Genomic DNA, 56,961 nt, shown 5'->3' with positions numbered 1-56,961 from the left:
CAGCACCGACGGCAGCTTCTTCAGCACCGCCGCGGACCCGCTCGCCTCGCGCGGGTCGACCGCGTTGTAGACCTTGATCCCGTCCCGGGTGGTGTACTGCTCGACCTTGAACTTGCCGACCGTGGCGGTGGCGAGGTACGCGGCCATCGGCTCGGTCTGGCGCCACCGGAAGGTGGTGCGGCCGTCGGACGTGTGCTGCCCGAGGAGGACGCCGTTGGCGACGGCGGTGCGGCCCTTGGGGACGGTGATCGTGAAGTCGTACGACGACTTGTCCTTGGGGTGGCTGTTCCCCGGGAACCAGGTCATCGCGCCCTGCGGCTCCCCGGCGACGAACGCGCCGTCGTCGGTACGGATCCAGCCGTCGGCCGAGCCGTCCGGGTCGGTGACCTGCTTGGGCGTGCCGTTGTACAGCACGGTGACCCGGAAGTCCCGGCCCTTGGCCAGCGCCCGCGCCGGCGTGACGACGAGTTCCTGCCCGCTGCGGCTGAAACGCGCGGTCCGGCCGTCGACGGTCACCTTGGTGACCTTCAGGCCGCTGAGGTCGAGGTCGAAGCGGGTGAGCTTCTCGGTGGCGCGGGCGGTGAGGACCGCCTTGCCGTCGAGGTGCCGGGACGAGGTGTCGTAGCGGAGCGTCAGGTCGTAGTGGCTGACGTGGTAGCCGCCGTTGCCGCTGAGCGGGAAGTAGGGGTCGCCCGCGCCCGCGCCGCCTATGGTGCTCGCCGAGGCCGTTCCGGCGCCGGCCAGCAGCGCCGCCACGGCGACCGGGACGGTGGCGAGGACGGCCTCGCGGCGGAGGACTGCGGTACGTCTGCTTGCGCCCTGCACATGGACTCCTTGGGGGGTGGCCGATGATCAGTGGCCCACAGACTAGGCGCGCGGGTGTCCGCGTTTCCCCCTCATTCTGGTCAAGCCGCGCCGCGTCGGCAGCCCGCGGCGCGGGCCCGCCGCATACGCTCGCGCCACCGACAGCGAACCGAGAGGTGCATCGACCGTGAGCGTGCGCGTCCGCAGGATCTACGAGTCGCCCGAGCCGGCGGACGGGGTGCGCGTCCTGGTGGACCGGCTGTGGCCGCGCGGGCTGTCCAAGGAGGTCGCGCACGTGGACGAGTGGCCGAAGGGGCTGACACCGTCGGACGAACTGCGCCGCTGGTTCCACGCCGGCGGGTCGTACGAGGAGTTCGTGCGCCGTTACGAGGCAGAGCTCACCGCTCCCGAGACCGCCGAACTCCTCGACGGCCTGCGGGAGTTGACCCGGAAGGGGCCGGTGACCCTGCTCACCTCCTCCAAGACCCCGGACGAGAGCCACGCCACCGTGCTGGCGCGGCTCCTCACCGCCTAACCGGGTCCGGCGAATTTCACTGCGGTTCGGCAGCGCCCCGTAGGGGCGCGGGGAACTGCGCGGCCGGCCCCGACGGCGCCGCAGAAGGCAGCCGGCCCATCGCGGCACTTCCAGCGGAGCGCCTAGGCGGTCTGCTGCGCCGCCGCGCGTCCCGCCGCCCGGCCCGAGAACAGGCAGCCACCGAGGAACGTGCCCTCCAGCGCGTTGTAGCCGTGCACGCCGCCGCCGCCGAAGCCGGCCACCTCGCCGGCCGCGTACAGCCCGCCGATCGGCTGCCCGTCGGCGCCGAGGGCGCGGGAGTCCAGGTCGGTCTGGATGCCGCCGAGGGTCTTGCGGGTGAGGACGTGCAGCTTGACGCCGATCAGCGGTCCCGCGGCCGGGTCGAGGATGCGGTGCGGGGTGGCGACCCGGCCGAGGCGGTCGCCGATGTAGCGGCGGGCGTTGTGGATGCCCTGGACCTGGGAGTCCTTGCTGTAGGAGTTGTCGATCTGCAGGTCGCGGGCGACGATCTGGCGGCGTACCTCGGCCGTGTCGAGCAGTGGCTTGTCGGTGAGGCCGTTCATCTTCTTCACCAGCTGGTCCAGGGAGCTCGCGGTGACGAAGTCCGCGCCGTGGTCGAGGAAGGCCTGCACCGGGCCGGGCGCGCCCTTGCCGAGCAGCCGGTCGCGGAGCACGGCCTTGCGGTCCTTGGCGGTGATGTCGGGGTTCTGCTCGGAGCCGGAGAGCGCGAACTCCTTCTCGACGATCTTCCGGGTGAGGACGAACCAGGAGTGGTCGTATCCGGCGATGTCCTCGGTGGTGCGCAGGTACTTGAGGGTGTTGAGGGTGTCGTAGCCCGGCAGGCAGGGGTCGGGCAGGCGGCGGCCGAGGGCGTCGAGCCAGATGGAGGAGGGGCCCGGGAGGATGCGGATGCCGTGGCCGGGCCAGATGGAGTTCCAGTTCTGGATGCCCTCGGTGTAGTGCCACATGCGGTCGCGGTTGACCAGGCGGACGCCGGCCTCGGCGCTGATGTCGAGCATGCGGCCGTCCACATAGGCGGGGACGCCGGTGACCATCTCGGCGGGGGGCGTGCCGAGGCGTTCGGGCCAGTAGCGGCGGACGATGTCGTGGTTGGCGCCGATGCCTCCGGTGGTGACGACGACGGCCTGGGCGGTGAGTTCGAAGTCGCCGAGGCGGTCGCGGTTGGAGGCGACGCCGCGCGGCGAGTCGTCGGGGGCGAGGACCGTGCCGCGCACGCCGCGCACCTCGCCGTCCTGGACGACGAGTTCGTCGACCTGGTGGCGGTGGTGGAAGGTGAGCAGCCCGTCGCGGGCGGCCTGCTTGGCGTAGCGGGCGAACGGCTCGACCACGCCGGTGCCGGTGCCCCAGGCGACGTGGAAGCGGGGGACGGAGTTGCCGTGGCCGTGGGCGCGCAGGTCGCCGCGTTCGGCCCAGCCGACGGTCGGCAGCAGGCTGATGCCGTGGCTGTGCAGCCAGGGCCGCTTGTCGTACGCCGCGAACTCGACGTACGCGCGCGCCCAGCGCATCGCCCAGGAGTCCTCGTCGTCCTTCCGGTCGAACTGGGCACTGCCCTGCCAGTCGTTCCAGGCCAGGTCGAAGGAGTCCTTGATGCCGAGGCGGCGCTGTTCGGGCGAGTCGACGAGGAAGAGCCCGCCGAAGGACCAGAACGCCTGGCCGCCGAGGTTGGCGGCGTTCTCCTGGTCGACCAGGGCGACCCGCCGGCCCCTGCTGGTGAGTTCGTGCGCCGCGACCAGACCGGCGAGGCCGGCTCCGACGACGATGACGTCCGCGTCCATGGCGACTGATGCCCTTCTCATACGGGGTGGGTGGTGCCGTTCGTTCCTGCGGGGTGGGTGCTGCCGTCGGTCAGCAGCGCGGTGAGCAGTTGCTTGAGCCAGGTGCGGGCCCGGTCCACGTCCCTGTCGAGCAGCAGCTGGACGGTGACTCCGTCGTAGGCGGCGACCACGGCGTGCGCGGCGCCGTCGGCATCGCCGAGGACGGCGGGGACCGGGGTGTGGCCGCGGGCCCGGAAGAGCCGGTCGGCGATGGCCTGGCGGAGCCGGGTGCGGTGGTCGAGGAGGATCCCGGCGACGGCCGGGTCCCGGGCGGCGTGCACCAGGAAGTCGGTCTTCACCAGCAGCCAGTCCACGTCGAGGAGCAGCACGTCGGTGACCCGGTCCACGGAGGCCGGTACGTCCAGGTCGGTGCCGTCGCCGGCGAGCGCGTCGGCGACCTGCCGGGCGATGAGGTCGGCGCGCTCCCGGTAGAGGGCGAAGAACAGCTCGTCGAGGGTGGCGAAGTTGGAGTAGAAGGCGCCCCGGCTGAACCCGGCGGCCTCGCAGACCTCCTCGATGGAGACCCGCCCGAAGCCCTTGGCGGCGAACACGGTGAACGCGGCGTCCAGCAGCCGGGCGCGGGTCCGCACCCGCCGCCGGGTCACGCGCTGGGGCGCACCGCCGTTCGCTGTCATGTACCGGCCTCCGTTCGATACGTGAATGTATCGGATACATCAACGTATCGAAAGGCCTCCGGCGCCCCGCCCGGAGAATTCGAATGGAACACGCTTTCGATTAGGGAGTACGCTGGCTCCATGGCCACGCACCTCCAGGGCTCCCTGTTCGACCAGACCGACGAGCTGCGGCTCGGCGGCCTCGACGGCATCGGCCGGACCGCGCTGGGCTCCGGCGCCTGGATCGACGTACTGCCCGGCTGGCTGAGCGGCGCCGACGCACTGTTCGAACAGCTGGCGGCGGACGTCCCGTGGCATGCCGAGCGCCGCACGATGTACGACAACGTCGTGGACGTACCGCGCCTGCTCGCCTTCTACGGCGCCGGCGACCCGCTCCCCCACCCCGTCCTCACCGAGGCCCGCGAGGCGCTCACCCGGCACTACGCCGAGGAGCTGGGCGAGCCGTTCGCCACGGCCGGGCTCTGCTACTACCGCGACGGCCGGGACAGCGTCGCCTGGCACGGCGACCGGATCGGCCGGGGCGCCCGCGAGGACACCATGGTCGCCATCCTCTCCGTGGGCGCGCCCCGCGACCTGCTGCTGCGCCCCCTGCACGGGGGTCCCTCGGTCCGGCGCCCGCTCGGCCACGGCGACCTGATCGTGATGGGCGGCTCCTGCCAGCGGACGTGGGAGCACTGCGTACCGAAGACGACCCGGGCCGCCGGGCCGCGGATCAGCATCCAGTTCCGGCCACACGGGGTGCGGTGACCTGGGCCTCGGCAACGGGCGGCCCGCCGCATGTGGTTGGCTGTCCTCCGTTTCGATCGGCACGAACGGGCAAGCCGGAGTGATCATGCGGGCAGCGGTACACGAAGTCGGCAAGGGCGCCTATCTGGTGCACGGCCAGCACACCAACTGGGTGATCCTCAAGGATGGCGACGCCGTCACGCTGGTGGACACCGGCTACCCCGGCGACCGGCAGGGGCTGCTCGACTCCCTCGCCGAGGTGGGCAGTTCACCGGAGGCGGTGGCGGCCGTCCTGATCACCCACGCGCACAACGACCACCTCGGCTCGGCCGAGTACCTGCGCGACGCCCACGGCACACCGGTCTATCTGCACGAGGCCGAAGTGCCGCACGCCCGGCGGGACTTCCTCCAGCAGGTGTCCGTGGGCGAGGTGGTGAAGAACGCCTGGCGGCCGGGTGTCGTGCCGTGGCTGGTGCACGTGCTGCGCGTCGGCGGCACCGAGCAGCACCCGGTCAAGACGCCCGAGGCGTTCCCGGTCGCCGACGGCCCCCTCGATCTGCCGGGCCGCCCCGCCCCGGTGCACACCCCCGGTCACACCGACGGGCACACCGTCTACCACCTGCCCGACGCCGGGCTGGTGATCTCCGGGGACGCCCTGGTCAGCGGCCACCGCACGTCACGGATCCAGGGGCCGCAGCTGCTGCCCGACATGTTCCACCACCAGCGGGACCGGGCCCTCGCCTCGCTGGCGGTGATCGGCGAGCTCGACGGCGACACCCTGCTGCCGGGCCACGGCCCGCTGCACCGGGGTTCGGTGCGGGCGGCCGCCGAGCGGGCCCGGGAGCTGGCCTCGTAACCCTCCGGCCTTAAGGTTCGTCCCATGGCCTTGCAGATCAGCGCCACCAACCCGGAGCACCCCGCGCTCCTGCTCGAACTCCCCTGGGACGTCCCGCTGGAGGAGTGGCCCGAGGAGTACCTCGTGCCGCTCCCCCGGGGCATCTCCCGGCACGTGGTGCGCTACGCCCGGGCCGGCAGCGAGGTCATCGCGGTGAAGGAGCTGGCGGAGCGCCCGGCGCTGCGCGAGTACGAGCTGCTGCGCGACCTGGACCGGCTCGGCATCCCCGCGGTGGACGCGCTCGCCGTGATCACCGGCCGCCTCGACCCGGACGGCGAACCGCTGGAGTCGGTGCTGGTCACCCGGCACCTGGGCGGATCGATGCCGTACCGCTCGATGTTCGAGACGACCATGCGCCCGGCCACCATGCACCGCCTCATGGACGCCCTGGCGGTGCTGCTGGTACGCCTGCACCTGGCCGGGTTCGCGTGGGGCGACTGCTCGCTGTCCAACACCCTGTTCCGGCGGGACGCGGGCGCGTACGCGGCCTACCTGGTGGATGCCGAGACCGGCGACCTGCACCCGCAGCTGAGCAACGGGCAGCGGGAGTACGACCTCGACCTGGCCCGGGTCAACATCAGCGGGGAACTGCTCGACCTGGAGGCGTCAGGGGCGCTGCACCCGTCGCTGGACCCGATCGAGTTCGGGTTCGAGATCTGCACCCGCTACGGCGAGCTGTGGGAGGAGCTGACCCGGACCTCGGTGTACCCGGCCGGCAAGTACCAGTACATCGAGCGCCGGATCCGGCGGCTCAACGACCTCGGTTTCGACGTGGCCGAGATGCAGATCGAGCACTCCTCCAACGGCGACTCGGTCACGTTCGTGCCGAAGGTCGTCGACGCCGGTCACCACCAGCGCCAGCTGCTGCGGCTGACCGGCCTGGACGCCGAGGAGAACCAGGCCCGGCGGCTGCTCAACGACCTGGAGAGCTGGATGGCCACCCAGGACGACTACGTCCCCGGCGATCCCCTCGCGGCCCGGCCCGAGGTGCTGGCCCACCGGTGGGTGCGGGACGTCTTCCGCCCCACCGTGCGGGCCGTACCGCCGGAGCTGCGCGGTTCCATGGACCCGGCGGAGATCTACCACGAGCTGCTGGAGCACCGCTGGTACCTGTCCGAGCACGCACAACACGACATAGGCCTGGACAAGGCGGTCGAGGACTACATCGAGAACGTGCTGCCCAAGGCGCGGGAGACCCTGGAGCCGGTCACCCCTGAGTGAACCGGGCGCGCGTCCCGTGGGTCAGTCGTGCGGGACCACGGCCACCGGGCAGTCGGCGTGGTGCAGCACCCCGTGCGCGACCGACCCGATGCGCGCGCCGACCGCCGTGCGGTGGGCGCGCCGCCCGACGACCATCAGCTGGGCGCGCCCGGCCACCGACAGCAGCACCTGCCCCGCGCTGCCCATCTCCACGTGCTCGGCGACCGGCACCCCCGGGAACCGCTCGCGCAGCGGCCGCACCGCCTCCGACAGCGCCTTCCTCTCGAAGGGCTCCATGCCGCCGGCCTCGTCCAGCAGCTTCAGCGAGCCGGGGCTGTAGGCGAAGACGGGCGGCAGGGTCCAGGCCCGCACCACCCGGACCGTGGCGCCGCGGGCCGCCGCCGTCTCGAAGGCGAACTCCAGTGCGGCCGCGCTGTCCTCCGCGGTGCCCTGCTGCCCCACGACGACCTCCCGCCCCGCGGCCTCGGCCGCAGGGCGGTCCCCGGCCCGCACCAGGACCACGGGCCGGGCGGCCTCGGCGATCACCTGCTGGCCGACGGACCCCAGCAGGAAGCCGACGACCCGGCCGTGCCCGCGCGAGCCCAGCGCCAGCAGCTCGGCGCCGGCGGCCGCGTCCACGAGCACCTCGACCGGGCCGCCCTCCACCACGTCGACGCCCACCGCGAGCTCCGGATACCGCCCGGTGATCGCCCGCACCGACTCGGCCACCCCGTCGGACACCCACCCGCGCTGCGTCTCCCGGTCACCGCCGACCGCCTCGTGCGCCTCGAACCGCCAGGCGTGCACCACCCGCAGCGGCAGCCCGCGGCGCACCGCCTCCCGGGCCGCCCAGTCGAGAGCGGCGAGGCTCTCCTCCGTACCGTCGACCCCTGCCGTGATCGGGCGTGTCATGCACCGGCCTCCTCGTCGGTTCCGCGTCTGCGTGATCAGTCTCGCGCACCGGCGGGTGCCCGCCGTGCACCGTCGTACAAGAGCGCAGGCGGGCGATCGAACATACGATGGGCGGGAACCGGTACGGTGGCCGCACTCCTCGCGGAGGGCCCGTCGTCCCGTGGAACCAACGGCTCGGGGTGGGAGACGTATGGCACAGGCTGCCGACGCGGCACGGACCGTCATCATGACCGTGGACGACGACCCGGGAGTGTCCCGTGCCGTCGCCCGGGACCTGCGGCGCCGCTACGGCGCGTCGTACCGGATCGTGCGCGCGGAGTCCGGCGACTCGGCGCTGGAGGCACTGCGCGAACTGAAACTCCGCGGCGACCTGGTGGCGGTGATCCTGGCCGACTACCGGATGCCGCAGATGAACGGCATCGAGTTCCTGGAACAGGCCCTGGACGTGTACCCGGGCGCGCGGCGGGTGCTGCTGACCGCGTACGCGGACACCAACGCGGCGATCGACGCGATCAACGTCGTCGATCTGGACCACTATCTGCTCAAGCCCTGGGACCCCCCGGAGGAGAAGCTCTACCCGGTCCTGGACGACCTGCTCGACGCCTGGCGGGCCAGCGACTACAAGCCGGTGCCGGCCACCAAGGTGGTCGGGCACCGCTGGTCGGCGCGGTCCTCGGACGTGCGGGAGTTCCTGGCCCGCAACCAGGTGCCGTACCGCTGGTACTCGGTCGAGGAGCCGGAGGGGCAGCGGCTGCTGGCCGCGGCCGAGGCCGACGGGACGCGGCTGCCGCTGGTGATCACCCCGGACGGCACGCCCCTGGTGGAGCCCGAGGCCCCGGAACTGGCCGCGCGCGTGGGGCTCGCGACGACGCCGACGGCGGACTTCTACGACCTCGTGGTGATCGGCGGCGGCCCGGCCGGGCTCGGCTCGGCCGTGTACGGGGCGTCGGAGGGGCTGCGGACCGTGCTCGTGGAGCGGTCGGCGACCGGCGGGCAGGCCGGGCAGAGCTCGCGGATCGAGAACTACCTGGGCTTCCCGGACGGCGTCTCGGGCGCCCAGCTCACCGACCGGGCCCGGCGGCAGGCCGCCAAGTTCGGCGCGGAGATCCTGACCGCCCGCGAGGTCACCGGCCTGGAGATCAACGGGGCCGCGCGGGTGGTGCGGTTCGCGGACGGCTCGGCGGTCGCGGCGCACAGCGTGATCCTGGCGACGGGAGTGCAGTACCGGCAGCTGGAGGCGGAGGGCTGCATCGACCTGACCGGCTGCGGGGTGTTCTACGGCTCCGCGCTCACCGAGGCGACCTCCTGCCAGGGCCAGGACGTGTACATCGTCGGCGGCGCCAACTCGGCCGGCCAGGCGGCGATGTACCTGTCCCGGTTCGCCAAGTCGGTGACCCTGCTGGTCCGCGGCCCCGACCTGGCGGCGTCGATGTCGTACTACCTGATCCAGCAGATCAGCGAGGCCCCGAACATCACCGTGCGCAGCCACACGGTGGTGGACGCCGCGCACGGCGTGGAGCGCCTGGAGCAGCTCACCCTGCGCCATGTGCAGAGCGGGGACCGGGAACAGGTCGACGCCCAGTGGATGTTTGTCTTCATCGGGGCGGCACCGCTCACCGACTGGCTCGGTGACACGGTGCTGCGGGACGAACGCGGGTTCATCCTGGCCGGGCCGGACCTGACCGTCGACGGACGGCCACCGGCGGGCTGGGAGCTGGACCGGCCGCCGTACCACCTGGAGACCAGCATTCCCGGCGTGTTCGTGGCGGGCGACGCACGCGCCGAGTCCGCCAAGCGTGTCGCGTCCGCCGTCGGAGAAGGAGCCATGGCAGTGATGCTTGTCCACCGGTATCTGGAGCAGTCATGAGCGGGCAGCCGATGCCGTGCAGCCCGAAGGAGATCGGCGCGCTGTTCCTGTTCGAGAAGCTGGAGCCGGAGCAGCTCGGGCGGCTGTGCGCGGCGGGCCGGGTGGAGCTGTTCCAGCCGGGCCCCGTCTACACCGAGGGTGACCCGGCCACCTGTTTCTACGTGATGGTCGAGGGCACTGTGGTGCTCTCCCGGCAGGTCGGCGGGGACGACGTCGAGGTGACCCGGACCTCGCAGGCCGGGGTGTACGCGGGCGCGATGCAGGCCTACCTCGGGGACCGGGTGCGGCAGGCGTACAACAACACGATGCGGGTGACCGAGCCGACGCGGTTCTTCGTGCTGCCGGCCGACACGTTCGCGGAGATCATGCAGGACTGGTTCCCGATGGCCGTGCACCTCCTGGAGGGCCTGTTCTTCGGTTCGAAGAACACCCAGGCGGCGATCGGGCAGCGCGAACGGCTGCTGGCCCTCGGCTCGTTGTCCGCCGGACTCACCCACGAGCTCAACAACCCGGCCGCGGCGGCCGTGCGGGCCACGTCGACACTGCGCGAGCGGGTGGCGAAGATGCGGCACAAGCTCGCCATCATCGCCGGAGGGCCGTTCTCGCGGGAGCAGTTGTCCGGTCTGATCGAGATCCAGGAGCGCACGGCGGAACGGGTCGCCAAGGCGTCGTCGCTCAGCCCGCTGGAGGCCGCCGACTGCGAGGACGAGCTCACGGACTGGCTGGAGGACCACGGCATCGACCGCGGCTGGGAGATCGCGCCGACGTTCGTGCAGGCCGGGCTCGACGTCGACTGGCTGGAACAGGTCGCGGCCGCCGTCGACGAGGAGATCCTGCCGAACTCGGTCGGCTGGCTCAACTACACCATCGAGACCGAGCTGTTGATGAACGAGATCGAGGACTCCACCACCCGCATCTCGCACCTCGTCGACGCGGCCAAGCAGTACAGCCAGCTGGACCGGGCGCCGTTCCGGGAGGTGGACGTGCACGAACTCCTCGACAGCACCCTGCTGATGCTGTCCGGGAAGATCGGGCAGGACATCCAGGTCGTCAAGGAGTACGACCGTACGGTCCCGCCCGTGCCCGCCTACCCCGCCGAGCTCAACCAGGTGTGGACCAACCTCATCGACAACGCGGTCTGCGCGATGAAGGACGGCGCCGAGGGCGACGGACACGGCACGCTGACCGTGCGGACGGCGCTCGACCACGAGCAACTGCTGGTCGAGTTCCGGGACACCGGGAGCGGGATCGCGCCCGAGATCAAGGACCGGATCTTCGACCCCTTCTTCACGACCAAGCCCGTGGGGCAGGGCACGGGGCTCGGTCTGGACATCTCGTGGCGGATCGTCGTGAACAAGCATCACGGCACCATGCGGGTGGAGTCGGAACCCGGCGACACCCGGTTCCAGGTGCTGCTTCCGCTGACCGCCGAGACGCCCGAGGAATCCGAGACAGCCGTGGAGGCAGTATGAGTGGCGACACCGCGATAGACACGAACGTTCCGCCGAGCGGTGCCGGGTGTGTGGAGTGCGACGCGGCGGGGGGCTGGTGGTTCCATCTGCGACGGTGTGCGCAGTGCGGGCACATCGGGTGTTGCGACGACTCGCCGGCGAAGCATGCGACGGCGCACTTCCATGAGACCGGGCATCCGGTGATCCGTAGTTACGAGCCGGGCGAGGGGTGGTTCTGGAACTACGAGACGGATGAACTCTTCGAGGCGGGGCCGGAGTTGGCGCCGCCGGTGAGTCATCCTGCGGATCAGTCGGTGCCGGGTCCTGCGGAGCGGGTGCCGGAGGACTGGGCTCGGGTGTTGCGGGGTTGATCGCCTAGCGGGGTGGGGGGCTGTGGCGATGGCGGCTGCGCGTGCGTCGTGGCTGGTCGCGCCCCGCGGCGGAGCCGCAAATCAATACAGCCCCGCGCCCCTGGTAACTCGGCTGGTCCCTTGTCAGGATGTGGGCGTGTCACAGAGATCGTTTAGCACTCCCCTGATCGGTCGGGACGAAGAACTGCTCCGCCTCGGCGGAGTGCTGGAGCGTGCCCGGAGCGGTAATGGGCAGGCCGTGTTGGTCGCCGGGGACGCTGGGGTCGGGAAAACCCGGCTGCTCGACGAAGTCACGGCTCGGGCGTTCACCGTCGGAGCCACCGTCGTCACCGGGCACTGTGTGGATCTCGGGGATGTGGGGCTGCCGTATCTGCCCTTCACCGAGATCCTCGGGGCGTTGGCGGGTGATGAGCGGTTCTCGGGGGTTCTCGCGGCCCATCCGGCTGTGGAACGTCTCCTCGGTGCCGCCTCGGACTCCGCCCGCGACGCGGACGCGCGGCTGCGGCTCTTCGAAGGCGTGGCCGGGCTGTTCGCCGAGCTCGCGGTCACCGCGCCGCTGCTGCTGGTCCTGGAGGATCTGCACTGGGCCGACCAGTCGTCCCGTGACCTGCTGCGGTTCCTGCTGAGCCGGGGGGTGCTCCCCCGGCGGCTCGCCGTGCTGGCGTCCTACCGTGCCGACGATCTGCACCGGCGGCATCCGCTGCGGCCACTGCTCGCCGAGCTGGTGCGGCTGCCCGGTGTGGAGCGGCTGGAGGTGCGGCGGCTGGCCGATGCCGAGGTGGCACGGCTGGTGCGGGCGCTGGAGGAGCGGCCGCTGTCCGAGGCGACGGTGCGGGACATCGTCGAACGGGCCGAGGGCAACGCCTTCTACACGGAGGAGCTGGTGGCCGCCGCCGACACGGACGGGATGCCGACGGGGCTCGCCGATCTGCTGCTGATCCGGGTCGAGCAGTTGTCGGAGACGGCCCAGCAGGTGCTGCGGACGGCCGCGGTGGCCGGGCGCCGGGTGGGGCACGATCTGCTGCGGGACGCGGTCGGACTACCGGAGGAGGAGCTGGAGTCGGCGTTGCGGGAGGCCGTGGGGCGGCAGTTGCTCGTCGCCGGGGACGGGGACACGTACGCCTTCCGGCATGCCCTCGCGCGCGAGGCCGTCTACGGCGATCTGCTGCCCGGGCAGCGGGCGCGGCTGCACGGCACGTACGCCAGGCTGCTCGCGGCGCGCGGGGGCGGGGCGGAGACGGCGGCCGAGCGGGCGTACCACTACCGGGAGAGCCACGATCTGCCCGAGGCGCTGACCGCGTCCGTGGAGGCCGCGGACCACGCCCGGCGGGTGGGTGCCCCGGCGGAGGAGCTGCGGCATCTGGAGGCGGCCCTGGACCTGTGGCCGGCCGTGTCCTGCGAGACGCGGCCCGCCGGTGAGGGGCTGGACCCGGTGTCCTTGACGCTGCGGGCGTCGGCGGCGGCCGCGCACTCCGGTGACGCGCACCGGGCGGTGTCCCTGACCCGGGCCGCGCTGGCCGGCACCGGGCAGGACGCGGATCCCGAACTCGCCGCCCGGGTGCGCTACACCCTCGCCGGGAACCTCATGACGGTCGACAACCTCGCCGCCGCGTTCGCCTACAGCAGCGAGGCGCTCGCGATGATCCCCGCCGAACCGCCGTCCCGGACCTGGGTGTGGGCGGCGGCCACCCATGTCATGGCGGCCCGCCAGGTCGGGGACGACGACACGGCGCTGCGGGTCGCGCGGCAGGCCCTGGAGGTCGCCGAGCGGATCGGCGCCACCGCCGCCCGGGCCGACCTGCTGATCTCCCTGGCCCGTCTGGAGGGCGGCGGGCGCCGCACCCTGGAGGGGCGGGAGCGGCTCCGGGAGGCACGCGAGTTGGCCAGGTCGGCCGGGGACACGCCGGTGGAGATGCGGGCGCTGTTCACCCTGGCCATCGGCTGCTTCGAGTCGGGCGAGCTGCGCGAGTGCCTGCCGTGGATCACCGAGGGGCTCGACCGGGCCCGGCATGCGGGGCTGCTGTCCTCGCCGTACGCCCTGGAGATGCGGTATCTGCGGCTGCTGGTGCTCTTCACGCTGGGGCAGTGGGACGAGTGTCTGCGGGTGGCCCGCGCGGATCCGGCGCCGGGCTTCGCCGAGGGGGCCGTGCTGTACATCGCGCTGGCCCGGGGCGAGCCGGATGTGGTGGAGCGGGCGAGGGCGCTGCTCGGGGAGCCGTTCGACTGGATGGGCACGTTCGTCGGAGGGATCGTGCTGACCGACGCGGCCGCGTTGCGGGGCGATGCGGAGGAGGCCGTGGCACGGGCGCGGGACGCGGTCGCGGTGCTTTCGGACGAGTTGGGGCGGGCACCCCATGTGACGGTCCGACTGGCCGCGCTCGCGCTGGCTGCGGTCGCGGACCGGGCGGCGGCCGAACGGCACGGCGGCGCCGGCGGCGACCGCTGGAGCGATGTCGCCGGTGAACTGGTGGAGCTGGCGCGGGCGACGGCCGCGGGGCAGGGTCCGGAGGGACAGGCCTGGCTGGCCCGCGCCGAGGCCGAGTGGACCCGGGCCGGCTCCGGGCCGTCCACCGCGGCCTGGGAGAAGGCGGTGGCCGCGTTCACGGACGGCGACGTGTACGAGGCCGCGCGGGTGCGGCTGCGGTACGCCGAGGCCCTCGCCGCCGACGGCCGGCGGGCGGACGCCGGGGAGCAGGCGCGGGCGGTCCGGGAGACGGCGGCGGCCCTGGGGGCCGCGCCGTTGCTGGAGCGGGCGGACACGCTGCTGCGCCGGTCGGCGCCGGCGGAGAACTCGGTCCCGCCGCTGACCGCACGCGAGCAGGACGTGCTGCGGCTGCTGGCGCTGGGCCGCAGCAACCGGCAGATCGGCGAGGAGCTGTTCATCACCGGCAAGACGGCGAGCGTCCACGTCTCCAACATCCTCGCCAAACTGGGCGCGGCGAGCCGTACGGAGGCGGTGGCGATCGCCTACCGGGAACGCCTGATCACCCCCGAGCCGACGGCGCAGGGGTGATCAGACGGGGGGTGGTCCAGGTGTCTCAGTGGCCGCAGTCGAGGCTCGCCAGGTCGACGGAGTCGGCCATGGCCTGCATTCCCTTGTCGTTGGGGTGGATGTGGTCGCCGCCGTCCAGGAACGGCAGCATCCGCGCCTGGTCGTAGGGGCTGCGCAGGATCCGGTCGAAGTCGGCGATCCCGTCGAACTCCCCGCTGGTGCGGATGTACTGGTTGACCTGCTGGCGTACGGCCTCGCCCGCCGGGTCCCACTCCGACCAGCCCTCGAACGGCCCGACGGTCGAGGCGACCACGCACTTCCCGGCCGCGTGCGCCCGCCGGACGACCTCCTGGTAGCCGGCGATCAGGTCGGCCGCGGTGACCCCGGTGTGGGCCTTGATGTCGTTGACCCCCTCGAAGAGGAAGACGGTGCGGACGCCCGGCTGGCTGAGGACGTCGCGGTCCAGCCGTTTGAGGGCCGCCTGCCCGGCGCCGTCGGCGAGGACCTGGTTGCCGGAGATCCCCTCGTCGGCCACGCCCTTGACCTCGGTGTCCGCCTTCTGGAGACGGCGGGCGAGGTAGTCGGGCCAGCGGCGGTTCTGGTCGCTGGTGGACGCCCAGCCGTCGGTGATGGAGTCGCCGAGCGCCACCACCGCCCCGGTGTCCGGGTTCTTCGGCCGTACGGAGACGGAGTCCAGGTACCACCAGGAGCCGGTGGTCTCGGTCCAGTTGGCGGCGCTCTCCTCGGCGGTGTGGTCGCCCTGGGTGGCGTAGGAGGTCTGCATGGCCATCCAGTGGCCGGTGGCGGGACCGGCCGCGTCGGGGCTGTGCAGGCTGACGACCAGGTTGCTGCCGGCGGGCAGGCTGCCGGGCAGCGGGTCGCTCCACGCGGTGGCGCCGGCCGGCACGGTGACCGTGCCGGCGCCGTCGAAGGTCAGCCGCTTGTTGCTGCCCGGTTTGAGGGCGGCGCCCTGGCTCTGCAGACCGGCGTAGACGCTGTCCAGGGTCAGGGGCCGGTCGCCGAACGCGTTGGAGAGGCGCACCCGCAGGCCGCTGCCGGCGGCGCTGGTGTGCACGACCAGCCGGTAGCCGCGGTCGGCGGTGCCCTGTCCCATCTGGTCGGCGCTGGCCCCCCAGGTGACCACGTCGTGCCGCGTGGCGGCGGACTGGGAGGAGGGCTCCCACACGGGTGCCGCCTGGGCGGGCCCGGTCTGGCAGGCGACCGTGGCCAGTAAGACGGCGGCGAGGCCGAGGAGCCGCGCGAACCGGCCGGTCACCGCGCGAGGTCCTTCAGCGTGACGGACGCGCCGGGCTTCAGCGTGACCGTCCGGGTCCTGCCGCCGTAGGCGACCGTGGTCGTACGGCCGCCGACGCTGCGGATCCGGGCCTCGGTGGGCTTGCCGTCCCGCCAGCTCAGGTCGACGACGAAGCCGCCGCGCGCGCCCGCCCCGGTGACCTTGCCGGAGGCCGCCCAGGCGGCGGGGAGGGCCGGCAGGAGCTCCAGGTGGCCCGGTCGGGAGTACAGCAGCATCTCCAGGATCGCGGTCGGCGTGCCGAAGTTGGCCTCGATCTGGAAGATGCCCCGGCCTTCCTCGACCTGGTAGATGTCGAAGAGGTTGGGTGAGGTGCCGTTGCTGCCGTTGTCGGAGGGGCGGAGGTTGCGGACGACGAGCTGGTAGGCCTTGTCGGCGTCCTTCAGCCGGGACCAGCACAGCGAGCGCCAGGCGTTGGCCCAGCCGAAGCTGTCCATGCCGCGGGCGGTGAGCAGGGCGGTGGCGCCCTTGACGATGTCGGCGGGGGTGGAGCCGTCGGGGCGGATCCGGTCGCCGGGGAAGAGGTTGATCAGCGGCGAGAGGTGGCGGTGGGTGGTCTCGCCGAGGTTGTCCGGGGACATCCACTCCTCCAGCCAGCCGGTCTTGGGGCTCACCACCGGCAGGTAGAGGCGGTCGCGGAGCTTGCCGATGGTGCCCGCGTATCCAGCATCCCTCTTCAGCTCGGCGGCCGCAGTCCGGAAGTTGCCGAACAGCATCCACACCTGTTCCTGGGCGTAGGTGATGCCCTTGGCGTCCAGCGGGCCCTGCTCCGGCGACCAGTCGCTGTCCGCGATCAGCACCTCCCTGCCGTCGTCCAGGGTCGTGGTGAGCAGCCGCGCCTCCCAGAACTCGCAGGCGCCCTTGAGGAGGGGGTAGATCTTCTCCAGGTGGGCCCGGGACCGGGTGAACTCGTAGTGCTCCCAGAGGCTCTGGCACAGCCAGGCGTTGCCCGCCGGGTGCCACCACCAGCCGCCTCCGCCGAAGGGGTTGGTGGAGATGGCGACGGTCCAGCCGGCGACCTTGCCGCTGGAGTTGCGGTAGCGGTTGCGGGAGTCCTGGAAGAGCCGCTGGGTGAGGTCGGTCCAGGCGGGGAGCTGGTCGACGCAGTAGTCGGTGTAGGCGTCGAAGCACTGGGACAGGCCCAGCCGGTCGGACATCCAGTAGTTCATCTGGATGTTGATGTCAGTGTGGTAGTCGCCCATCCAGTCCGGGTCGTTGCCGTCCAGCCAGATGCCCTGGAGGCCCATCGGCAGGCTGTCGCGCGATCCGGCGATCATCAGGTAGCGGCCGAACTGGGCGTAGGCGGCCTCGAGTTCCGGGTCCGGGTCGCCGGTGTCGGCGCGGGCCTGGATGCGCGCCCAGGTGTCCAGCTCGCGCTGGTCGGCGGTCGAGGTGCCGAGGGAGAGGTCGAACTGCCCGAACAGCGCCCGGTGGTCGGCCGCGTGGGTGCGCAGCAGCGAGTCCGCCGAGTGCCGGGCGGCCGCCTTGACCTTGGTGCGGGCCAGTGCCATCGGGTTGACGGAGGGGTCGCGGTAGTCGGCTGCGGCGTCCGGTGCGTAGTCGGTGCCGCCGCTGAGGACGACGGTCAGCTCGCGGCAGTCGGTGAAGGTGATGTGCGAGCCGCTCACCCGGACGCTGCCGCCGCTGCCGTACGCCTTGACGGCGGCCCCGTACTTCAGTCCGTTGGCGAAGGACCCGGCGAACGACTCGGCGGTGCCGCCGGTCTCCCCGTGGGTGCCCTCGAAGGTGAGGGTGCCGGTGTAGCGGCCACCGCCGTCCTGGCCGAAGTGCAGCACGATCACGTCGTCGGGGCGGCTGGCGAAGATCTGCCGCCGGTACGTCACTCCGGAGCGGACGTAGGACGCCGTCACCACGCCGTTGTCGAGGTCGAGCGTGCGGCGGTAGTCGGAGACGCTGCCGAGGTCGTGGTCGGGTATCTCGACGACGAGCCGGGCGAGGAGGGTGAGCGAGCCGAAGTCGGCGCGGCCGTAGGGGAACTGGCCGTCGGAGTCGAGGGTGTCGTTGAGCCCGCCGGTCCACAGCGTGGCGTCGGTGACCAGGAGGAGCTCGCGGCCGGAGTCGTTGCTCGCGAGGGCACCGAGCCGGCCGTTGCCGACGGGAAGGCCCTGCGTGATCATCGACCCGTCGTCGGCGGGCGCCTGCCACCACAGCTGGTGACGGGGAGAGGCGAGCGCCTCCGAGGAGCGCACCGGGGCGGCGGAGGCGGTGAAGGAGGGGAGCCCGGCGAGGGCTCCGGTGGCCGCGGCGAGGGCGAGGAAGCTTCGTCTGCTGGGCTGGTTGTTCTGCATGACTGGTTCCTTTGAAGTCAGGCGGGGGAACAACGCGCCCCCTCAGGGGCGCGGGGAACTGCGCGACCGGCCCCCACCGGCCGGCAGTTCCCGAACGACGCACTTGCCGAAGCGACTAGCGAGGTGACTTGGGAACGTCGATCCGGTCGACGTCCGGCGCGTACCCCGACCCGCTGTCGAAGCTGATGGTGTTGGCCCCGGCCTTCAGAGTCACCGGCACGCTCACCGTCGCCACGGTCCCCCAGTCCCCGGTGGACGGGAACTTGTGGCCGGTCCCGCTCCCGGCGTTGGCCGCGACGGTGGCCGACCGCGAGTCACCGCTGATGTAGGCGACCTTCACCAGGTACGTGCCCGCCTTGTCGACCACCACGTTGTTGAAGGTCAGCTTGCCGCCCTGGTACAGGTTCCCGACCTTCTTCTGCCCGGAGCACGCGTCGCACCCGGCGACGGAGGCGTTGCCGCTCAGCGTGTTGCCGCTCGCCTCGGCCTCGTACCCGGTGGATGCCAGCGCGCTGCCCTTCGGCGTCACGGTGAACAGCCGCGAGCCGTGTGCCGGCAGTGCCTCGGTGATCTTGTTCTGGAAGCTGCCGAGGTTCTCCTTGTTCCAGACGTCCCGGACCGAGGCCTTGCCGCTGAAGCCGAGGGCGGTCCAGTCGGCGGTGACCGCCGAGGGCGAGTCCGCGAGGTTGAACAGGGCGACCGTGTAGGTCCCGTCGGCGTTCTTCGCGGCCCAGACCTGCTGCGGGTCGGACGGGGTGATCGGCCGGGCCGGCGGGTTGTCGCTCTGGTCGATCGCGATGACGTCGCGGTTGGTCAGCAGGGAGACGCCGTAGTCGTCGAGCTTGGTGATGTCGTCACCGGTGAACAGCGGCGACTTGGCGATGGCCCACAGCGTGGCGTAGCTCTGCCGCTCGGCCTTGGTGAGGCCGTCCATCGCGCCGTTGCCGACGTCGAGGGAGTCGAGGTCGTTCCAGCCGCCGGGGCCCGCCTTGTCGGTCCAGGCCGGGGTGTCGTCCCAGCGGTCGTCGACGGAGTTCTCCCAGCTGACCAGCGTGTTGCAGTAGCACTCGACATCGGTGTCGATGCGCCAGCCGTTGGTGTACTTCTGCCAGTCGGCGGCGTGCCCGTAGTCCAGGGACCAGGAGGCTTCCAGGTGGATCGGGCGGCCGGTGGCGGTGATCGCCTTGTGCCAGGCGGCGACGTCGGCGACGTTGTCGTACTGGTCGCCGCTCTTGCCGGAGCCGGGGCCGACGCCGTCGAGCTTGAGGAAGTCGTAACCCCAGTCGGCGATCAACTGGGCCTGGGAGTCTATGTACTTCTGCGCGCAGGGCTTGTCGAAGTCGATCTTGTACGAGCTGTCCCAGCCGTTGGTGGTGCGCAGGTCGTCGTAGACGATGTCGGCGGTGGTGCAGCCCTCGGCGTTCCAGATCGGCGTCTTGCCGTCCCCGTAGGCGCCCTTCTCCAGGCCGGCCGGGAGGTAGATGCCGGCCTTCAGGCCCTTGGCGTGGATGCGGTCGGCGACGGCCTTCATGCCGCTGGGGAAGCGGGCGGGGTCGGCCTGCTGGCGGCCGTACTGGTCGTAGCCCTGCTTCCAGTTCCAGTCCATCCACCAGCCGGCGTCGATGTTGACGTAGTCGTAGCCGTACTTCTTCAGCTTGCTCGCCAGGGCGTCGGTCTGCTTGAGGACGTTCGCCTCGGTGAGGTAGCTGTAGTCGCCCTTGTCGTTCAGGCCCGGGTACTTGGACGACTGCATGCTCCAGCTCGACCAGCCCATGTACGGCTTGGCGGCGATCGGGGCGGGCGTGTCGGCCTGCGCGGCGGGCACGGCGGCCGCGAAGGCGGCCGTCAGTGCCAGCACGAGGACGGTTCTCAGCCCGCGTACGGGCAGGACGGAATTCGAAGGTGACCGCATGGGCCCTCCAGGGTTCGGGGTCTTGGGCGGCTCAGCCCTTGCCCGTCGGTGTGGGAGAAGAGGTGATGAAGGACTGGATCGCGGCGGCCGCGGCCCCGCGCGCCCACTCCTCGAAGGCGAGTGGGCGGGTCTGTACGTCGCACTGCGCGGCGGAGCCGAAGGCGGCCGCGGCGAACGTGTCGAGGATCTGCTCGGCGAAGAGGTCGTAGGCGGCGAGTCCCTCGCCGGAGATGATCACGCGTTCGGGGCCGAAGAGGTTGGCCACCGTCGCGATGCCCCGGCCGATGGCCGCGCCGGCCGTGGCGTACACGTCCCGGGCTCCGGGCACGCCCTCGTGGGCGAGGGCCACCGCGGCGGCGGAGTCGGCGACTTGACGGCCGGTCACCTCGCGCATGCGGGTGACGATCGCGGCGTCCCCGGCGATCGCCTCCACGCAGCCGCGGTTGCCGCAGTGGCAGAGCGGCCCGGCCGGGTCGAGGGGCACGTGCCCGATCTCCCCCGCCACCCCGTGCGCGCCGGACACCACCTGGCCGTGGATCACCAGTCCGCAGCCGATGCCGGCGCCGACGGTGACGACGGCGAAGTCGGAGAGCCCGACGCCGGCGCCGAACCACTGCTCGGCGACGGTCAGGGCGCGTACGTCGTTGTCGACGACGACCGGCAACCCGGTGGTCATGGCGGCGAGTTCGGCGAGGGCCACGTCCCGCCAGTCGAGGAAGGGCGAGTAGCGCACGGTGCCCTCGGCGCGGTCCACGTCGCCGGAGACGGCGATGCCGAGGCCGAGGACGGGGGCGCCGAAGTCCTCGGCCTCGGTGCGCAGTTCGTGGGTCAGTTCGGCGATGGAGGTCAGAACGGCCTTGGCGGCGCGGTCCGTGACCGGGAGGCGGCGGGCCAGCAGGATCCGGCAACACAGGTCGGTGAGCACCGCGATGACCTCGTCGCCGGTGACCTTGACCCCGATGAACAGCGCGCGTCCGCCGTCGACCCGTACCAGGTTGGCGGGGCGTCCGAGGGCGGGCCGGGCCTCGCCGTCGGCGTCCTCCGCCAGGTACCCGGCCGCGAGCAGCGGCCGGACGGCCTTGGTCACGGCCGCCGGTGACAGGCCGGCCCGGCGGGCCGCCTCCAGCCGGGTGAGGGGGCCGTGGGACAGGACCGTGGTGAAGATCTGTGAGACGGCCGGCGTGTGGGCCGGGAACGTCTCGGCACGGGAGGTGGAGCGCATGGCCGGGAACTTAGGTGGCTTATTTTCCGCTGTCAATAAAAGAAACAGGAATCAACTGAAGGTTGACTGTGAGGCTCCCGTGGCCTTCAAATGGCGGGTGAGGTGGGGGCGTTGACTCGTGTTCCACAAGCACGACCGATCCGGGTGCCCAGCCCCCCGACGGGGCACCCGGATCAGCGGTGGGGGCGCGCCCGTCAGTGGCGGGCGGCCGGCGTGTTGGCCTCGGTGACGTCGACCGCGGCCCAGGCCTGGTCGACCGTGCGGTACTCGACGCCGGTCGCGCCGTAGAGGTCCTTGGCCGCCTTCAGCGTCGCGATCCGCGCGTCGTGGAAGTCGGTCGAGGAGACCATGTACCGGGTCAGGGCACGGTAGAAGATCGCCGTGGCCTTGGCGCGGCCGATGCCGGTGACCGTGGACCCGTCGTAGGTCGGCGAGTCGTAGGTGGTGGCGCCGATCGTCTTGCGGCCGCTGCCCTCGGCGAGCAGGTAGAAGGCGTGCGAGGAGACGCCGGAGCCGGCGTGCACCTCGGCGTTCGCCACCTCGGGCGACCAGTAGTCGACGGTGCCTTCGAGGCGGTCGAGCGAGGGGTGGTCGAGGCGGCGCAGGAACTTCTGGGCGAGGCCCAGCTTCTCGCCCAGCAGGTAGTTCGGCGGGTTCTTCTGGTTGTTGGCGAAGAACTCCACGCCGGAGCCGAAGATGTCGGCCAGCGACTCGTTCAGCGCGCCCGGTTCGCCGAACTGGTTGCCGTCGTTGTCGACGTACGTCGGTTCGAGCTTGGCGGTGGCGTCCACCACGCCGTGGGTCAGCTCGTGGCCGGTGACGTCGAGGACGACCAGCGGCTTCTTGATCAGGTCGCCGTCCCCGTCGCCGTACAGCATGCAGCCGCAGGCCGAGTCCCAGAAGGCGTTGCCGACCTTCCTGCCCCAGTGGACCATGGCGCGGGCGGGCTTGGAGTTGTTCGCGATGCCCTTGCGGCCGAAGGTCTTCTTGTAGAAGTCCAGGGTCTCGGTGATGCCGTACTGGGCGTCGGCGGCGGCGCTGCCCCGGCTGGTGGTGGTGCCGTTGCCCCAGCTGTCGGTGGTGCTGGTGAACTTGGTGCCCTGCCCGAAGCTCTCGGTCTCCCTGCCCTTGGCGTCCCGGGTCTCGGTGCCGTAGCGGGTGGGGTCCTTGAGCAGGAAGCTCTTGCGGGCGGTCTGCGTGGTGGTGAGCGGCACCTTGCCCACGAAGAGGGACCTGCCGGAGCCGTGGGCGGTCACCGGGTAGTGGGTGGCGGCCGAGACGGACGCGGCGCCGGTGAGGGCCTGGACGCCGGTGGCCGGGTCGAGGGTCTCGCCGTGGCTGCGGAGGGTCTTGAGCAGCTCGGGCGAGAGGAACTCGTCGCTGTCCGGCGTGTTGCTGCGGACCCGGCCGGTGAGGGCGTCGACGACGACCGTGCTGGAGCCGTCGGAGCCGTCGACGGTCACCTGGTAGGCGAGGGCGGCGGCGCCGTCCCGGGCGTCCACCACGAGCTGGGCGGTGCCGGCGTCTCCGTCGGCGGCCGCGGCGGCCTTCTCCTCGGCCTGCCGGGCGGTCAGCTTCGCCTCGGTGGCGGCGGGCCTGACGGTGTGGTCGGCCGCGCGGGTGACGCCCGTGTAGGCCAAGCGGTGGGAAAGATGGACCACGAGGTCGCCGCCGAGTACCGGCATCCCCTGGTGGGTGCGGACGAAGCGGACGTGGCGGGCCCCCTCGGGGTCGATCATCACGTCCTGCGGCTGGAGCTCGTCGCCCGCGCCGACTCCGGTCGCCGAGGCGTGGGCGAAGGCGGCGGCCCGGGCGGCCGCCACCACCTGCGCGGCCGTCGTGGCGGAGGCCGCGGCAGACTGTCGTTCCCCCGTTGCGGGACCGGCGAAGGCCGTACCGGCCAGGCCCGTGGCGGCCGTCGTCACGGCGACGGCGACGGCCACGCTGCGTATGTGCGCACTACGCACTGATCAGGGTTCCTTCGTTCGAAGACGGCCGGGGTCACCAACCGCCTTGCGGCAGAGCGCCGTTGGGCGCCCAAGGGGCTGGTCGGGCCCCGGGCCGCAACCCTTCCGGACGAATCATGTCCATGTAAAGCGGAATTCGTCGCTTTTCCTGCTTTTCGTGGCAATACTTGGCGAATCTCCACCGCACGGTGATCAGGGAGTGACCAACTGTGCATCGACTGTGGAGATGTGACGGGATGCGAGAAGGTTCCCCCACTCCTATGTGACTCATCTCGCATCGAAGACAGCACGGAGAGGAGCAGGTCCGAATGGTCTCGGCAATGGTGTGCAGAAGCGCGGTGCTCGGGGCGGTGACGCTGTCGCTGCTCGCGGTCCCGGCCCAGGCGGCGCCCATGAGGTCGGCCCCGGGGCCGGAGGCGGCCACCGCCCTGCCAGCGCCCGACACCGCGGGGCTGACCGCGGTGCTGCGCTCGGTGGTGGCGAAGGGCGCGCCCGGCGCGATGGCCCGCATCGACGACGGCACGCAGGTCCTCCGGTCCGCACAGGGCGTCGCCGACCGCACGAGCCGGCGGGCCCTCACCACCACCGACCGCTTCCGGGTGGGCAGTGTCACCAAGACGTTCTCGGCGGTGGTCCTGCTGCAGCTGGTGGACGAGCACAAGCTCGCCCTGGACGCGTCGGTAAACCGCTACCTGCCCGGACTGCTGCCGGACGACCGCATCACCGTGCGGCAGGTGCTGAGCCACCGCAGCGGTCTGTACGACTACACCAACGACATGTTCGCCAGCAGCGTGTCCGGCTTCGAGGCGGTCCGCGACAAGGTCTTCACCTACCGGCAGCTGGTGGACCTGTCCCTGAAGAAGCCGCGCACCAACGCCCCGGGCGCCGCCTACTCGTACTCCAACACCAACTTCGTGGTCGCCGGCCTGCTCATCGAGAAGCTCACCGGGCACAGCGTGCGCACGGAGTACGAGAACCGCATCTTCAAGCCGCTGCAGCTGACCGACACCTTCTATGTGCACCCCGACAAGAAGATCCCGGGACAGCACGCCAACGGCTACCTCACCGCCGACCAGGCGGGCGCCGCGCCCGTCGACGCCACCGACCAGACGGTCTCCTGGGCGCAGAGCGCGGGCGCCATCATCTCCAGCGCCCGCGATCTCGACACGTTCTACTCGGCGCTGGTGCGCGGCAAGCTCACGTCGACGGCCCGCCTCGCCGAGATGGAGCGCTTCACCCGCGTCAACTCGAACACCTCCTACGGGCTCGGGCTGCGCCGCCGCGACCTGTCCTGCGGGGTCTCGGTGTACGGCCACACGGGCGCCGTGCAGGGCTACTACACGTACGCCTTCACCAGCAAGGACGGCAAGCGCAGCGTCACCGCGCTCGCCAACGCGTCCAACAGCTCCGACGTGCTCAACGCGCTGGCGGCCACGCTGGAGCCGGTGTTCTGCGGCAAGCAGAAGTCCGTGCGCAGCTCAGCCGTGCCGCTCGAGCGGGAGGACGTGGCACCCGCCGTGCCGACCGAGCAGTAGCACCGCGACGCGCCGAGGGAACCTCGCGCCCGGGCCGGACGTTCAACCGGCGACTCCCCCACCGGGCGCGGCGTTCGGCCCCTGACCTCGTAGAGGCGGCGCGATGAGCGAGCTGGTCCCCGGGGGCAATCTGCCCCTTCCGGGCGGCGCGCTGACACTGCGGGTGCCCGGTCCCTTCGACGTGTCGGCACTGATCACCGACGAGAGCGGCAAGGTCGGCGGCGACGCCGACTTCGTCTTCTACAACCAGCCGGACGCGCCCGGCGTCCGGCTGCGCGGCGACACGCTGACCGTCGAACCGGCCCTGCTGCGGGCCGGCGCCCAGCGCGTCACCCTCACGGTCACCGCCGCCGAGCCCGGCACCCCGCTCGGCCGGCTGCCCGCCGCCACCCTGCACGTGACCGACCGCCTCGGCCGTACGGTGGCCCGTTTCGCACCGGCGCGCCCGCAGACGGAGACCCTGCTGCTGCTCTCCGAGATCTACCGCCGGGGCACCGGCTGGAAGCTGCGCGCGATCGGCCAGGGGTACGCGGACGGACTGGCGGGGCTCGCCCGGGACTTCGGGGTCGACGTGGTCGAGGACCGGCAGCCGGCCGGCGGATTCCGCGCCTCGATCCCGGCCCAGCGCACAGCGGCCTCGCCGGCCCGCCCCTCGACGGCCTCGCTCCCCGATCCGGACGGCCTGCTGGGCCTGGTCAACTCCGCCCGCGCCCGGGCCGGCCGCCCGCCGGTGGCCCAGGACGCCCGGCTCACCTCGGCCGCCCTCGCCCACGCCGGCGCGATGGCCGAGGCCGGCCGGCTGGCCGGCGAGAGCCGCGACGGCGTCTCCGTCCACCAGCGGATCAGCGCCACCGGATTCACCTACGTCACGGTCGGCGAACACCTCGTCTCCGGCCCCCGCACCCCGGCCGAGTTCATCGACTACTGCCTGCGCACCGAGGACGCCCGGCGCACCCTGCTCGACCCGGCGTTCACCCACGCCGGCCTCGCCCACGCCCGCGGCCCGCGGAACGGGGACACCTACTGGACCGCCCTGTGGGCCAGACCCCTCACCCACGCCGAACTGTCCCGCACCCGCACCGAGGTCGTCGACCTCACCAACCGCGAGCGGACCCGGGCCGGGCTGCGGCCGCTCGCGGTGGATCCGCAGCTGGCCACGGCCGCGCAGGCGTACAGCACGGACATGGCGACCCGCGACTTCTACTCGCACACCTCGCCCGAGGGCACCCAGCCGTGGGACCGGGCCGCCGCCGCGGGCTCACGGCGGCGCACCATCGGCGAGAACATCGCCTGCGGCCAGCGCTCCGCGGCCGAGGTGGTGGACGGCTGGATGAACAGTCCGGGCCACCGGGCGAACATCCTCAAACCGGACTTCACCCACATAGGCATCGGCTTCGCAGGCGGCGGCCGGGCCGGCACCTACTGGACCCAGCTGTTCGGTGCCTGAACCGGTACCGTCCGCGATCTTGGCGGAACGGGTCCGTCCGGGACACCATGCCCCGCATGAAGGGTGATCTCTTTTCCAGTCAGCACATGGTGGCCCCGGCGATGGAGCCGGGCATGACCGTCGAGAACGCGAAGTGCATCAGGTACGCGGTCAACGGCGAGATGCACGCCCGTCAGGGCGCGATGATCGCGCACCGCGGCGGTCTGAAGTTCGAACGCAAGGGCCAGGGCGTGGGCGGCATGCTCAAGCGCGCGGTCACCGGCGAGGGGCTTCCGCTGATGTCCGTGCAGGGCCAGGGCGAGGCCTGGTTCGCGCACGAGGCGCAGAACTGCTTCATCGTCGAGATAGAGCCGGGCGACCAGTTCACGGTGAACGGCCGCAACGTCCTGTGCTTCGACGCCACCCTGGCGTACGAGATCAGGACCGTGAAGGGGTCGGGCATCGCCGGCGGCGGTCTGTTCAACAGCGTGTTCTCCGGACACGGCAGGCTGGGCCTGGTCTGCGACGGCAACCCGCTGGTGATCCCGGTCTCGCCGCAGGCCCCGGTGTACGTCGACACGGACGCGGTGGTGGGCTGGACCGCACACCTGCAGACCTCACTGCACCGCTCGCAGTCCATCGGGTCGATGCTGCGCGGCGGTTCGGGCGAGGCGGTCCAGCTGATGCTCCAGGGCGAGGGATACGTCGTGGTCCGGCCGAGCGAGCTGACCCCGCAGAAGGCACAGCAGCACTGACATCCGGCAGCCCTGGTCCGCCTGACCCCGCCGCCCCGGCGGGGGCGGGTTGACCAGGGCGGTCCGGCCGGGTGAGGGTGCGAACGGCGCGGACCGTCGCCCCCGCGCCGGAAGGGTGAACCGCCTTGAACGGCATCATCGGCATCTCGGACATCGAAGCCGCGGCCCGGCTGGTCGCGGGACACGTCGTCCGCACCCCCACTGTGCCCAGCCCCGGCCTGTCGGAGCTGCTCGGCGTCCCGGTCACCGCCAAGCTCGAACTCCTCCAGCGCACCGGCTCCTTCAAGGCGCGCGGGGCCACCGCGAAGCTGCTGTCACTGAGCGAGGCCGAGCGGGCGGCCGGCGTGGTGGCGGTCAGCGGCGGCAACCACGGCATCGCCCTCGCGGTGATGGCCGCGGCCCTCGACGTGAAGGCGACGGTGGTGATGCCCCGTACCGCACCCGCCCGGTCGATCCGGCTGGTCGAGGCGGCCGGGGCGTCGGTGCGGCTCACCGACGGCATGGACTCGGCGTTCGAGCTGGTGCCGCGGCTGCGGGACGAGGGACTCACGCTGGTCCACCCCTTCGACGACCCGGTGGTGATCGCCGGACAGGGCACGGTGGGCCTTGAGCTCGCCGATGACGCGGACGACGACCTCACCGACGTGATCGTCAGCATCGGCGGCGGGGGCCTGATCGCCGGGGTCGCGGCCGCGCTGCGGGCCCGCCGCCCCGGGGTGCGGGTGTGGGGCGTGGAGACGGCGGGCGCGCAGGCCATGTCCGAGGCGCTCACGGCCGGCGGTCCGCTGCCGGTCGCGGTGTCGTCGATCGTGACGACGCTCAGCGCGCCGTCGGTGTCCCGGCTGACTTTCGACCATGCGGTGGCGCTGGTGGAGGAGGTGCTGGTGGTGCCGGACCGGGAGGCGGTGCGGGGCAGCCTGGAGTTCGCCGAGCACGCCAAGGTGTGGACCGAGCCGGCCGCCGGCTGTCTGCTGCCCGCGGCCCGGCAGGTGCGGGAGCGGGCCGGCGACGGGGCGCGGATCGGCCTCGTGGTCTGCGGGGGCAATGTGACGCACCAGGAGATCTCGGAGTGGACCGCGCGCTTCGGACTGGACTGACCAGCGGATCGCAGCCGGGCTTTTACCGTCGGTTACCCGCAGGTCGAAGCCCGGTCATTCACTGTTTTCCTCAAGTTCCCGGCCGGTGCGGCCACTTGAATAAAAGGCAAGAACGGTCCCCGAGTTGCAGATTCTTTGAACAAACCCGGGCTCGCCCCGCGTACTTCTGGTTAATGACGAGGCAGGGGTTTCAGCGAGGGATGACGATGGTCAAGGCGCATGTCTCCGCACAAGAGTTGGTCGCCGGAAGGTACCGGCTCCTCGAAGTCGCCGACCGCGAGCCGAACCGCATCACCTGGTACGCGGAGGACGTGCAGGCCGAGCGACCGCGCCTGGTGACCCACATCGCGTTTCCCGAGCCGCCCAGCGAGGACACCGTGCGCCGGACCACGGCCCGTATTCTGCGCTCCTCCGAGGTGATGAGCGCGCTGCGGCCCGGCAGGGTCGCCATGGTGATCGACGCCTTCGAGGAGGCGGGCGCGCTGTGGACGGTCACGGAGGTGATCGACGGCACGCCGCTCAGTGAGCTGCTCGCCCAGCAGCCCGCGTTCAACTACGTACGGGCCGCCCGCATCGGACTCGAGGTGCTCGACGTGCTGGAGGCCGCGCACGCCGACGGCTACACGCACGGCGAGCTCAGCCCCGGGCAGATCTTCGTCCGTGACCGGGGCCCGGTCGTCGTCACCGGGTTCGGCCTGGCCGGCGCGACGCTGGCGCCCCGGGTCACCGCGCCGTCGTACGCCTCGCCGGAGCAGGCCCGGGACGAGCGCATCGGGCCCGCGGCGGATCTGTGGGCGCTCGGCGCGATCCTCTACGCGATGGTCGAGGGGCGGCCGCCGTTCCGGGACCGGGGCAAGGCGGACGCCACCCTGAAGGGCGTGGACCGGCTGCCGTTGCGCACCCCGCTGCGGGCCGGCCCGCTGACCCAGGTGGTGCAGGGGCTGCTGCGGAAGAACTCCCGGGAGCGGCTGAGCCGCCCGGTGGTGCGTCAGGCACTGACACGTGTCCTGGAGGAGGACCCCGACGCGGTCGAACAGCCGGCACCCGTCTCCCGGCTGCGCGGTGCGTATGTGGCCGCGCGGGCCTCCGGGTGGAGCCGGACCACCATGATCGGCGGGACCGCGCTGGCCGTGGTGACCGTGTCGGTCGCGGTGCTGGCCGCCACCCAGGGCCTGCCGGGCGCCTCCACGGCGGGCTCGGCCCCGAGCGCCTCCGCCACGGCAGGCGACCCGGCCAACCGCACGGACGGCAACGTCCCGAGCCCCTCACCGTCCCGGACGCCGTCCGCCTCCCCCACCCCGTCGCCCGCCGCCTCCGCCTCCGCGTCCCCCTCGGCGACGGCCACGGCCGGTGCCCTGCCGGCCGGCTTCCACCGCTACACCGCCCCGGAGGGGTTCTCCGTCGCACTCCCGAAGGGCTGGAAGCGCCTGGACACCGCCCAGGACGACGTCGCCTACCGCGTCACCTTCGGCCCGGGCGGCGACGACCTGCGCACCCTGGCCGTCACCTACAGCACCCAGGCGGGCCCGGATCCGGTCGCGATCTGGCGGGACGAGGTGGAGCCGGGTCTGGAGAAGCTGGACGGCTACCAGCTGGTCGGCGAGATCAAGGCGACCACCTACCAGGGGCACAAGGCGGCCGACATGGAGTGGCTCTCCGGGACCGGCGCCGACCGGGTGCACACCTTCGGCCGCGGCTTCCTGCTCGGCGGCGGCCGCAGCTTCTCACTGCGTATCACGACACCCGCCGACGCCTGGGACGACGCGGCCGACAGACTCGCCAGGAAGACCTTCCTGGAGACGTTCCGCGGTTCGGCGAGCTGATCCGCCGGGTGCGGTGCGACGCGCTCGGCCGGTCTTCGACGGTGTGGCAAACCCTGGCCAATGGGTGGATATAGGCTGCCGGTCGGTACGTATGCAGTTCGGCAGCCTTCAGGAGTGTCCTCCGTGACCCTAGCGATCGACCCGTCCGAGACGTCCAGCGCGTCCCCGGCTCCCCTCTCCGACCTGGTGGCGCGGGACGCGCGCGAGTTCGGCGCCTATGTGCGGACCGGAGGCTGGACGTTCGGGCTGATGGTGGCCCGCAGCGTACGGCCGGGAGGGCAGGGCGCGGAGGAGACGCCGAAGGTCTCGGCGAAGGAGTTCGCCGAGCTGGCCGGCTGCTCCGCCGAGCGCGTCATGCGCTACTACAAGGCGTGGGACAAGGCCGCCGACGACGGTCTGGTCCCGCACTTCGAGGCCCTCGCGCCGGGCCAGGAGGTGGAACTCCCGGACTCCGACGTCTGGTTGGACTACTACGTCTCCCGCAACAGCGCCAGCTCGGAGCGCGGCACCGCCATCGCGGAGGCCGCCGAGGCCGAGGGCATCCGGCCCACCAAAGCCCTCGAAGTCGCCGAGAACCCCACCGCGCTGCGCGCCGCGATCCTCGCCGACCCGTCCACTGCCCGCGCCGCCCGCTCGGCCCTCCTCGACCGCATCAAGGAGGATCCGGACCTGCAGACCGTGCTGGCCCGGGACGTGGTCCGCACCGCCGACCTGAAGAAGGCCGTCGCCACCGAGAGCCGCTCGGCCGACCGCATCGGCTATGTCCGGCAGATCGCCGAGTCCGGCCAGATCAAGACCCCGGCCGGACAGACCGTCGACGCGCCGACCGACCTGCGCCAGGAAGCCGAGCGCCATCTGTCGCTCCTCGACGAACTGGACGAGGACGAGGACACCGGCGAGTGGGCGGCCGAGGCCTTCGACACCATGAAGAACCTGGTGGTGGAGGCGGTGGAGGCCGACCCCGAACTGCGGGTCCAGGAGAAGCGCACCAAGTTCTACAACAGCCTGCAGAAGGCGACCAAGGCGTTCGAGGAGCTGACCTTCGACGACGCCCAGGACTTCTACGAGGACGACATGGTCCAGCGTCTGGAGGATCTCCAGCAGGCCATCGGCTCCTGCCTGGCCGCACTGCGGGGCACGAAGGGCACGGAGGACGCGTAGCGTACGCAGTACTCGTAGGGCTCGTCGGATTCGTAGGATTCGTAGGGGAATTCCGCTCAGGATTGAGCGTTTTTCCCGCGAGAGGGGTACTAGAGGGCACCAGCCGATCGTTCTCGGAGGCCACTCGCGTGAACCCCATCGTGCACAGGACCCTGGTCGTACAACTCCGGGCGGACGGGACGGACCGCTGTCCCGTCCTCGCACATCTGTCGTACGACGCCGGTGACCCGTTCGCCGTGACCGCGGTGTTCACCCTGGACGGCCGGGTGCTCGCCCGGTGGCGGCTGGACCGCGAGATGCTGAACGACGGTCTCAGAGAGCCGGTCGGGGTCGGGGACGTACGGCTGCGTCCCGTACGGCAGGGGCGCTGGAGGGAAGTGCGCATGGACTTCCTCGGCGACCCCCTGCCGGGCGGCAGCCGCCACCACGCGGTGGTGTTCGCGTGGGCACCCGCGCTGGCCTCCTTCCTGAGCGACACCTACCTGGCCGTGCCGCCCGGCCGGGAACAGGTTCCCGTGGACGACGTACTCGCGGAGATCCTCGCCACCGGCTGAGTAGCCGTACTCATGTAGACGCTCGGACGCCGCGGCCACGATGGGGCTCCCACGACAAGGAGTCCGCCATGACCGCAGTGCAGTCCGCCCCGCGCCCCCTTCCGCACCGGGTGCCCCGCCGGGTGCCGCCGGCCCTGCTCGCCGGAGTGGTGGTGGCCGGCATGGCGCTCTCGGCCTGGGGAGCGCGGGACCGCACGACCTGGCTCCTGGAGACGGTGTGGGTGCTGGTCGGGCTGCCGGTGGTGGTGCTGACCTGGCGGCGCTTCCCGCTGACGGGCCTGCTGGCCACGCTCCTCGCGGCGCACGCGCTGGTGCTCGCCGTCGGCGGCCACTACACCTACGCCGAGGTGCCGGTGGGCGACTGGGTGCGCGACACCTTCCACCTGTCCCGCAATCCGTACGACCGCTTCGGTCACCTCATGCAGGGCTTCGTGCCGGCGGTCCTGGTCCGGGAACTCCTCGTCCGGACCTCCCCGTTGCGCGGCAGCCGCTGGCTGGCCCCGCTGACGGTCTGCGCCTGCCTCGCGTTCAGCGCCTTCTTCGAGCTGCTGGAGTGGCTGGCGGCCGAGATCGGCGGCCACGGCGCGGACGCCTTCCTCGCCACCCAGGGGGACGTGTGGGACACCCAGTGGGACATGTTCTGCGCGCTGATCGGGGCGACGGTGTCCGTGCTGGTGCTCCGCAGGGTGCACGACCGTCAGCTGCGGGCGTTGGAGACGGCCCGGCGGGTCGCGTGACGCGGGTCGGCGGGCGCTGGAGGCGGGTCGGCGGGCGCGGGAGACGGCTCTGCGGATCGTCCGACGCGGCTCGGCGAGTGGTGGTGCGGGCCGGGAGCGGCATGGTTGCGCTCCCGGCCCGGGCCGCTGCTACCAGCGGCTTTCCACCTGGTCCTTGATCCGGCGGTCGTACAGCTCGCGGATCGCCGTGAGCGTCTCCTCCGGCAGCTCCGGGAGCTTCGCGGCGACCGCGTTGGCGCGGGCCTGCTCCTGGTTGCGGGCGCCCGGGATCACCGTGGTCACGCCGGGCTGGTCGATGATCCAGCGCAGGGCGAGCTGGGCCGGGGTGTACCCCTCGGGGGCGAGGGCGGCGAACTCGGCGGCGGCCTCGACGCCCGTCGCGTAGTCGACGCCGGAGAAGGTCTCGCCCTGGTCGAAGGCCTCGCCGTGCCGGTTGTAGGTGCGGTGGTCGTCGGCCGCGAAGACCGTGTCCTTGGTGTACTTGCCGGACAGCAGCCCGGAGGCGAGCGGCACGCGCGCGATGATGCCGACGCCGGCTTCCCGGGCGGCCGGGAGCACCTCGTACAGCGGCTTCATGCGGAACGGGTTGAGGATGATCTGCACGCTGGCCACGCCCGGGCGGGCGATCGCGGTGAGCGCCTCCGCACAGGTCTCGACGCTGACGCCGTAGGCCGCGATGCGCTCCTCCTCGACCAGGGTGTCGAGGGCGTCGTACACCGCGTCGGAGGAGTAGACCGGGGTGGGCGGGCAGTGCAGCTGCACCAGGTCCAGGCGGTCCACGCCGAGGTTGCGGCGCGACCGGTCGTTCCACGCGCGGAAGTTGTCCAGGACGTAGTTCTCCGGGATCTGGTCGACCCGGCGGCCCATCTTGGTGGCCACCAGCACGTGCAGGTCCGGCCTGCCGCGCAGGAAGGCGGCGATGGTCTGCTCGCTGCGCCCGTCGCCGTACACGTCGGCGGTGTCGAAGAAGGTCACCCCCGACTCCGCGGCCGCCTCCAGAACGGCGAGCGCCTCCTTGTCGTCCACCTCGCCCCAGTCGGCGCCGAGCTGCCATGTGCCGAGGCCGACGACCGATGCCCGCTGTCCCGACCTGCCGATTACGCGTTCGTCCATGGCGCCAGTCTGTCATCCGCCACCGACAACGCTGTCACGGGCCGGTTCGTCGCCGCCCACCTGTGAATCCTTCACTCACACGGGTGATTGTGGTGGACGGAAATCGGGGGTGTGTCAACCGGCGCCCTAGCGTGTCGACATGGTTGATCATTCATCGGACAACTCCCTCTCCACGGACGGCTGGAGCCGTCGGGGCTTCCTGCGGTCCGCGGCCGCGCTCGCCGCCGTTCCGGTGCTGCTGGCCGCCGATCCGGCCATGGCCGCCGCCGAACTGCCCGGCTTCCCGGCGGAGGTCGCGCTGTACCGATCCGGGTACCGCAACTGGGCCGGCGAGATCACCGCGGACGGACTGTGGGCGTGCGCCCCGGCCGACGCCGGTCAGGTGCTCGCGGCCGTCGACTGGGCCTGGCGCAACGGCTGGCGGGTCCGCGCCCGCGGCTCCTCGCACGGCTGGTCGCCCCTGACGATCACCGAAGGGACGGGCGCCGACGACCAGGTCCTCCTCGTCGACACCGCGAGCCATCTCACCGGGCTCGCCCTGGACTCCGCCACGGAGGCCACGGAGGTCCGGGCCGGGACCGGCGTCACCCTGGAGGCGCTGCTCACGTTCCTGGAAGGCCACGGCCTCGGGCTGACCGCCGCGCCCGCGCCCGGCGATCTCACCCTCGGCGGCGCACTGGCGATCGACGCGCACGGCACCGCCGTACCGGCCGACGGCGAGGAACCGCTGCCCGGCCACACCTACGGCTCGCTGAGCAACCTGGTGCTGTCCCTGACGGCGGTGGTGTGGGACGAGAGCGCCGGAGCGTACGTCCTTCGGACGTTCCGGCGCGACGAGGCCGACTGTGCGGCGCTGCTGACGCATCTGGGCCGTGCGCTGGTCACCGAGGTCGTACTGCGGGTCGGGGCCGACAGCAGCCTGCGGTGCGTCAGCCGGACCGACATCCCGGCCGGCGAACTGTTCGCCGCACCCGGGTCCGGTGGCCGGACCCTGGACGGCTTCCTGCGGCGGTCCGGGCGGGTCGAGGCGATCTGGTTCGCCTTCACCGAGTACCCGTGGCTGAAGGAATGGAGCGTCGCACCGGCCAGGCCGCTCACCTCACGGCACGTCACCTCGCCGTACAACTACCCCTTCTCCGACAACGTGCCCACCGTGGTCGCCGACCTGGTGGGGCGGATGGTGTCCGACGCGGCCTGGTACCTCGCGCCGGTGCTGGGCAACGCGCAACTGGACGTGGCGGCACTCGGGTTGGTGGCGACGCTCTCCTCGGACATCTGGGGACCGTCGAAGAACACGCTGCTGTACATCAAGCCGACCACGCTGCGGATCAACGCGAACGGGTACGCGGTGCTGACCCGGCGGGCCGATGTACAGCGGGTGGTGCACGAGTTCACCTCCTTCTACCGGGAACGGCTCACCGTGTACGCCGCGTCGGGGCGGTTCCCGGTCAACGGGTCGGTGGAGATCCGGGTGACGGGGCTGGACGAGGCGTCCGATGCGCAGGTGGACGGCGCCCAGGTGCCGTTGCTGTCCGCCGTGCGGCCTCGGGACGGGGCGGACACCGCCGTGTGGCTGGATGTGCTGACGCTGCCGGGGACGCCCCATGCGGAGGCGTTCTTGCGGGAGTTGGAGCAGTTCCTGTTCGAGAGGTTCGAGGGGACTCGGGTCGAGTGGTCCAAGGGGTGGGCGTATACGGAAGGTGCGGTGTGGAGTGATGAGGAGGTGCTCGGGACGAGGATTCCGGGGTCGTTCGGGGGTGGGGTGTGGGATGCGGCGGTGGAGATCCTGGATCGGCTTGATCCGCACCGGGTCTTCAGTAACGGGTTCTTGGACGGGGTGCTTGTGCGCCGTTGATGGCTGCGGGTTCGGTGGGGGCTGGTCGCGCCCACGCGGCGGAGCCGCACATCGATACAGCCCCGCGCCCCTACGAGGCGCTGAAATAGAAACCGTCTTCCAAGTCGGCGATCAAACCCGGCTGTTCCGGCTTCCAGCCCAGGAGGTTGCGGGTTCGTTCGCTCGACGTCGCGTTGTCGATGGCGGCCGGCAGGCCCAGCCAGCCGAAGTGGACCTGGGCCTCTTCCGCCGGGATGCTCTTCACCGGTACGTCGAGCCCCCTGCCGATGGCCGCCGTGATGTCCTTGAAGGGGATTCCCTCGTCGGCCGCCGCGTGCAGGCCGGTGCCCGCCGGGGCCGACTCCAGGGCCAGGCGGAACAGACGGGCGGCGTCCAGGCGGTGGACGGCCGGCCAGCGGTTGGTGCCGTCGCCGATGTACGCGGCGACGCCCTTCCCCCGGGCGACGTCGATCAGCCGGGGCACGAAGCCCTGGTCGCCGCGGCCGTGCACCGTGGGGGCCAGGCGGACCACCGCGCTGCGTACGCCGCGCCCGGCGAGGGCGAGCGCGGCGAGGTCGGGGGCGCTGCGGTAGGTGCCCGGTACCGGGGTGTCCGCCTCCGTCGCCACACCGTCGACCGAGGCGAGCATCATGGTTCCCGAGGTGACCACGAAGGGCCGGTCGGAGCCTTCCAGCGCCGCCCCGATCGCCTCGATCGCGCCGAGGTCGGTCTCCACGGCGCGGCTCATGTCCGGGAAGGTGTCGTGGTTGAAGGCCAGATGGATCACGCCTTCGGTCGCGGCCGCCGCGCGGGCCAGGTCCTCGGGGTCGTCGAGGCTGCCGCGGTGCACCTCGGCGCCCGCCGCCCGCAGGGTCTCGGCCGACTTGTCCGAGCGGGCGAGGGCGAGGACCCGGTGGCCTGCGCCGAGGAGTTCGGGGATGACGGCGGAGCCGATGAAGCCGCTGCCGCCGGTGACGAATACCCGCATGGTGGGTGCTCCTTCGAGGGAGTGGGTGGTGCCTCCATCGTTCGGCCGGCGGGCGGTGGGCGTCCAAAGCCTCTTTCGCAATGCGCAATGCATTTCAGGCATCGGCGCAGGTCGTCGGCCTTATGCTGGAGGCATGGCTGATCCGGTTTCCGGCCCCGACCTCGATCTGCGGCTCGTCCGGTACTTCACCGTCGTCGCCGAGCAGCGGCACTTCGGGCGGGCCGCCGGTGCCCTGCACATCACCCAGCCCGCGCTGAGCCGGCAGATCCAGCGACTGGAGCAGGTGCTGGGTGCGCGGCTCTTCGACCGCACCCCGCAGGGGGCCCGCCTCACCGAGGCCGGCGAGGTGTTCCTGGCGCGGGCCGGGGCGTTGCTGCGGGCCGCGGGCGAGGCCGCCGCCGTCACCCAGGCCGCCGCCGAGCCCAGCCGGATCACCGTCGGGTACATCAACGGCATCTTCGTCACCCCGGCCGTGCGCGAGCTGCGCCGCCGCTTCCCGGACGCCGACGTGCGGACCCTGCACCTCGACTGGGCCGAGCCGCGCGAGGCCCTGCTGGCGGGGCGCGTTGACGCGGTCGTGACCCGGCTGCCGCTGCGCACCGACGGGTTGCGGGTGACGGTCCTCTACGACGAGTCACGTGTCCTGGTGGTACCGCTGGACCACCGGCTGGCCGGGAAGGAGTCGGTCACCCTCGACGACATCGCCGACGAGCCGCTGCCCCGTGGGAAGGATCCGCTCTGGAACGCGTTCTGGCGCGTCGATCCCCGGCCGGACGGCAGCCCGGCGCCCGACGGTCCGCTGATCGGCGCGGTGGAGGACAAGTTCGAGCATGTCGCCGCCGGGCAGGCCGTGGCGATCGTGCCTCTGGTGCCGGGCGCGACCCTCCGCCCCGATCTCACCGCGGTCCCGCTGCACGGCGTCGAGCCGAGCCACGTGGTGCTGGCGACCCGTGCCGGCGACAACCACCGACTGCTGACCGCCTTCCGAAAGTCGGCCGAGGCACTGCTGACGGGGCCGGAGCCGGGCCGGGACCGGTAGTGCTCGTCAATGGCGTCTGCGCAGGTAGGACCGGATCGCGCGGTTGCAGTAGGCCTTGTGCGCACCCCGGCGGACGCCGCCCGGAAGCGCGCACGCGGTCACCTCACTGCGGTGACGTGTCGCCGTCCCGTTCCGCGGTGGTGGAGACACCGGCCGGTCCCTCCGGAGGCAGGGCCTGGGCCTCGGGCACGTCCTCCTTCTTGGGATGGTGGGTGCCCCGCGGCGGGCCCGCCCAGCTCGCGAAGTCGTCGTCGAGTTCCTCGTAGTCGGCGGCGTCAGACTGCGGCATCGGAGTTCCCCCGGGGTGTGTCGCGGCGCGGTTCGTGGAATTCCAGCAGGTCGATGTCGGCGGCCCGGACGTACAACCCGGCCGTGCCGCTCATCCGTGGTCCGAAGGTACCGTCCGGCTCCATCCGGTACTGGGACTCCAGGTAGAGGTCACCAGGCTGCGGATAGGCCGAGGCACGCGAGCGCGTTCCGTACCAGCCGCCGGCCCAGCCGCCGTTCTTCAGCCGGACCCGGACGAAACACGCCCCGCGGTCCTGGAAGAGAGCGTCCCACGCGGTGGGCGTCCCCTCGTGCACGGCGGCGCGCCGACGCCGGATCCAGTACGCCTCCGCCCATGCCACCAGCGTCGGCACGACGACGGCGAGGAGCAGCAGCCAGAGTCCGGCCTCCCGCGGCTGCTCGGCGACACCGGTCAGGGGCCGCTTCCCCATGCCCCGCAGCTGCCGTATCAGGTGGGGACCGACGGTGATCAGATAGGCGGCGTCGAGCAGGACCCCGACGGCGAGGGCGCGCAGAAACCGGTTGTTCACCTCCTGCTCGGCCTCACGGATCCCGAGGAGCCGCTCCCTCGCGAAGAGGTAGGAGGTGCCGGGCAGAACCAGCAGCACCAGGATCGCGAGCTGCTGGACGGTACTTGGTGTCATGGTCCGCTCCCCCGCTCGCGCGCGCTGACGGCCGCGTTCCGGGCCAGTGTGCTCAGTGCGCCGAGGTCCAGATGATAGGCGCGGGTCTTCACCCACTCGGCCGGCGACGGCTTGATCAGCTCCACTTCCCGCCCGGCCCGCTCCATCAGTTCGATCGTCGCCGGCTCGTCGTCCTCGTGGAAGGCGAGCCGGGCGCCTACGAGCAGCAGGAATGCCGCCAGCAGGCGTTCCCGTGGCCGGGCGCGCCGCTCCAGCAGGGCCAGGGCACGGGAGAAGCACGTCCTCGTGCGCGGCACTATGCCCCGCAACGCGCTCTCCACACCGTCGTCGACCAGAGCGCGCACCTCGCGCAGGACGCCGGGGCCGAGCGGCGGCGCGTCCGCCGGGTCGCCGATGCGCCGGTCCGCCTCCAGCAGGAGCCGGGTCGTCTCCCGCCGCATCGACCGGGCGCCCCCGAGCGACTCGGTCAGCACCAGGACCCGGTCCAGGACGGCGATCGCGTCCGTCACCCGTCCACGGTCGAGGAGCGCCTCCCCGAGCAACCGGGAGGCCCGCGCGGTTTCCGGCTCCCGGTCCGCCGCCTCGAAGACGGCACGGCACTCCTGGAGGAAGGCGAACTCGGCCTCCCCGGTCGGCCGCCCGGCCTCCAGCGCGAGCAAGGCGTTCGCACCGGCCTTGAACAGCGTCTCCTCGTCGCCGCCACGGCGTGCGTGCGTCCAGCTCTCGAGATACGCGGCGAGGCCCTTCTCAAGGTCGTCTGCCTGGCTGTGGGCGACCCCGAGGTTGAGCAGGACGTGACCGAGCAGCGCCGGGTCGTCCGCCGCCAGGCCCCTGGCGATCCGCCGGGCCCGCAGCCCTGCGGCGAAGGCCTCGTCGTAGCGTTCCTCCTGGGCGTAGGCCAGGCAGAGCGAGCCCAGTACGGAGGCAACGTCCCGGTCCGAGAGCGTGCGCCGGACGGCCGGGGTGTCGACGAGCGCGAAACGTGCGACCCGTTCGTAGGCCGGCATGTTGAGGAAGTCGGCCGCGGTGGTGTCCGGCGCCTCGGTCATCATGCCCCCACCATGCTGAAGGGTGCCCACAGGAACGGGTGCCGGAAAGGACGCGCCGGCACCCGGCGGGACATCAGCCGCCGGCGGATCTCGGCGGGGAGCCAGTCCAGGCCCAGCAGTTCGGGCACGGTCGCCGAGCGCAGCCACAACTGGGCCCACCGCAGCGCCTGTGCGGGCGATTCGGCAACGCCGGGCGGTGTGCCGTACGGGGGCGGCTCGACGCCGTGGCCGAGCAGCCGCCGGTAGAACGCGATCATCAACAGCACGGCCGCGGTGTCGTTCGTCCTCCAGCGCGTGCAGACGACGCCCGCTCCGCCGGCCAGCAGGATGCCGGTCGGCAGCCCGATCGCCTCGTCCGGCAGGCGAGGGTCGACGACCCCGGTGTCACAGGCCGACAGGGTCACCAGCCGGGCCCGCTCCAGCGGCCGGGGACGTGCGTTCAGCAGGTCGGCCAGGGTGATGCGCTCGCCGCCGAGGTCGAGCCTGGAGGCGAGCGGATCGGTCGGGTCGTAGGCGCCGTGGCATGCCAGGTGGACGTGGCTGCCGCCGGACAGCGCGTCGACCAGGTCCCCCTTTGTCCACCCGTCCTCCGCCCCGGGCGGATCGCCGGTGACGTCCCGGCTCTCCCCCACCGCGGCGAACAGCCGCCGCAGCGTCTCCACTTCCTGCGCGGCGAGCAGTCCGCCGTCCTCTCCCGGGGCGGACGCCGCCACGAGAAGGGGTTCCGGCAGCGGTGCCGCGGCCCGGTGCCGGGCCGCGAGAAGCAGTCGCACCGACGGTGCGTACGCGACCGCGCAGGTCGCGAGCAGCGGCTCGCCCGTCGAAGGAAGATGTGCGGCGTGCAGGGGCAGATGGGCGGTGGGGCCACAGGCGATCACGACCACGCCGGTCGCCGTGCCGAGCGCCTCGGCGACCGGTCCGACCAACTCCTCCCCGAGCCGCGGGAGCAGCTCCCGCAGCGCCCCTCCCTTCTCGGCCACGGTTGCGGCGAAGGCGTCGGCCAGCGCACGGGCGTCCGCGGCGGTCAGCGTGGACTCCACGGCTTCGACGCGGGGCCCGGGATCGCTCTCGTGCCGCACGATCAGGGACAGGCTCCCGTTCTTCGTCGCGGCGATGTAGCAGAGCGGCTCTCCCGGTCGTGCGGCCCCCAGGATCTCGGCCCGCGTCGTCTCCCGCAGGAAGGACTCCATACCCGGCAGCGCCCTGACCCGGACCAGGGCGGCGGCCAGTTCCGCTCTGGCGTCGTCGAGGACTCCGCCCAGTTCGTACTCGGCCGCGTCCAACTCCCGCCCGCCGTCCCGCGGGGCTCCCTGCCGGCTCAGCTCACGGTTGCGGGCCTCCAGGGTCTGTACGGCTTCGGCGGCTCGCACGTAGGCGGTGTGGGTCTCCGGGTCCGTCTGCGCCAGCCGGTGAAGCTGGTCGTGATCCGGTGAGAGGGCCAGATTGAAGTTGCGTGTTCTGCCGCGCTCCAGGCAGAGCAGCGCCTCTTCCAACCCGCCCGCGCGAGCGAGTGCGTAGGCGGCCCGCTGATGCAGATCCCCGGCCGAGTTCAGCCGCAGCTCCCGCGAGGAGCTCACCAGGCAGGCGCGGAACAGCTCTTCGTCCGCCTCCACAGCCTGCTGGTACGCGTCGGCCGCCGCGGACCAGTCGGTCCGTTCCGCGAGGGCGTCACCCAGTTGTTCTGCCGCGGTTCGCAGCAGGTCCCTGCGACCGTGGGCACGGTCCGTCGCCTCCCGCAGAACGGACAGCTCCCGCTCACGAAGTTCGTCCTCCCGCGAGGGGTCCAGCTTGCGGCAGAGCCGGCACGCCGAGGCCAAGGAGACGAGCTGAAAGCTGAGTTCGAACCCGGTCGGGAGACCCTCGTAGGCGGCGACGGCGTCCTCGATGTGTCCCAGCCCCTGCCGGGCCCTGGCGGCAGGATCTTCCGCCTTGTCTCTCGCGGCCCGCTTGAGCAGGGCCCAGCCGAGCTTGGACATGCTGCGTGCCCACAGATGCGGAGCGGTGTCGCGGAGGCGGTGCACGAGGGCGGCTTCGTGGCACCGGATCTCCTCGTCGTACTCGCCGAGTTGGCCCGCCACGATGGCCAGTTTGTCGTAGGTGCTGGAGGCCTCGCCGCGGTCGCCGACGCGCTCGTAGACGGCGAGTGCCCGCAGCAGGTGCTCGCGTGCGCGAAGACTGTTCTCCCGGCTGTCCCCCCGCATCCTCTTGGAGAGTGAGACCGCCAGTCGGGCCTGCGTGTTGGCCCACTGTTCGGGGTCGGTCTCCTCCGACTCGATGGCGTCCAGCTGCTCGTACAGCCGTACCACGTGCTCCCTGTTGACGGCCGGGTCGCCCTGTTGCCGGGTGTTGTACGCACCGGCGAGGAAACTCTGGGCGTCGCACCAGAGCTCCTTGTCCCGGGCGGGGTCGAGCCGGGCGACGACCGGTTCCAGCAGGCCGATGGCCTCTTCGATCTGGCCGGGTGCGGACTGGGTGCCCTGATCCATCAGCACCTTCGCCAGCTCGCTGCGGACACGTGCCCATGTCCCGGTACCGTGCTCCGGCCCGGTCTCCTCCAGAGCCGCCCGCAGATACCGGATGGCCAGCTCCTGGTTGGCGTGGACGTCGCCCGTGTAGCGCTGGCCGTAGGCGCGTGCCAGCTCGTATCGCGCCACGGCCCAGAGCTGCGGGTCCTCCTGCCTCGAAATGCCGTGCGCTCTGCGCGTCATCAGGCCGATGGCCCGTTCCAGGCCGATGACGTCCTGCCCGCGGTTCACACTGCTCAGCATCATGCCCAGCGTCATCTCCAGGTCGCCCCGCAACTCGGGCTCGTCACGGTCGCCCAGCAGCTCCAGCGCCTGCTCCGCCAGACGCGCCAGCTCCGCCGCGAGCGGCCTGTCGCTCAGGGAGCGGCCGAGCCCGGCACGCCCGGACGCCACCAGTTCGGCGCCGATCCGCAGCACCTCGGACGGCGGTGCCGAGCGCCGGGGTTTGACCCTGCACATGCGCGGCCCTCCGCCCGCCGAGGCGCCGCGCGCAGTCGGCGCCAGGACTCCCCGTGCCGCGTCGAACGGCACGGACAGGACGCCGGAGTTCTCTGCCTCCTCCGCACTCACCGGCCCCAGCCTGTCGAGCAGCGCCTCCACGTAGAGCTTCTTGTTGGTCTCGTCCTGCTCGGACGGGGTGTGAGGTGGATAGAAGTAGACCAACTGCCCGGTCGCCTCGCCGCGGTACACCAGCAGCGGGAAGAACCGGGCCTTCCTCGCGCCGCAGGACGGACAAGTGACCGACGGCACCTTGCCCTTGATCACTCCCTGGACCAGGTCCGGCCGTGCCAGGGCGTCGACGACCATGTACGTGTCGTCCTGGACGGCCTCGCCGCACCTGTGGCACTGCCAGTCGTGCCTGATCCGAATCGAGTAGTTCACCGGCCCCCCGACCGACGTCAGACGCTCCGAGTGAGGACCCCCTCCCCGTGCGCACCGAAGGTCCTCGGGATGCGGTCACCGAACCACAGACGCACCGTCACCCGATGTCCCACTGTAGGGACACACAGTGACAGTCGCCGCGTGAACCCGTGATTCCGCCATCGGGCGCCTCGCGCGGGCGCTCGATGCCTCCGCCGCTTCGTACGCGGTGGCGGTCTTGTCGTACCCGGTGGCAAGTCCGCGCAGGTCCGGCGTGGTGCGCGGCCGTCCCCCTCCGGCGCGGGGAACACGGACGTGTTCGAGGACCGGGATCAGCTGCGGTGCGTCCCCTCAATGTCCAGGAGCGGTCAGCAGAGCGAGGGGCCTGCAGCCGCCGTCGTTCACGAGGTGAATCTCGCTCGTCAGCCCGCCTCGGGACCTTCCGGGTCCTTCGTCGGGGCGGTGCCGCCGGGGCGCCGACAGGGTCAGGGCGTCAACTGGGCCTGGACGGCCGGACCGTACCGGTCGGCGATGTCACCGATGTCGGCGGCCGCACAGTCGCGCAGCTTCGGGCCGCGGGCGATGCCGTACATCACGCCCAGGCCGATGAGCTGGGCGACGGCGAGTTCGGCGCGCAGGTCCGGGTCGGGGCCGGGGAGCCGGGCGGCGAGGGCGTCGACCACGTGGGCGCGGAAGTTGGCGCGCAGCACGTCCCCGTGGTCGCCGTGCAGGGGCGCGAAGACGATCCGCAGCAGCGGGTCGGCGCCGCGGTCGCGCTGGCTCTCCAGGACGTGCCGGACCATGTGCCGGCCGAGTTCCTCCAGAGGTGCGTCGAGCAGCGCGGCCGCGTCGGTGTCGAAGGACATGACCCGGGCGAAGAGGCTGTCCTTGTTGCCGAAGTACTTGAGGATCAACGGCGCGCTCACCCCGGCGCGTTCGGCGACGTCCTTGAGGGTGATGTCGGCGTGCGCGTGCCGGGCGAGGAGATAACGGGCGGCCTTGAGAATGGCCGCCTTGGTGGCCTCCGCGTCCCGTCGTGCGGGGGCGGGCGCGGGCGCGGAGGGGGTGCCGGGTCGGGTGCTCACGGCACTCATGCTCCCTCCAGCGCGTCGTCCCTCGCACCCTCGGCACGGTCCCGGGTGCGGGCGGGGCCGGCGGGAGCCCGGTCGCCGGGTATGGAGAGGGCCGCGGCGGCGGCCGCGAGGGCGACGGCACCGGCCATCGCGAAGGCCAGCAGGTAGCCGTGGAGCGTGGCGACGGGAAGGCCGCCGACGAGGCTGGTGTGGTGGGTGAGGACGGCGGCCACGGCGGCGCTGGAGGTGGCCTGGCCGATGGTCCGCATCAGGACGTTGACGCCGTTGGCGGAGGCGGTCTGGCTCGCCGGGACGGCCCGCAGGATCAGCGTGGGCAGCGCGGAGTAGGCGAGGGTGGTGCCGGTGGCGACGACGGTCGCGCCCAGGATGATCATCCAGAGGTCGCGGCTGTCGGCGATGCGGACCACGTATCCGCAGGCGATGACGGCGGCGCCGAGGGCCAGGGTGATGCGCGGGCCGCGGACGGCGGAGATCCGGGCGGAGACCGGCGAGAACAGCAGCATGGTCACACCGCCGGGCAGCAGGCACAGGCCGGTGGCCACGATCGACAGGCCGAGGCCGTATCCGGTGGCCTTCGGCGCCTGCACCAGCTGGGCGGTGACCAGGGAGTTGGCGTAGAAGGCGAACCCGGTCAGCAGGGCGGCGACATGCGAGAGGCCGACCCGCGGCCGGGACACGAGGTGCAGGTCGACCAGCGGCTGTTCGGTCCGCAGCTGCTGCCACCACCACAGGGCCAGCACGAGGACGGCGGCGCCGAACAGTCCGAGGACGCGCGGGCTGCCCCAGCCCCACTGGCCGCCCTGGGAGACACCGAGCAGCAGAGACGTCAGCCCGGCGGCCAGCCCGAGGGCGCCGAGGACGTCGAACCGGCCGGGCTCGCGCACCGGCGACTCCCGGACCGCCCACCAGACCGCCGCGACGCCCAGCGCCCCGAGGAGGCTGGTCAGCCAGAACATGGTGTGCCAGTCGTAGTACTGCACCACCAGCGCGGCCAGCGGCAGGCCCAGGGCGGCTCCGATGCCCACGGTGGAGCTCATCAGCGCCACCGCCGACCCCCGGCGCTCGGGCGGCAGTTCGTCGCGCAGGATGCTGATCGACAGCGGTACCACGGAGGCGGCGGCGCCCTGGAAGGCGCGGGCGACGATGAGCACGGTGATGTCCGACGACAGGGCGCACATCACGGAGCCCACCGTCATCAGCGCCAGGGCCCCGGTGAGCACCCGGCGCTTGCCGTACATGTCACCGGCCCGGCCGAGCACCGGCGTGAGGACGGCCCCGGCGAGCAGGGTCGCGGTGACCGTCCAGGAGACGGCACCGGCCGAGGAGTGGGTGAGGCGGGGCAGGTCCGGCAGGAGCGGGACGACCACCGTCTGCATGACGGCCATCAGGATCCCGCCGAAGGCCAGCACCGGGATGGTCAGCCGCTCCCGCAGCGGAGGCGGTGCGGTGGGCGATTCCGGGGAGCCGGCTGTCGGGGCGGGCTGGTCCATCGGCACTCCTGCGGGCGAAGCGGAAAACTAGGTGAATGCGAATTCACCCTATCGGGTGAATTACCTTTCACCCAAACATCCCGCGGCCGTAAGGCTCCTACGACCGGACGTGCAGGGCGCGCGCCGCCCGCGGCCCGAGCCACCGCTTGAACCGGCGCAGCACCTCCAGCCTTCCGGCCGCCTTGTCGAGGCCGTAGTAGAGCTGCGGCGGGACGTACGGCAGCAGGGGCGAGTGCCGCTGGCCGAGCAGGGCGAACATGCGGTGCGGGGGCAGGCCGATGTAGCGGGGCAGGCTCTCGTACCACTGGGCGCTGAGGCGGGCCGCGCTCTGCGCGGAGACGATCTCGGCCTTGCGCCGCCGTTCGTAGGCGGCCAGCGCCTGCGGCAGGGCGGCGTGCTCGCGCAGTGCGTCGGCGAGGCACATCGCGTCTTCGAGGGCGAGGGTGGTGCCGGCGCCGATGGAGTAGTGGGTGGTGTGCGCGGCGTCGCCGAGCAGGGCGAGGTTGCCGTGGTGCCAGGTCCGGTTGGTGAGGGTGCGGAAGGCCGGCCAGGCCGCCGAGGAGCCGCCGATCAGCGGGTGACCGTCGAGGATGCCGGCGAACAGCTTCTCCAGCAGGACCAGTTGGCCGGCCTCGTCCGTCGCGTCGAGGCCGAGTCCGGTGAGGGTGTCCGGGGCGCACTCGATGACACAGGTGCTGTGCCCGTCGTCGTACGGGTAGCCGTAGCACCAGACCCAGCCGTGCTCGGTCTCGACGAAGGCGAAGGTGAAGGAGTCGAAGACCCGGGTGGTGCCGAGCCACACGTAGTGGTTGCGGCCCTCGACGGCCTCGGTGCCGAAGTGGTCGGCGTACTGGGTGCGCAGGGCGCTGTGGATGCCGTCGGCGGCGACGACCAGGTCGGCCTCGGGGAGGTTCCCGGGGGTGATCTCGTCCTCGAACTCCAGCCGGACGCCGAGGGCGCGGGCGCGTTCGGCGAGGATCTCCAGGAGGCGGTGGCGGCCGATGCCGTGGCCCGCGTCGCCGGGCTGCCGGGCCTGCCGGTCGCGGACGTGGGCGACGCCCTGGGTCCAGCGCACCGAGCTCTCCTCGACGGCCCGCGCCGACTCCGCGTCGTACGCGTGCAGCCGGTCGAGCAGCGCGCGCCAGTAGGTGACGCCCCAGCCGTAGGTGGAGCCCTCCGGGTTGCGTTCGTGGACGGTGATGTCATGGGACGGGTTCTGCCGCTTGAGCAGGATCGCGAGATACAGGCCGGCGGGCCCGCCTCCGACGCAGACGACCTTCACGCACACACCCCTATGCTTCACCGAACGTGGTCAATTGGAACCGGAGGGTAGCAGCGCGAAGGCGCCCGGCCGGGTTTTCGAATCGCGCCAGTTTGGCACCGTGAGCCACGCCACCCGGACGGCGGACCGTCGCGAAAGATCACCGGAAAGCCGCCCGTCCGAGCAAGGAATTCCCCGTTCCGGGTCGGGCGGGGCCATCATGACGACAAGATCATCTTCGTTCAATCTTGTATGACATGTAGTCAATTGTCCTGATCGCAGCCAACCCGATCCGGGCGATTTCTCCCGCTCCGGAACCGGCGGATAGGCATACGGGGTCACCACCCGCACCCGTCACAGGAGCATCCGTATGCCCGAACTCACCCGCCGTCGCGCACTCACCGCGGCGGCCGCCCTCGCCGCCGCGGCCGGAGTCCAGACCCTCGTCGCATCCGGCGCCTCGGCCGCCGGCCACTCGCACGGGGGATCACTCGAACCCTTCGACGAGGTCTACAAGGGCCGCCGGATACAGGGCCGGCCGTCCGGCATGGGCGACATGGGCGGAATGAAGCGAATGGACGGCGGTCACCACCACGGACACGGCACCGGATACGCGGTGCTCGTGGACGGGGTCGAACTGCACGTGATGCGGAACGCCGACGGCAGCTGGATCAGCGTGGTCAGCCACTACGACCCGGTCGCCACCCCGCGTGCCGCCGCCCGCGCCGCGGTCGACGAGCTGCAGGGCGCCGCACTGCTGCCGTTCCCCGCCAACTGACCGCCCCGTACCAGGAGTTTCCCGCACATGACCGTACGCAAGAACCAGGCCAGTCTGACCGCCGACGAGAAGCGGCGGTTCGTCGCCGCCGTCATCGAGCTGAAGCGCAGCGGGCGTTACGACGACTTCGTGCGCACGCACAACGCCTTCATCATGTCCGACACCGACGACTCGGAGCGCACCGGCCACCGTTCGCCGTCGTTCCTGCCCTGGCACCGCAGGTTCCTGCTCGACTTCGAGCAGGCCCTCCAGTCGGTGGACCCCTCCGTCGCGCTCCCCTACTGGGACTGGAGCGCCGACCGGACCGTCCGCGCCACGCTGTGGGCGCCGGACTTCCTCGGCGGTACCGGGCGCAGTTCGGACGGGCGGGTGACGGACGGGCCGTTCGCCGCCACCGGCGGGAACTGGCCGGTCAACGTCCGCGTGGACGGCCGTACTTATCTGCGCAGGTCGCTCGGGACGAGCGTGCGCGAGCTGCCGACCCGGGCCGAGGTCGACTCGGTCCTGTCCATGGCGACGTACGACATGGCGCCCTGGAACAGCGCCTCGGACGGCTTCCGGAACCACCTGGAGGGCTGGCGCGGGGTCAACCTGCACAACAGGGTCCACGTCTGGGTCGGCGGGCAGATGGCCACCGGGGTCTCCCCCAACGACCCGGTGTTCTGGCTGCACCACGCCTTCATCGACAAGCTGTGGGCGCGGTGGCAGAACCGGCACCCGGAGGCGGCCTATGTGCCGGGCGGTGGCACGCCGGACGTGGTGGACCTGGACGAGACGATGAAGCCGTGGAACGACGTGCGGCCGGCGGATCTGCTCGACCACACGAAGTTCTACACGTTCGACACCCTGGAGGCCTGATCGGGCCGCTGCAACAGGCGTCTGCAGCGGGCCGCTTCATCAGGCCTCCGCCGTGCGGCACTCCGGGTGGCCCCAGCCCTGCGCGTTCTTGGCGATGGACTCGCCGGCCGCATAGGCGCGGCCGCACAGGCAGCGTCCGGGGAACTTCGCCTTGAGGGTGCGCGACGAGGAGCCGCCCGCCGCGCTCTTGCGGGGTGCCGCCTTGCGGCGCGGGGCCCCGGCCGAGGCGGCGGGCGCCTGGGACGGCGGCGGTTCCGGGGAGCCGAGAGCGCTGCCCGCGGCCTCCTGGACCACGGCCGCCTGGCTGGCCGCGCGGTCGGCGAAGTCGTTCAGCGGGTCGCCGTCGACCTGGTGGGCGGGGACGTACCTGAAGTCGACCGTGCGGCCGTCGAGGAGTTCGTCGATGCGGACGACCAAGTCCTGGTTGGCGACCGGCTTGCCCCCGGAGGTCTTCCAGCCGTTGCGCTTCCAGCCGGGCAGCCAGGTGGTGACGGCCTTCATCGCGTACTGCGAGTCCATCCGCACCTCGAGCGGCACGTCCGGGGCGACGGCGGTCAGCAGCCGCTCCAGGGCGGTCAGTTCGGCCACGTTGTTGGTGGCCTTGCCGAGCGGCCCGGCCTCCCAGCGGGCCGGAGTCGCCGCGTCGTCGGACACCACCCAGGCCCAGCCCGCCGGTCCCGGGTTTCCCTTAGAAGCCCCGTCGCACGCGGCCACCACTCGTTCACGCATGGCCCCGATCATGCCACGGCCGGGCGGGGTGCCCGGCCGTGGTCCGGGATCAGCCCAGGTCAGACGTCCGTGGTCGGCGGCATCTCACCCTCGGTGGTCGTGACGTCGATCACCGAGAAGTTGGCGCCCTGCGGGTCGCTGAGCGCCGCGAACCGGCCGAAGGGGCTGGTCATCGGCCCGAAGCGGAGCACCGCGCCGAGCTTCACCGCCTTGGCGACGGCCTCGTCGCAGTCGGCGACGGTGAAGTACACGTTGACGTACGAGGGCACCTCGGGCGGGAAGTCGTCGGTCATCCGCATCCGGCCGAGCACGGGCTGCTCACGGAGGCTGAACGTGCGGAAGTCGACGTTGTCGTCCTCGATCTGCCGGACCGTGTACGGGAAGACCGCCGCGAAGAAGGGGTCGGCCTTCTCGGGCTCGCGGGTGAAGACCTCCGCCCAGCAGTAGGCGCCCGGCACGGCCGTGGCCTCGAAGCCCTCGTGGACGCCGCCCTGCCAGATCCCGAACACCGCGCCGCTGGGCTCCCGGGCCAGGCACATCGTGCCGAAGTCGCCGACCTGCATCGGCTCCATCAGCACCTCGCCGCCGTTCTCCCGGATCCGCGCGGCGGCGGCCGCCGCGTCCGGCGAGGCGAAGTAGAGGCACCACTGCGACTGCCCCTCCTGCCCGGGCATGGGCGGTACGACGGCGGCGACGGCCTTGCCGTTCGCGTAGGCCTGGGTGTAATTGCCGTATTCCGAGGACGACTCGCCGAAGGTCCAGCCGAGGACCTCGCCGTAGAAACTCTTGGCCCCCTCCAGATCGCCGAACATCGCGTCGGCCCAACAGGGGGTTCCTTCAGGTTGTACCGCCATCGCCGCGGCCCTTCCGATCGTGCGGATTCTCCCGCTTCCTCACGCTAGCCACCAGGCGGTCCGCCCGCGCGCCGAACGCCGGACTCCGGCGGACACTGGGAAGGGAGTCGGCGGCCTTCGGCGGACGGGGCGCGGTATGGCGGACGTGATGCGGGCATGGTCGGTGGAGCGGCCCGGGCCGGTCGAGGCGGATCCGCTGCGGCTGGTGGAGCGGCCGGTGCCGGTGCCCGGGGCGGACGAGCTGCTGGTGCGGGTGCGGGCCTGCGGGGTGTGCCGGACCGACCTGCATGTCACCGAGGGGGATCTGCCGGTGCACCGGGCCGGGGTGACGCCGGGGCACGAGGTGGTCGGCACGGTCGCGGGGACGGGCGCCGAGGCGGCGGACTTCGCGGTCGGCGACCGGGTGGGGGTGGCCTGGCTGCGGCGCACCGACGGGACGTGCGCGTACTGCCTGCGGGGCGCCGAGAACCTGTGCCCGCACTCGGAGTACACCGGCTGGGACGCGGACGGCGGTTACGCGGAGTACACGACCGTGCCGGCCGCCTTCGCCTACCGGCTGCCCGGCGCCCTCGACGACGTCGCGCTCGCGCCGCTGCTGTGCGCCGGGATCATCGGCTACCGCGCGCTGCGCCGGGCCTCGCTCCCGCCGGGCGGGCGGCTCGGCCTGTACGGCTTCGGCGGCAGCGCCCACCTGTGCGCACAGGTGGCGCTCGCGCAGGGCGCGCGGGTGCATGTGCTGACCCGGGGTGCCGAGGCGCGGCGGCTGGCCCTGGAGCTGGGCGCGGCCTCGGCGCGGGACGCCTACGAGGCGCCGCCCGAGCCGCTCGACAGCGCGATCCTGTTCGCGCCGGTCGGCGACCTGGTGCCGGTCGCGCTGCGCGCCCTGGACCGGGGCGGGGTGCTGGCGGTCGCGGGCATCCACCTCAGCGACGTACCGCCGCTGACCTACGAACGCGAGCTGTTCTACGAGCGGGAACTGCGCAGCGTCACCTCCAACACCCGCGCCGACGGGCGGGAGTTCCTCGCGCTCGCCGAGCGGCACGGCGTGCACGCGACCACCCACACCTACCCGCTGTCGGAGGCCCCACGGGCGCTGCGGGACCTCAAGGCCGGGCGCTTCGACGGGGCCGCGGTGCTGGTGAACGACCTCTCCTGAGCCCAACCCCCATGCGGCCCGGGCACGAGAGCGGGCGACCGGCGCACGATCGGGAAACGCAACCCTTTCCACCCCGTACACCAGGTTTGCGCAACTAAGGCATGCAACCGCCCCTTTCGCGCCGTACCCGTAGATCACCAAGGCTGTTTGGCTTGTCCGTGCGCACCACCACCTCGCACACCACCGACCCTTCGGGTCACCGTTGTTCACCGCTCTGCTGGAGGGAATGTGTCCACACCGGACAGCGTCATCGGCTCCGCCGTCGACGAGCCCGAGCCGGATCCGACCGCAGACGGGCAGCTCACCAGCCTGAGCACCCGGGCGGCACGCCAGCTCGCCACGACCACCAAGTCCGAACCGCAGATGCAGGCCATCACCTCCCGGTGGCTGCTGAAGACACTGCCGTGGGTGGACGTCAAGGGCGGCACCTACCGGGTCAACCGGCGCCTCCAACTGCGCACCGGGCGGGGCCGGGTGAGCTTCGAGCACAACGGCGGGGACGACATCCGGGTCATCCCGCAGACCCTCACCGAACTGCCCATCCTGCGCGGTTACGACGACCTGGAGGCGCTGACCCAGCTCGCCGACCGCTTCCAGCCCCGCGAGGTGCGCGCCGGGCAGGTGCTGTTCGAGGCGGGGCAGCCGGTCACCGAGACCTATCTGGTGGTGCACGGCCGGTTCATCCGGTACGCGGCCGGCAAGTACGGCGAGGAGGAGGTCGTCGGGGTCGTCACCGACGGCGACCAGATGGGCGACGAGGCGGTCGGCCAGACCGATCCGCTCTGGCTCACCTCGGTCCGGGCGGAGACCGCGGGCGTGGTGCTCGCGCTGCCCTGGACGGTCGCCGAGGAGATCATGGACCGGGTGCCGTCGCTCGGTGCTCATCTGCAGGCCTATGTCGACCGGCAGCGGCTGCCGATGAACCGCAAGGGCGAGGCCGAGGTGCCGGTGCAGGCCGGCCACACCGGCGAGCCGACCCTGCAGGGCGGCTTCGTGGACTACGACCTCGCGCCGCGCGAGTACGAGTTGTCGCTCACCCAGACCGTGCTGCGGGTGCACTCCCGGGTCGCCGACCTCTACAACCACCCGATGGACCAGACCCAGCAGCAGCTGCGCCTCACGGTCGAGGAGATCCGCGAGCGCCAGGAGTGGGAGCTGGTCAACAACCGGGAGTTCGGGCTCCTGCACAACATCGACTACGGGCAGCGGATCAGCTCCTTCACCGGTCCGCCGACCCCGGACGACATGGACGAGCTGATCTCCATGCGCCGCAAGACCAAGGTGATCCTGGCCCACCCCAAGGCGATCGCGGCCTTCTTCCGGCAGTGCAACCGGCGCGGCCTGGTGCCTCCGTCCACCAATGTCGACGGGCACGAGATCCCGGCCTGGCGCGGGGTCCCGATCTACCCGTGCAGCAAGATCCCGATCAGCGACGACCACACCACCAGCATCATCGCGCTGCGCACCGGCGAGGCCGACCAGGGGGTCATCGGCCTCTACCAGACCGGCATCCCCGAGGAGTTCCAGCCCGGCCTGAACGTCCGCTTCATGGGCGTCAACGAGCAGGCCGTCATCAACTACCTGGTCACCGCCTACTACTCGCTCGCCGTCCTGGTCCCCGACGCGGCCGGGATCCTGGAGAACGTCCAGCTCGGCCGCACCGCCGACTGACGGCCTGGAGCACATCCATGAGCACAACCACCACCTCCTACGCCCTGCCGGGGCCGCCGAACATCGCGGAGCGGCTGCGCCCGGCCAAGCGCACCGGGGCGGTCCCCGGACTGCACTACCGCCCTGCCGTGCCCGCCGACCCGGAGAAGGCCGCCGAGCTCGACCGCCGCCTGGAGGCCTGGGCCCGCGAGCTGGACCTGTTCCCCGCGGCCTGGAAGGGGGACTTCTCCGGCTTCCAGTTCGGCCGGGCCGTCGCCCTCCAGCATCCGGGCGGCCTCGACCTGGACCGGCTCACCGTCGCCGGGAAGCTGCTGCTCGCCGAGAACATCGTGGACTCCTGCTACTGCGAGGAGGACGAGGGTCGGGGCGGGTCCCGGCGGGGTCTCGGCGGCCCGCTGATCATCGCCCAGTCGGCGCTCGACCCCTACCACGGCATCCCGGAGCTGGAGGAGGAGTGGCGCGAGGGCATCCAGGCGGACGGCCCGCTGCGCTCGTACCACCACGCCCTCGCGGACTACGCGGCCTTCGCCACGCCCAGCCAGACAGCCCGGTTCGTGCACGACTTGGCCCGGCTGCACATGGGCTACCTCGGCGAGGCCGCCTGGATGGAGACCGGGTACGTGCCGCGGGTCTGGGAGTACCTGGTGATGCGGCAGTTCAACAACTTCCGGCCCTGCCTGTCGATCGTGGACGCGGTGGACGGCTACGAGCTGCCCGAACAGCTCTACGCCCGCCCGGAGATCCAGCGGATCACGGCCCTGGCCTGCAACGCCACCACGGTCATGAACGACCTGTACTCCTTCACCAAGGAGCTGGCGAGCGACCCGGACCACCTGAACCTGCCGCAGGTGGTGGCCGCCAACGACCGGCGCGGGCTCAAGGCGGCCTATCTGAAGTCGGTCGGCATCCACAACCGGATCATGGAGGCCTTCGAGGAGGAGTCGGCCGCCCTGGCCGCCGGCTCGCCGCTGATCGCGCGCTACGCCGAGGGGCTGGCCGCCTGGGTCGCCGGCAACCACGAATGGCACGCCACCAACACCAACCGCTACCACCTGCCCGACTACTGGTAGCCACCGAGCCATCCGAAACACCGGATCACCGAAACACCGTCAGAGACACTTCGAGGAGAACCTGTTGACGACCGCCCCTGTCGCTCGGAAGACCACCACGTCAGCCCCGGTGCCGACCCAGTCCAGGTACCAGAACAGCGTCGCGGAGTACTGGAACGCCGAGGAGAACCCGGTCAACCTCGAACTCGGAAAGATCGACGACCTGTACCACCACCACTACGGCATCGGTGAGGCCGACTGGTCGGTGCTCGACGAGCCCGACCCGGCGCTGCGCAAGGAGCGCGTCACCGGTGAGCTGCACCGCCTGGAGCACGCCCAGGCCGAGCTGCTCGCCTCCCACCTCGGCGCCCTCACCCCGGCCGACCGGGTCTTCGACGCGGGCTGCGGCCGCGGCGGCGGCAGCATCGTGGCGAACCTGCGCTACGGCTGCCACTCCGACGGGGTGACCATCTCCGCCAAGCAGGCCGACTTCGCCAACGAGATGGCCCGCAAGCGGGAGGTCGGCGACAAGGTCCGCTACCACCACCGGAACATGCTGGACACCGGCTTCGAGACGGGCGCGTACGCGGCCTCGTGGAACAACGAGTCCACGATGTACGTCGAGTTGGAGCTGCTCTTCGCCGAGCACGCCCGGCTGCTGCGCCGCGGCGGCCGCTATGTGACGATCACCGGCTGCTACAACAACGCCTACGGGCAGGCGTCCCGCGAGGTGTCCCTGATCAACGCGCACTACATCTGCGACATCCACCCGCGCTCGGAGTACTTCCGGGCGATGGCCGCCAACCGGCTGGTGCCGGTCCACGTGGAGGACCTCACCGCCGCGACGATCCCGTACTGGGAACTGCGCAAGCAGGCCGACCACCTGGTGACGGGGATCGAGGACGCGTTCCTCACCGCGTACAAGAACGGCAGCTTCCAGTACCTGCTGATCGTGGCCGACCGGGTCTGACCCGGGGGCGTGCCCACGAGGGGGCGGTGTCCGCGGACACCGCCCCCGTCCCCGTGTCCGTACGGCTCACTCCCCCGCGTACGCCTTCCGCAGCGCGGCGATGTCGAGCTTGCCCATGCCGTACATGGCCCGGGTGGTGCGCGCGGCCCTCTCCGGGTCGGCGTCGCCGATCATCTCGATCAGCCCGTCCGGGATCACCTGCCAGGACACGCCGTACCTGTCCTTGAGCCAGCCGCAGGGACCGGGTTCGCCGCCGTTCTCGGTGAGCTTGGCCCAGTAGTGGTCGACCTCCTCCTGCCCGGCGCAGTAGATCTGGAAGGAGATCGCCTCGGTGAACTTGAACTGCGGGCCGCCGTTGATGGCCACGAACTTCTGCCCGTTGGCCGTGAAGTCGACGGCCAGCACGGACCCCGCCTCCCCCGGCCCGGCCTCGTTGTACCGGCCGACCTTCCCGATGCTGGAGTTCTTGAAGATCGACACGTAGTAGTGGGCGGCCTCCTCGGCCTGCCCGTCGAACCAGAGACACGTGGTGAATCCGTCGGTGGTCATGGATACCTCCCGGGAGCGGCGAACGCGGTCATGTGTACCGACCCCCGCCTGCCAGGAAACTAATCGCTGGCCCCGCAGGACGGGCATCGGCATGCTGCCCTGCGTGGACGCACTGGAATTCAGGGTGAACGAACCGAAGCTGCGGGACATCTTCGACCAGGACGCCGAACTGTACGAGCGGGCCCGGCCCCGCTACCCCGCCTCGCTGGTCGAGGAGCTGGTCCGGGTCGCGGGGGCCGGGCCGGGCGTCCGGGTGCTGGAGATCGCCGCGGGCACCGGCAAGCTCACCGTCGATCTGGCCGGCTCCGGCTGTTCGATCACCGCAGTGGAGATCGGCCCGAACATGGCCGCCGTGGCCCGTCGGCAACTGGCGGCGTTCCCCGGGGTGGAGGTGGTGGTCGCGGCCTTCGAACAGTGGGAGCTGCCGCCGGAGCCGTTCGACGCGGTGGTCTGCGCGACCGCCTTCCACTGGCTCGACCCGGCGGTCCGGATGCCCAGGGCGGCCCGGGCGCTGCGCCCCGGCGGGCTGCTCGGCGTCGTCGCCACCCACCATGTGGCGGGCGGCACCGAGGACTTCTTCGCCGAGGTCCAGGAGTGCTACGAGCGCTGGGATCCGGCCACCCCGCCGGGTCTTCGCCCGACCCGCGAGTCCGATCTCGCGACCGACACGACCGAGTTCACCGGCTCCCCGCACTTCACCGGCGTCGCCGTGCACGGCCATCCCCAGGAGATCACCTACACCACCGACCGGTACATCGACCTGCTGCTCACCTACTCCAACCACCGTGCGCTCCCGGAGGCCGCCCGGAACGGGCTGCTCGCGGACATCCGCGAGCTGATCGACTCCCGGTACGACGGTGTCGTCACCAAGCGGTACTGGCACGAGCTGATCACGGCGGTGCGCGTCGGAACGTAGGCCCCTCGTAGGCCCCTCGTAGGCCCCTCGTCCTCCTCGCCCCCTCCCCCACGGACCGTCACCGGCTTTTTTCGGCCACGCCCGGAGACAGGGCGCATGCGTCGCGTCACCCCGGGTACCCGAGCGTCAAGGCACGCATGAGTCGTCCGGCTCCGGGTACCCGGGTCTGGGCGACACCCGGACAGGGCCGGGACGCCACCGGCCGAAGAGGCAGCCGCCGCAACGTGAGTGACCTGGGAGAGGTAATGAACACCGCCGGGATCCGGTCGGAAGCAGTGAACACCGCTCACCCCGTCGAAGCGTGGACGCCGGAGGGGGCACTGCCAGGAATCGAGGACCCGAGGACCGTCGCCCCGCGCGACGCACGTCAGTTGTCCCGTCAGTTCTTCCAGCGGCTCGGTGAGCTGGAGGAGGGCACCCCCGAGTACCAGTACGCCCGCAACACGCTCATCGAGATGAACATGTCGCTGGTGCGGTTCGCGGCCGGACGGTTCCGCAACCGCGGCGACGACATGGAGGACATCGTCCAGACCGGGATGATCGGCCTGATCAAGGCCATCGACCGGTTCGAGCTGTCGCGCGAGGTCGAGTTCACCTCCTTCGCGCTGCCGTACATCGTGGGCGAGATCAAGCGGTTCTTCCGTGACACCACCTGGGCGGTGCACGTACCGCGCCGGCTCCAGGAGCTGCGTGTGGAGCTGGCCAAGGCGCGCGAGGAGCTCTCCAGCCGCCTGGACCGGGAACCGACCGTCGCCGAGCTCGCCACGCTCATGAACCTGTCCGAGGACGAGGTGGTCGAGGGCCAGCTGGCCTCCAACGGCTACAACTCCTCCTCCCTGGACGCCGCGCTGACCGGGGACGGCCCGGAGGACGGCGAGGCGGTGCTGGCCGACTTCATCGGTGTCGAGGAGGACGGGCTGCGGCTCGTCGAGGACTTCCAGTCGCTGGCCCCGCTCATGGCCGAGCTGAGCGAACGGGACCGGGAGATCATCCATCTGCGGTTCGTGGAGGAGGCCACGCAGGCGGAGATCGGCGAGCGGCTCGGCTGCTCCCAGATGCATGTCTCCCGCCTGATCAAGCGGATCATCACGCGGCTGCGCCAGGGGATGCTGGGCGAACTCGGCTGCGCCTGACGGCGGGATCCCGGGCGCCGCCCCGCCGCACCCGCGTGCGGGTCGGCGCCCGCGGTGCCTCGCCCGGCGCCCGCTGCTC

The 56,961-nt window shown here is 71.9% G+C and carries 47 protein-coding genes and 1 pseudogene (1 of these 48 only partly in view); 26 read left to right on the top strand and 22 right to left on the bottom strand.

What is annotated here, in order from left to right; genetic code table 11:
- On the bottom strand, positions 1–825 hold the 5' portion of the coding sequence (locus ACFWPQ_RS43840; protein WP_384048342.1) for a M1 family metallopeptidase. It extends 579 nt beyond the left edge of the window; the window shows 825 of its 1,404 coding nt (coding positions 1–825); its start codon is at positions 823–825; the stop codon falls past the left edge of the window.
- A gap of 166 nt (positions 826–991) precedes the next feature.
- Here ACFWPQ_RS43840 and ACFWPQ_RS43835 point away from each other — a divergent pair, with 166 nt between their 5' ends.
- Positions 992–1,339, top strand: a complete 348-nt coding sequence (locus tag ACFWPQ_RS43835; RefSeq protein ID WP_384048339.1) for a DUF488 domain-containing protein — start codon at positions 992–994, stop codon at positions 1,337–1,339.
- 122 nt (positions 1,340–1,461) lie between these two features.
- Here ACFWPQ_RS43835 and ACFWPQ_RS43830 read toward each other — a convergent pair whose 3' ends face one another.
- Positions 1,462–3,135 carry an FAD-binding dehydrogenase gene (locus ACFWPQ_RS43830; protein ID WP_384048402.1) on the bottom strand — a complete coding sequence of 558 codons (1,674 nt, stop codon included), beginning with the start codon at positions 3,133–3,135 and terminating at the stop codon, positions 1,462–1,464.
- A 17-nt stretch (positions 3,136–3,152) separates the two neighbouring features.
- Complete coding sequence (locus ACFWPQ_RS43825) at positions 3,153–3,809, bottom strand: TetR/AcrR family transcriptional regulator (RefSeq protein WP_384048336.1); 657 nt, start codon at positions 3,807–3,809, stop codon at positions 3,153–3,155.
- A gap of 120 nt (positions 3,810–3,929) precedes the next feature.
- On the opposite strand from ACFWPQ_RS43825, the gene ACFWPQ_RS43820 reads away from it, so the two are divergent.
- From ACFWPQ_RS43820 to ACFWPQ_RS43810, 3 genes are all read left to right on the top strand, one after another.
- Positions 3,930–4,556 (top strand): alpha-ketoglutarate-dependent dioxygenase AlkB, encoded by a 627-nt coding sequence (locus ACFWPQ_RS43820; protein WP_384048334.1) that lies wholly within the window; start codon positions 3,930–3,932, stop codon positions 4,554–4,556.
- 85 nt (positions 4,557–4,641) lie between these two features.
- The gene (locus tag ACFWPQ_RS43815; protein WP_384048331.1) at positions 4,642–5,391 is read left to right on the top strand and encodes an MBL fold metallo-hydrolase; all 750 of its coding nucleotides are present in this window, start codon (positions 4,642–4,644) and stop codon (positions 5,389–5,391) included.
- Positions 5,392–5,415: 24 nt separating this feature from the next.
- Positions 5,416–6,651, top strand: coding sequence for a DUF4032 domain-containing protein (locus ACFWPQ_RS43810; protein ID WP_384048328.1), 1,236 nt, complete (start codon positions 5,416–5,418; stop codon positions 6,649–6,651).
- A gap of 21 nt (positions 6,652–6,672) precedes the next feature.
- Here the strand turns inward: ACFWPQ_RS43810 and ACFWPQ_RS43805 are convergent, their stop codons facing one another.
- Positions 6,673–7,542 (bottom strand): universal stress protein, encoded by an 870-nt coding sequence (locus tag ACFWPQ_RS43805; RefSeq protein ID WP_384048325.1) that lies wholly within the window; start codon positions 7,540–7,542, stop codon positions 6,673–6,675.
- A 190-nt stretch (positions 7,543–7,732) separates the two neighbouring features.
- Between ACFWPQ_RS43805 and ACFWPQ_RS43800 the strand changes: the two genes are divergently transcribed.
- The 4 genes from ACFWPQ_RS43800 (at position 7,733) to ACFWPQ_RS43785 (ending at position 14,244) form a co-directional block, all read left to right on the top strand.
- Positions 7,733–9,409, top strand: coding sequence for an FAD-dependent oxidoreductase (locus ACFWPQ_RS43800; protein WP_384048322.1), 1,677 nt, complete (start codon positions 7,733–7,735; stop codon positions 9,407–9,409).
- Positions 9,406–10,881: an ATP-binding protein gene (locus ACFWPQ_RS43795; RefSeq protein WP_384048320.1), complete on the top strand. Its 1,476-nt coding sequence runs from the start codon at positions 9,406–9,408 to the stop codon at positions 10,879–10,881. The genes ACFWPQ_RS43800 and ACFWPQ_RS43795 overlap by 4 nt, the downstream gene beginning before the upstream one ends.
- Complete coding sequence (locus tag ACFWPQ_RS43790) at positions 10,878–11,231, top strand: UBP-type zinc finger domain-containing protein (protein WP_384048317.1); 354 nt, start codon at positions 10,878–10,880, stop codon at positions 11,229–11,231. The genes ACFWPQ_RS43795 and ACFWPQ_RS43790 overlap by 4 nt, the downstream gene beginning before the upstream one ends.
- Positions 11,232–11,367: 136 nt before the next feature.
- Positions 11,368–14,244, top strand: coding sequence for an AAA family ATPase (locus ACFWPQ_RS43785; RefSeq protein WP_384048314.1), 2,877 nt, complete (start codon positions 11,368–11,370; stop codon positions 14,242–14,244).
- A 25-nt stretch (positions 14,245–14,269) separates the two neighbouring features.
- Here the strand turns inward: ACFWPQ_RS43785 and ACFWPQ_RS43780 are convergent, their stop codons facing one another.
- From ACFWPQ_RS43780 to ACFWPQ_RS43760, 5 genes are all read right to left on the bottom strand, one after another.
- Positions 14,270–15,499 (bottom strand): SGNH/GDSL hydrolase family protein, encoded by a 1,230-nt coding sequence (locus ACFWPQ_RS43780; protein ID WP_384048311.1) that lies wholly within the window; start codon positions 15,497–15,499, stop codon positions 14,270–14,272.
- Complete coding sequence (locus ACFWPQ_RS43775) at positions 15,496–17,844, bottom strand: glycoside hydrolase N-terminal domain-containing protein (protein WP_384048308.1); 2,349 nt, start codon at positions 17,842–17,844, stop codon at positions 15,496–15,498. The genes ACFWPQ_RS43780 and ACFWPQ_RS43775 overlap by 4 nt, the downstream gene beginning before the upstream one ends.
- 115 nt (positions 17,845–17,959) lie before the next feature.
- The gene (locus ACFWPQ_RS43770) at positions 17,960–19,756 is read right to left on the bottom strand and encodes an alpha-galactosidase D (protein ID WP_384048305.1); all 1,797 of its coding nucleotides are present in this window, start codon (positions 19,754–19,756) and stop codon (positions 17,960–17,962) included.
- Positions 19,757–19,787: 31 nt separating this feature from the next.
- The gene (locus tag ACFWPQ_RS43765; RefSeq protein ID WP_384048302.1) at positions 19,788–20,978 is read right to left on the bottom strand and encodes an ROK family protein; all 1,191 of its coding nucleotides are present in this window, start codon (positions 20,976–20,978) and stop codon (positions 19,788–19,790) included.
- Positions 20,979–21,172: 194 nt separating this feature from the next.
- Complete coding sequence (locus tag ACFWPQ_RS43760; protein WP_384048299.1) at positions 21,173–22,945, bottom strand: M4 family metallopeptidase; 1,773 nt, start codon at positions 22,943–22,945, stop codon at positions 21,173–21,175.
- 308 nt (positions 22,946–23,253) lie between these two features.
- Between ACFWPQ_RS43760 and ACFWPQ_RS43755 the strand changes: the two genes are divergently transcribed.
- The 8 genes from ACFWPQ_RS43755 to ACFWPQ_RS43720 all read left to right on the top strand — a co-directional run bounded on the left by ACFWPQ_RS43755 (position 23,254) and on the right by ACFWPQ_RS43720 (position 32,033).
- A complete protein-coding gene (locus tag ACFWPQ_RS43755; protein ID WP_384048296.1) occupies positions 23,254–24,480 on the top strand; it encodes a serine hydrolase domain-containing protein in 1,227 nt (408 codons plus the stop codon).
- A 103-nt stretch (positions 24,481–24,583) separates the two neighbouring features.
- Complete coding sequence (locus ACFWPQ_RS43750) at positions 24,584–25,927, top strand: CAP domain-containing protein (protein WP_384048293.1); 1,344 nt, start codon at positions 24,584–24,586, stop codon at positions 25,925–25,927.
- 56 nt (positions 25,928–25,983) lie between these two features.
- Positions 25,984–26,661 carry an AIM24 family protein gene (locus ACFWPQ_RS43745; RefSeq protein WP_384048290.1) on the top strand — a complete coding sequence of 226 codons (678 nt, stop codon included), beginning with the start codon at positions 25,984–25,986 and terminating at the stop codon, positions 26,659–26,661.
- A gap of 134 nt (positions 26,662–26,795) precedes the next feature.
- Positions 26,796–27,758 (top strand): threonine/serine dehydratase, encoded by a 963-nt coding sequence (locus ACFWPQ_RS43740; RefSeq protein ID WP_384048399.1) that lies wholly within the window; start codon positions 26,796–26,798, stop codon positions 27,756–27,758.
- A gap of 200 nt (positions 27,759–27,958) precedes the next feature.
- Positions 27,959–29,581, top strand: a complete 1,623-nt coding sequence (locus ACFWPQ_RS43735; protein ID WP_384048287.1) for a serine/threonine protein kinase — start codon at positions 27,959–27,961, stop codon at positions 29,579–29,581.
- 123 nt (positions 29,582–29,704) lie between these two features.
- Positions 29,705–30,742, top strand: a complete 1,038-nt coding sequence (locus ACFWPQ_RS43730) for a hypothetical protein (RefSeq protein WP_384048284.1) — start codon at positions 29,705–29,707, stop codon at positions 30,740–30,742.
- Positions 30,743–30,870: 128 nt separating this feature from the next.
- Positions 30,871–31,296 carry an SsgA family sporulation/cell division regulator gene (locus ACFWPQ_RS43725; protein ID WP_361301578.1) on the top strand — a complete coding sequence of 142 codons (426 nt, stop codon included), beginning with the start codon at positions 30,871–30,873 and terminating at the stop codon, positions 31,294–31,296.
- Positions 31,297–31,364: 68 nt separating this feature from the next.
- Entirely contained in the window at positions 31,365–32,033 is a 669-nt protein-coding gene (locus ACFWPQ_RS43720) for a DUF2238 domain-containing protein (RefSeq protein ID WP_384048281.1), read from the top strand.
- A 129-nt stretch (positions 32,034–32,162) separates the two neighbouring features.
- On the opposite strand, the gene ACFWPQ_RS43715 is transcribed toward ACFWPQ_RS43720, so the two are convergent.
- Positions 32,163–33,146 carry an aldo/keto reductase gene (locus ACFWPQ_RS43715; protein WP_384048278.1) on the bottom strand — a complete coding sequence of 328 codons (984 nt, stop codon included), beginning with the start codon at positions 33,144–33,146 and terminating at the stop codon, positions 32,163–32,165.
- A gap of 139 nt (positions 33,147–33,285) precedes the next feature.
- Between ACFWPQ_RS43715 and ACFWPQ_RS43710 the strand changes: the two genes are divergently transcribed.
- Positions 33,286–35,001, top strand: a complete 1,716-nt coding sequence (locus ACFWPQ_RS43710; RefSeq protein ID WP_384048275.1) for a cholesterol oxidase substrate-binding domain-containing protein — start codon at positions 33,286–33,288, stop codon at positions 34,999–35,001.
- Positions 35,002–35,071: 70 nt separating this feature from the next.
- Here ACFWPQ_RS43710 and ACFWPQ_RS43705 read toward each other — a convergent pair whose 3' ends face one another.
- The gene (locus ACFWPQ_RS43705) at positions 35,072–35,968 is read right to left on the bottom strand and encodes an SDR family oxidoreductase (protein ID WP_384048272.1); all 897 of its coding nucleotides are present in this window, start codon (positions 35,966–35,968) and stop codon (positions 35,072–35,074) included.
- A 133-nt stretch (positions 35,969–36,101) separates the two neighbouring features.
- Between ACFWPQ_RS43705 and ACFWPQ_RS43700 the strand changes: the two genes are divergently transcribed.
- Positions 36,102–37,007 carry a LysR family transcriptional regulator gene (locus ACFWPQ_RS43700; protein ID WP_384048270.1) on the top strand — a complete coding sequence of 302 codons (906 nt, stop codon included), beginning with the start codon at positions 36,102–36,104 and terminating at the stop codon, positions 37,005–37,007.
- Between the two features lie 103 nt (positions 37,008–37,110).
- Here ACFWPQ_RS43700 and ACFWPQ_RS43695 read toward each other — a convergent pair whose 3' ends face one another.
- From ACFWPQ_RS43695 to ACFWPQ_RS43660, 8 genes and pseudogenes are all read right to left on the bottom strand, one after another.
- Entirely contained in the window at positions 37,111–37,296 is a 186-nt protein-coding gene (locus tag ACFWPQ_RS43695; RefSeq protein WP_384048267.1) for a hypothetical protein, read from the bottom strand.
- Positions 37,283–37,939, bottom strand: a complete 657-nt coding sequence (locus ACFWPQ_RS43690; RefSeq protein ID WP_384048264.1) for a DUF6338 family protein — start codon at positions 37,937–37,939, stop codon at positions 37,283–37,285. The genes ACFWPQ_RS43695 and ACFWPQ_RS43690 overlap by 14 nt, the downstream gene beginning before the upstream one ends.
- Positions 37,936–38,991 carry a hypothetical protein gene (locus tag ACFWPQ_RS43685; RefSeq protein ID WP_384048261.1) on the bottom strand — a complete coding sequence of 352 codons (1,056 nt, stop codon included), beginning with the start codon at positions 38,989–38,991 and terminating at the stop codon, positions 37,936–37,938. The genes ACFWPQ_RS43690 and ACFWPQ_RS43685 overlap by 4 nt, the downstream gene beginning before the upstream one ends.
- The gene (locus ACFWPQ_RS43680) at positions 38,988–42,395 is read right to left on the bottom strand and encodes a CHAT domain-containing protein (RefSeq protein ID WP_384048259.1); all 3,408 of its coding nucleotides are present in this window, start codon (positions 42,393–42,395) and stop codon (positions 38,988–38,990) included. The genes ACFWPQ_RS43685 and ACFWPQ_RS43680 overlap by 4 nt, the downstream gene beginning before the upstream one ends.
- 246 nt (positions 42,396–42,641) lie before the next feature.
- Positions 42,642–42,851: pseudogene (locus ACFWPQ_RS43675) on the bottom strand (IS5/IS1182 family transposase); the annotation flags it as partial.
- Positions 42,852–42,859: 8 nt separating this feature from the next.
- Positions 42,860–43,468 carry a TetR family transcriptional regulator gene (locus ACFWPQ_RS43670; protein WP_384048256.1) on the bottom strand — a complete coding sequence of 203 codons (609 nt, stop codon included), beginning with the start codon at positions 43,466–43,468 and terminating at the stop codon, positions 42,860–42,862.
- On the bottom strand, positions 43,465–44,958 hold the full coding sequence (locus ACFWPQ_RS43665) for an MFS transporter (RefSeq protein ID WP_384048254.1): 1,494 nt from the start codon (positions 44,956–44,958) through the stop codon (positions 43,465–43,467). Before ACFWPQ_RS43665 ends, ACFWPQ_RS43670 begins: the two co-directional genes overlap by 4 nt.
- A 97-nt stretch (positions 44,959–45,055) precedes the next feature.
- A complete protein-coding gene (locus ACFWPQ_RS43660; protein ID WP_384048251.1) occupies positions 45,056–46,246 on the bottom strand; it encodes an FAD-dependent monooxygenase in 1,191 nt (396 codons plus the stop codon).
- A 343-nt stretch (positions 46,247–46,589) separates the two neighbouring features.
- Here ACFWPQ_RS43660 and ACFWPQ_RS43655 point away from each other — a divergent pair, with 343 nt between their 5' ends.
- Positions 46,590–46,997, top strand: a complete 408-nt coding sequence (locus ACFWPQ_RS43655; RefSeq protein ID WP_384048249.1) for a tyrosinase cofactor — start codon at positions 46,590–46,592, stop codon at positions 46,995–46,997.
- A gap of 27 nt (positions 46,998–47,024) precedes the next feature.
- A complete protein-coding gene (locus ACFWPQ_RS43650; RefSeq protein WP_384048246.1) occupies positions 47,025–47,855 on the top strand; it encodes a tyrosinase family protein in 831 nt (276 codons plus the stop codon).
- A 39-nt stretch (positions 47,856–47,894) separates the two neighbouring features.
- On the opposite strand, the gene ACFWPQ_RS43645 is transcribed toward ACFWPQ_RS43650, so the two are convergent.
- On the bottom strand, positions 47,895–48,596 hold the full coding sequence (locus tag ACFWPQ_RS43645) for a ribonuclease H (protein WP_384048244.1): 702 nt from the start codon (positions 48,594–48,596) through the stop codon (positions 47,895–47,897).
- Between the two features lie 47 nt (positions 48,597–48,643).
- Positions 48,644–49,438: a VOC family protein gene (locus ACFWPQ_RS43640; protein ID WP_384048241.1), complete on the bottom strand. Its 795-nt coding sequence runs from the start codon at positions 49,436–49,438 to the stop codon at positions 48,644–48,646.
- Positions 49,439–49,586: 148 nt separating this feature from the next.
- Between ACFWPQ_RS43640 and ACFWPQ_RS43635 the strand changes: the two genes are divergently transcribed.
- The 4 genes from ACFWPQ_RS43635 (at position 49,587) to ACFWPQ_RS43620 (ending at position 54,284) form a co-directional block, all read left to right on the top strand.
- Complete coding sequence (locus ACFWPQ_RS43635; RefSeq protein ID WP_384048396.1) at positions 49,587–50,594, top strand: zinc-binding alcohol dehydrogenase family protein; 1,008 nt, start codon at positions 49,587–49,589, stop codon at positions 50,592–50,594.
- A 228-nt stretch (positions 50,595–50,822) separates the two neighbouring features.
- The gene (locus ACFWPQ_RS43630) at positions 50,823–52,265 is read left to right on the top strand and encodes a family 2B encapsulin nanocompartment shell protein (RefSeq protein WP_384048238.1); all 1,443 of its coding nucleotides are present in this window, start codon (positions 50,823–50,825) and stop codon (positions 52,263–52,265) included.
- A gap of 17 nt (positions 52,266–52,282) precedes the next feature.
- Positions 52,283–53,335, top strand: a complete 1,053-nt coding sequence (locus ACFWPQ_RS43625; protein WP_384048235.1) for a family 2 encapsulin nanocompartment cargo protein terpene cyclase — start codon at positions 52,283–52,285, stop codon at positions 53,333–53,335.
- Positions 53,336–53,399: 64 nt separating this feature from the next.
- Positions 53,400–54,284, top strand: a complete 885-nt coding sequence (locus tag ACFWPQ_RS43620) for a geranyl diphosphate 2-C-methyltransferase (RefSeq protein ID WP_217551998.1) — start codon at positions 53,400–53,402, stop codon at positions 54,282–54,284.
- A gap of 66 nt (positions 54,285–54,350) precedes the next feature.
- Here ACFWPQ_RS43620 and ACFWPQ_RS43615 read toward each other — a convergent pair whose 3' ends face one another.
- Positions 54,351–54,833, bottom strand: coding sequence for a VOC family protein (locus ACFWPQ_RS43615; RefSeq protein ID WP_384048232.1), 483 nt, complete (start codon positions 54,831–54,833; stop codon positions 54,351–54,353).
- A gap of 91 nt (positions 54,834–54,924) precedes the next feature.
- Between ACFWPQ_RS43615 and ACFWPQ_RS43610 the strand changes: the two genes are divergently transcribed.
- On the top strand, positions 54,925–55,749 hold the full coding sequence (locus tag ACFWPQ_RS43610; protein ID WP_384048229.1) for a class I SAM-dependent methyltransferase: 825 nt from the start codon (positions 54,925–54,927) through the stop codon (positions 55,747–55,749).
- Positions 55,750–55,994: 245 nt separating this feature from the next.
- Positions 55,995–56,882, top strand: coding sequence for an RNA polymerase sigma factor SigF (locus tag ACFWPQ_RS43605; protein ID WP_361301644.1), 888 nt, complete (start codon positions 55,995–55,997; stop codon positions 56,880–56,882).
- The last annotated feature ends 79 nt before the right edge of the window (positions 56,883–56,961 follow it).

It is taken from the genome of Streptomyces sp. NPDC058464, from assembly GCF_042721035.1.
GTDB lineage: Bacteria > Actinomycetota > Actinomycetes > Streptomycetales > Streptomycetaceae > Streptomyces.
The sequence above is the reverse complement of the archived record's forward strand: the minus strand, read 5'-3'. Positions and strand labels throughout refer to the sequence as shown.

Excerpts from the sequence above, each read along its gene's own strand:
- ACFWPQ_RS43635 (WP_384048396.1), top strand. The coding sequence starts at position 49,587 with ATGCGGGCATGGTCGGTGGAGCGGCCCGGGCCGGTCGAGGCGGATCCG.
- ACFWPQ_RS43810 (WP_384048328.1), top strand. The coding sequence starts at position 5,416 with ATGGCCTTGCAGATCAGCGCCACCAACCCGGAGCACCCCGCGCTCCTG.
- ACFWPQ_RS43830 (WP_384048402.1), bottom strand. The coding sequence starts at position 3,135 with ATGGACGCGGACGTCATCGTCGTCGGAGCCGGCCTCGCCGGTCTGGTC.
- ACFWPQ_RS43625 (WP_384048235.1), top strand. The coding sequence starts at position 52,283 with ATGAGCACAACCACCACCTCCTACGCCCTGCCGGGGCCGCCGAACATC.
- ACFWPQ_RS43770 (WP_384048305.1), bottom strand. The coding sequence starts at position 19,756 with ATGCGGTCACCTTCGAATTCCGTCCTGCCCGTACGCGGGCTGAGAACC.
- ACFWPQ_RS43765 (WP_384048302.1), bottom strand. The coding sequence starts at position 20,978 with ATGCGCTCCACCTCCCGTGCCGAGACGTTCCCGGCCCACACGCCGGCC.
- ACFWPQ_RS43755 (WP_384048296.1), top strand. The coding sequence starts at position 23,254 with ATGGTCTCGGCAATGGTGTGCAGAAGCGCGGTGCTCGGGGCGGTGACG.
- ACFWPQ_RS43610 (WP_384048229.1), top strand. The coding sequence starts at position 54,925 with ATGCTGCCCTGCGTGGACGCACTGGAATTCAGGGTGAACGAACCGAAG.
- ACFWPQ_RS43645 (WP_384048244.1), bottom strand. The coding sequence starts at position 48,596 with ATGATCGGGGCCATGCGTGAACGAGTGGTGGCCGCGTGCGACGGGGCT.
- ACFWPQ_RS43805 (WP_384048325.1), bottom strand. The coding sequence starts at position 7,542 with ATGACACGCCCGATCACGGCAGGGGTCGACGGTACGGAGGAGAGCCTC.
- ACFWPQ_RS43720 (WP_384048281.1), top strand. The coding sequence starts at position 31,365 with ATGACCGCAGTGCAGTCCGCCCCGCGCCCCCTTCCGCACCGGGTGCCC.
- ACFWPQ_RS43820 (WP_384048334.1), top strand. The coding sequence starts at position 3,930 with ATGGCCACGCACCTCCAGGGCTCCCTGTTCGACCAGACCGACGAGCTG.
- ACFWPQ_RS43710 (WP_384048275.1), top strand. The coding sequence starts at position 33,286 with ATGGTTGATCATTCATCGGACAACTCCCTCTCCACGGACGGCTGGAGC.
- ACFWPQ_RS43700 (WP_384048270.1), top strand. The coding sequence starts at position 36,102 with ATGGCTGATCCGGTTTCCGGCCCCGACCTCGATCTGCGGCTCGTCCGG.
- ACFWPQ_RS43655 (WP_384048249.1), top strand. The coding sequence starts at position 46,590 with ATGCCCGAACTCACCCGCCGTCGCGCACTCACCGCGGCGGCCGCCCTC.
- ACFWPQ_RS43715 (WP_384048278.1), bottom strand. The coding sequence starts at position 33,146 with ATGGACGAACGCGTAATCGGCAGGTCGGGACAGCGGGCATCGGTCGTC.
- ACFWPQ_RS43685 (WP_384048261.1), bottom strand. The coding sequence starts at position 38,991 with ATGATGACCGAGGCGCCGGACACCACCGCGGCCGACTTCCTCAACATG.
- ACFWPQ_RS43745 (WP_384048290.1), top strand. The coding sequence starts at position 25,984 with ATGAAGGGTGATCTCTTTTCCAGTCAGCACATGGTGGCCCCGGCGATG.
- ACFWPQ_RS43735 (WP_384048287.1), top strand. The coding sequence starts at position 27,959 with ATGACGATGGTCAAGGCGCATGTCTCCGCACAAGAGTTGGTCGCCGGA.
- ACFWPQ_RS43825 (WP_384048336.1), bottom strand. The coding sequence starts at position 3,809 with ATGACAGCGAACGGCGGTGCGCCCCAGCGCGTGACCCGGCGGCGGGTG.
- ACFWPQ_RS43750 (WP_384048293.1), top strand. The coding sequence starts at position 24,584 with ATGAGCGAGCTGGTCCCCGGGGGCAATCTGCCCCTTCCGGGCGGCGCG.
- ACFWPQ_RS43605 (WP_361301644.1), top strand. The coding sequence starts at position 55,995 with ATGAACACCGCCGGGATCCGGTCGGAAGCAGTGAACACCGCTCACCCC.
- ACFWPQ_RS43695 (WP_384048267.1), bottom strand. The coding sequence starts at position 37,296 with ATGCCGCAGTCTGACGCCGCCGACTACGAGGAACTCGACGACGACTTC.
- ACFWPQ_RS43615 (WP_384048232.1), bottom strand. The coding sequence starts at position 54,833 with ATGACCACCGACGGATTCACCACGTGTCTCTGGTTCGACGGGCAGGCC.
- ACFWPQ_RS43640 (WP_384048241.1), bottom strand. The coding sequence starts at position 49,438 with ATGGCGGTACAACCTGAAGGAACCCCCTGTTGGGCCGACGCGATGTTC.
- ACFWPQ_RS43670 (WP_384048256.1), bottom strand. The coding sequence starts at position 43,468 with ATGAGTGCCGTGAGCACCCGACCCGGCACCCCCTCCGCGCCCGCGCCC.
- ACFWPQ_RS43690 (WP_384048264.1), bottom strand. The coding sequence starts at position 37,939 with ATGACACCAAGTACCGTCCAGCAGCTCGCGATCCTGGTGCTGCTGGTT.
- ACFWPQ_RS43705 (WP_384048272.1), bottom strand. The coding sequence starts at position 35,968 with ATGCGGGTATTCGTCACCGGCGGCAGCGGCTTCATCGGCTCCGCCGTC.
- ACFWPQ_RS43650 (WP_384048246.1), top strand. The coding sequence starts at position 47,025 with ATGACCGTACGCAAGAACCAGGCCAGTCTGACCGCCGACGAGAAGCGG.
- ACFWPQ_RS43790 (WP_384048317.1), top strand. The coding sequence starts at position 10,878 with ATGAGTGGCGACACCGCGATAGACACGAACGTTCCGCCGAGCGGTGCC.
- ACFWPQ_RS43775 (WP_384048308.1), bottom strand. The coding sequence starts at position 17,844 with ATGCAGAACAACCAGCCCAGCAGACGAAGCTTCCTCGCCCTCGCCGCG.
- ACFWPQ_RS43800 (WP_384048322.1), top strand. The coding sequence starts at position 7,733 with ATGGCACAGGCTGCCGACGCGGCACGGACCGTCATCATGACCGTGGAC.
- ACFWPQ_RS43795 (WP_384048320.1), top strand. The coding sequence starts at position 9,406 with ATGAGCGGGCAGCCGATGCCGTGCAGCCCGAAGGAGATCGGCGCGCTG.
- ACFWPQ_RS43815 (WP_384048331.1), top strand. The coding sequence starts at position 4,642 with ATGCGGGCAGCGGTACACGAAGTCGGCAAGGGCGCCTATCTGGTGCAC.
- ACFWPQ_RS43665 (WP_384048254.1), bottom strand. The coding sequence starts at position 44,958 with ATGGACCAGCCCGCCCCGACAGCCGGCTCCCCGGAATCGCCCACCGCA.